The sequence below is a fragment of the Ornithinimicrobium cavernae genome (genome assembly GCF_003121625.1).
Taxonomy (GTDB): domain Bacteria; phylum Actinomycetota; class Actinomycetes; order Actinomycetales; family Dermatophilaceae; genus Ornithinicoccus; species Ornithinicoccus cavernae.
In genome coordinates, this window is sequence record NZ_QDDJ01000006.1 from 171,949 (window position 1) to 227,912 (window position 55,964).

General features: G+C 69.4%; 55 protein-coding genes, 1 tRNA gene and 3 pseudogenes (1 of these 59 running past the window's edge). 44 read left to right on the forward strand and 15 right to left on the reverse strand.

Features of this window, described 5'->3' with window-relative positions:
* Positions 1-247: 247 nt before the first annotated feature.
* From DA085_RS08415 to purU, 9 genes are all read left to right on the forward strand, one after another.
* Positions 248-1,792, forward strand: coding sequence for an ABC transporter substrate-binding protein (locus DA085_RS08415; protein WP_109472512.1), 1,545 nt, complete (start codon positions 248-250; stop codon positions 1,790-1,792).
* A 15-nt stretch (positions 1,793-1,807) separates the two neighbouring features.
* Positions 1,808-2,758 (forward strand): ABC transporter permease, encoded by a 951-nt coding sequence (locus DA085_RS08420; RefSeq protein WP_109472513.1) that lies wholly within the window; start codon positions 1,808-1,810, stop codon positions 2,756-2,758.
* Positions 2,755-3,573 carry an ABC transporter permease gene (locus DA085_RS08425; RefSeq protein ID WP_237565389.1) on the forward strand — a complete coding sequence of 273 codons (819 nt, stop codon included), beginning with the start codon at positions 2,755-2,757 and terminating at the stop codon, positions 3,571-3,573. Before DA085_RS08420 ends, DA085_RS08425 begins: the two co-directional genes overlap by 4 nt.
* Positions 3,570-4,664 (forward strand): oligopeptide/dipeptide ABC transporter ATP-binding protein, encoded by a 1,095-nt coding sequence (locus DA085_RS21935; RefSeq protein ID WP_109472514.1) that lies wholly within the window; start codon positions 3,570-3,572, stop codon positions 4,662-4,664. Before DA085_RS08425 ends, DA085_RS21935 begins: the two co-directional genes overlap by 4 nt.
* A gap of 100 nt (positions 4,665-4,764) precedes the next feature.
* Positions 4,765-5,718, forward strand: coding sequence for an ATP-binding cassette domain-containing protein (locus tag DA085_RS21940; RefSeq protein WP_337189770.1), 954 nt, complete (start codon positions 4,765-4,767; stop codon positions 5,716-5,718).
* The gene (locus tag DA085_RS08440; RefSeq protein ID WP_109472516.1) at positions 5,711-6,916 is read left to right on the forward strand and encodes a M20 family metallopeptidase; all 1,206 of its coding nucleotides are present in this window, start codon (positions 5,711-5,713) and stop codon (positions 6,914-6,916) included. The genes DA085_RS21940 and DA085_RS08440 overlap by 8 nt, the downstream gene beginning before the upstream one ends.
* Before the next feature lie 85 nt (positions 6,917-7,001).
* On the forward strand, positions 7,002-7,898 hold the full coding sequence (locus tag DA085_RS08445) for a DsbA family protein (RefSeq protein ID WP_202619153.1): 897 nt from the start codon (positions 7,002-7,004) through the stop codon (positions 7,896-7,898).
* Positions 7,895-9,004 (forward strand): P1 family peptidase, encoded by a 1,110-nt coding sequence (locus DA085_RS08450; protein WP_237565390.1) that lies wholly within the window; start codon positions 7,895-7,897, stop codon positions 9,002-9,004. Before DA085_RS08445 ends, DA085_RS08450 begins: the two co-directional genes overlap by 4 nt.
* Positions 9,005-9,040: 36 nt before the next feature.
* Positions 9,041-9,925: a formyltetrahydrofolate deformylase gene (gene purU, locus DA085_RS08455; RefSeq protein ID WP_109472517.1), complete on the forward strand. Its 885-nt coding sequence runs from the start codon at positions 9,041-9,043 to the stop codon at positions 9,923-9,925.
* Positions 9,926-10,187: 262 nt separating this feature from the next.
* On the opposite strand, the pseudogene DA085_RS22000 reads toward purU, so the two are convergent.
* From DA085_RS22000 to DA085_RS08470, 3 genes and pseudogenes are all read right to left on the reverse strand, one after another.
* Positions 10,188-10,446, reverse strand: a pseudogene (locus DA085_RS22000) (fumarylacetoacetate hydrolase family protein).
* Positions 10,447-11,042: 596 nt separating this feature from the next.
* Complete coding sequence (locus tag DA085_RS08465) at positions 11,043-12,038, reverse strand: D-2-hydroxyacid dehydrogenase (RefSeq protein WP_109472519.1); 996 nt, start codon at positions 12,036-12,038, stop codon at positions 11,043-11,045.
* A 24-nt stretch (positions 12,039-12,062) separates the two neighbouring features.
* Positions 12,063-13,256: a thiolase family protein gene (locus DA085_RS08470; protein ID WP_272914482.1), complete on the reverse strand. Its 1,194-nt coding sequence runs from the start codon at positions 13,254-13,256 to the stop codon at positions 12,063-12,065.
* A 104-nt stretch (positions 13,257-13,360) separates the two neighbouring features.
* Here DA085_RS08470 and DA085_RS08475 point away from each other — a divergent pair, with 104 nt between their 5' ends.
* From DA085_RS08475 to DA085_RS08550, 17 genes and pseudogenes are all read left to right on the forward strand, one after another.
* A complete protein-coding gene (locus DA085_RS08475; protein ID WP_109472520.1) occupies positions 13,361-14,908 on the forward strand; it encodes a class I adenylate-forming enzyme family protein in 1,548 nt (515 codons plus the stop codon).
* Complete coding sequence (locus DA085_RS08480) at positions 14,905-16,455, forward strand: acyl-CoA mutase large subunit family protein (RefSeq protein WP_202619154.1); 1,551 nt, start codon at positions 14,905-14,907, stop codon at positions 16,453-16,455. Before DA085_RS08475 ends, DA085_RS08480 begins: the two co-directional genes overlap by 4 nt.
* A gap of 122 nt (positions 16,456-16,577) precedes the next feature.
* Complete coding sequence (locus tag DA085_RS08485; protein ID WP_109472521.1) at positions 16,578-17,528, forward strand: PaaX family transcriptional regulator; 951 nt, start codon at positions 16,578-16,580, stop codon at positions 17,526-17,528.
* A gap of 15 nt (positions 17,529-17,543) precedes the next feature.
* A complete protein-coding gene (locus DA085_RS08490; RefSeq protein ID WP_109472522.1) occupies positions 17,544-18,746 on the forward strand; it encodes a CaiB/BaiF CoA transferase family protein in 1,203 nt (400 codons plus the stop codon).
* A 25-nt stretch (positions 18,747-18,771) separates the two neighbouring features.
* Positions 18,772-19,194 carry a universal stress protein gene (locus DA085_RS08495; protein WP_109472523.1) on the forward strand — a complete coding sequence of 141 codons (423 nt, stop codon included), beginning with the start codon at positions 18,772-18,774 and terminating at the stop codon, positions 19,192-19,194.
* Between the two features lie 35 nt (positions 19,195-19,229).
* Positions 19,230-20,210, forward strand: a complete 981-nt coding sequence (locus tag DA085_RS08500) for a Bug family tripartite tricarboxylate transporter substrate binding protein (protein WP_109472524.1) — start codon at positions 19,230-19,232, stop codon at positions 20,208-20,210.
* Between the two features lie 32 nt (positions 20,211-20,242).
* The gene (locus DA085_RS08505) at positions 20,243-20,788 is read left to right on the forward strand and encodes a tripartite tricarboxylate transporter TctB family protein (protein ID WP_109472525.1); all 546 of its coding nucleotides are present in this window, start codon (positions 20,243-20,245) and stop codon (positions 20,786-20,788) included.
* A 43-nt stretch (positions 20,789-20,831) separates the two neighbouring features.
* A complete protein-coding gene (locus tag DA085_RS08510) occupies positions 20,832-22,538 on the forward strand; it encodes a tripartite tricarboxylate transporter permease (RefSeq protein ID WP_109472526.1) in 1,707 nt (568 codons plus the stop codon).
* Positions 22,535-23,497: an NAD(P)H-dependent flavin oxidoreductase gene (locus DA085_RS08515; RefSeq protein ID WP_237565391.1), complete on the forward strand. Its 963-nt coding sequence runs from the start codon at positions 22,535-22,537 to the stop codon at positions 23,495-23,497. The genes DA085_RS08510 and DA085_RS08515 overlap by 4 nt, the downstream gene beginning before the upstream one ends.
* On the forward strand, positions 23,497-23,976 hold the full coding sequence (locus DA085_RS08520) for a MaoC family dehydratase (protein ID WP_161958456.1): 480 nt from the start codon (positions 23,497-23,499) through the stop codon (positions 23,974-23,976). The genes DA085_RS08515 and DA085_RS08520 overlap by 1 nt, the downstream gene beginning before the upstream one ends.
* Before the next feature lie 8 nt (positions 23,977-23,984).
* The gene (locus DA085_RS08525) at positions 23,985-24,392 is read left to right on the forward strand and encodes a MaoC/PaaZ C-terminal domain-containing protein (RefSeq protein WP_109472529.1); all 408 of its coding nucleotides are present in this window, start codon (positions 23,985-23,987) and stop codon (positions 24,390-24,392) included.
* 5 nt (positions 24,393-24,397) lie between these two features.
* Positions 24,398-25,546, forward strand: coding sequence for a thiolase C-terminal domain-containing protein (locus DA085_RS08530; RefSeq protein ID WP_109472530.1), 1,149 nt, complete (start codon positions 24,398-24,400; stop codon positions 25,544-25,546).
* A pseudogene (locus DA085_RS22005) lies at positions 25,543-25,689 on the forward strand (zinc ribbon domain-containing protein); the annotation flags it as partial. The gene DA085_RS08530 and the pseudogene DA085_RS22005, both read left to right, overlap by 4 nt.
* Positions 25,690-25,704: 15 nt before the next feature.
* Complete coding sequence (locus tag DA085_RS08535; RefSeq protein ID WP_237565392.1) at positions 25,705-26,019, forward strand: Zn-ribbon domain-containing OB-fold protein; 315 nt, start codon at positions 25,705-25,707, stop codon at positions 26,017-26,019.
* Positions 26,016-27,134, forward strand: a complete 1,119-nt coding sequence (locus DA085_RS08540; protein WP_109472532.1) for an acyl-CoA dehydrogenase family protein — start codon at positions 26,016-26,018, stop codon at positions 27,132-27,134. The genes DA085_RS08535 and DA085_RS08540 overlap by 4 nt, the downstream gene beginning before the upstream one ends.
* A gap of 1 nt (position 27,135) precedes the next feature.
* Positions 27,136-28,323, forward strand: coding sequence for an acyl-CoA dehydrogenase family protein (locus tag DA085_RS08545; RefSeq protein ID WP_109472533.1), 1,188 nt, complete (start codon positions 27,136-27,138; stop codon positions 28,321-28,323).
* A complete protein-coding gene (locus DA085_RS08550) occupies positions 28,320-29,579 on the forward strand; it encodes an MFS transporter (protein ID WP_337189771.1) in 1,260 nt (419 codons plus the stop codon). Before DA085_RS08545 ends, DA085_RS08550 begins: the two co-directional genes overlap by 4 nt.
* A gap of 289 nt (positions 29,580-29,868) precedes the next feature.
* Here DA085_RS08550 and DA085_RS22010 read toward each other — a convergent pair.
* A pseudogene (locus DA085_RS22010) lies at positions 29,869-29,997 on the reverse strand (hypothetical protein); the annotation flags it as partial.
* Positions 29,998-30,062: 65 nt separating this feature from the next.
* Here DA085_RS22010 and DA085_RS08560 point away from each other — a divergent pair.
* From DA085_RS08560 to DA085_RS08575, 4 genes are all read left to right on the forward strand, one after another.
* Entirely contained in the window at positions 30,063-30,455 is a 393-nt protein-coding gene (locus tag DA085_RS08560) for a D-glutamate cyclase family protein (protein WP_237565393.1), read from the forward strand.
* A gap of 79 nt (positions 30,456-30,534) precedes the next feature.
* A complete protein-coding gene (locus DA085_RS08565; RefSeq protein ID WP_109472537.1) occupies positions 30,535-30,939 on the forward strand; it encodes a cupin domain-containing protein in 405 nt (134 codons plus the stop codon).
* Positions 30,940-31,433: 494 nt separating this feature from the next.
* Positions 31,434-32,441, forward strand: coding sequence for a glycosyltransferase family 61 protein (locus DA085_RS08570; RefSeq protein ID WP_109472538.1), 1,008 nt, complete (start codon positions 31,434-31,436; stop codon positions 32,439-32,441).
* 33 nt (positions 32,442-32,474) lie between these two features.
* Positions 32,475-33,251: an SDR family NAD(P)-dependent oxidoreductase gene (locus DA085_RS08575; RefSeq protein ID WP_109472539.1), complete on the forward strand. Its 777-nt coding sequence runs from the start codon at positions 32,475-32,477 to the stop codon at positions 33,249-33,251.
* Positions 33,252-33,269: 18 nt separating this feature from the next.
* Here DA085_RS08575 and DA085_RS08580 read toward each other — a convergent pair whose 3' ends face one another.
* Positions 33,270-34,133, reverse strand: a complete 864-nt coding sequence (locus DA085_RS08580; RefSeq protein WP_109472540.1) for a class I SAM-dependent methyltransferase — start codon at positions 34,131-34,133, stop codon at positions 33,270-33,272.
* Between the two features lie 113 nt (positions 34,134-34,246).
* On the opposite strand from DA085_RS08580, the gene DA085_RS08585 reads away from it, so the two are divergent.
* On the forward strand, positions 34,247-35,275 hold the full coding sequence (locus DA085_RS08585; RefSeq protein ID WP_109472541.1) for a S66 family peptidase: 1,029 nt from the start codon (positions 34,247-34,249) through the stop codon (positions 35,273-35,275).
* Here DA085_RS08585 and DA085_RS08590 read toward each other — a convergent pair.
* Both DA085_RS08590 and fgd read right to left on the reverse strand, forming a co-directional pair.
* A complete protein-coding gene (locus DA085_RS08590) occupies positions 35,272-35,688 on the reverse strand; it encodes a nitroreductase family deazaflavin-dependent oxidoreductase (protein ID WP_109472542.1) in 417 nt (138 codons plus the stop codon). The genes DA085_RS08585 and DA085_RS08590 overlap by 4 nt on opposite strands.
* Positions 35,689-35,738: 50 nt before the next feature.
* On the reverse strand, positions 35,739-36,761 hold the full coding sequence (gene fgd, locus DA085_RS08595) for a glucose-6-phosphate dehydrogenase (coenzyme-F420) (protein WP_419866504.1): 1,023 nt from the start codon (positions 36,759-36,761) through the stop codon (positions 35,739-35,741).
* 1,171 nt (positions 36,762-37,932) lie between these two features.
* Here fgd and DA085_RS08600 point away from each other — a divergent pair.
* Complete coding sequence (locus DA085_RS08600) at positions 37,933-38,694, forward strand: SDR family NAD(P)-dependent oxidoreductase (protein WP_109472543.1); 762 nt, start codon at positions 37,933-37,935, stop codon at positions 38,692-38,694.
* Between the two features lie 71 nt (positions 38,695-38,765).
* Here DA085_RS08600 and DA085_RS08605 read toward each other — a convergent pair whose 3' ends face one another.
* Genes DA085_RS08605 through DA085_RS08620 form a run of 4 tightly spaced genes read right to left on the reverse strand, consistent with a single transcriptional unit; the run spans position 38,766 to position 42,238 of the window.
* Positions 38,766-39,614: a 5-oxoprolinase subunit C family protein gene (locus DA085_RS08605; protein ID WP_109472544.1), complete on the reverse strand. Its 849-nt coding sequence runs from the start codon at positions 39,612-39,614 to the stop codon at positions 38,766-38,768.
* Entirely contained in the window at positions 39,611-40,216 is a 606-nt protein-coding gene (locus DA085_RS08610) for a 5-oxoprolinase subunit B family protein (RefSeq protein ID WP_109472545.1), read from the reverse strand. Before DA085_RS08610 ends, DA085_RS08605 begins: the two co-directional genes overlap by 4 nt.
* Before the next feature lie 4 nt (positions 40,217-40,220).
* Positions 40,221-40,985: a LamB/YcsF family protein gene (locus tag DA085_RS08615; RefSeq protein WP_109472546.1), complete on the reverse strand. Its 765-nt coding sequence runs from the start codon at positions 40,983-40,985 to the stop codon at positions 40,221-40,223.
* A gap of 11 nt (positions 40,986-40,996) precedes the next feature.
* A complete protein-coding gene (locus tag DA085_RS08620) occupies positions 40,997-42,238 on the reverse strand; it encodes an NRAMP family divalent metal transporter (RefSeq protein ID WP_109472547.1) in 1,242 nt (413 codons plus the stop codon).
* A 119-nt stretch (positions 42,239-42,357) separates the two neighbouring features.
* Between DA085_RS08620 and DA085_RS08625 the strand changes: the two genes are divergently transcribed.
* The 5 genes from DA085_RS08625 (at position 42,358) to DA085_RS08645 (ending at position 45,852) form a co-directional block, all read left to right on the forward strand.
* Positions 42,358-43,008 (forward strand): GntR family transcriptional regulator, encoded by a 651-nt coding sequence (locus DA085_RS08625; protein ID WP_161958458.1) that lies wholly within the window; start codon positions 42,358-42,360, stop codon positions 43,006-43,008.
* Positions 43,005-43,820 (forward strand): putative hydro-lyase, encoded by an 816-nt coding sequence (locus tag DA085_RS08630; RefSeq protein WP_109472549.1) that lies wholly within the window; start codon positions 43,005-43,007, stop codon positions 43,818-43,820. Before DA085_RS08625 ends, DA085_RS08630 begins: the two co-directional genes overlap by 4 nt.
* A gap of 53 nt (positions 43,821-43,873) precedes the next feature.
* Positions 43,874-44,212 carry an ArsR/SmtB family transcription factor gene (locus DA085_RS08635; RefSeq protein ID WP_109472630.1) on the forward strand — a complete coding sequence of 113 codons (339 nt, stop codon included), beginning with the start codon at positions 43,874-43,876 and terminating at the stop codon, positions 44,210-44,212.
* Positions 44,209-44,922, forward strand: coding sequence for an SRPBCC family protein (locus tag DA085_RS08640; RefSeq protein WP_109472550.1), 714 nt, complete (start codon positions 44,209-44,211; stop codon positions 44,920-44,922). Before DA085_RS08635 ends, DA085_RS08640 begins: the two co-directional genes overlap by 4 nt.
* Before the next feature lie 141 nt (positions 44,923-45,063).
* On the forward strand, positions 45,064-45,852 hold the full coding sequence (locus DA085_RS08645; RefSeq protein ID WP_109472551.1) for an SDR family oxidoreductase: 789 nt from the start codon (positions 45,064-45,066) through the stop codon (positions 45,850-45,852).
* Between the two features lie 24 nt (positions 45,853-45,876).
* On the opposite strand, the gene DA085_RS08650 is transcribed toward DA085_RS08645, so the two are convergent.
* The gene (locus DA085_RS08650; protein WP_109472552.1) at positions 45,877-46,515 is read right to left on the reverse strand and encodes a hypothetical protein; all 639 of its coding nucleotides are present in this window, start codon (positions 46,513-46,515) and stop codon (positions 45,877-45,879) included.
* A gap of 220 nt (positions 46,516-46,735) precedes the next feature.
* Positions 46,736-48,070, reverse strand: coding sequence for a purple acid phosphatase family protein (locus tag DA085_RS08655; protein WP_109472553.1), 1,335 nt, complete (start codon positions 48,068-48,070; stop codon positions 46,736-46,738).
* A 253-nt stretch (positions 48,071-48,323) separates the two neighbouring features.
* Here DA085_RS08655 and DA085_RS08660 point away from each other — a divergent pair, with 253 nt between their 5' ends.
* From DA085_RS08660 to cutA, 4 genes are all read left to right on the forward strand, one after another.
* Complete coding sequence (locus tag DA085_RS08660) at positions 48,324-49,637, forward strand: phosphodiester glycosidase family protein (RefSeq protein WP_109472554.1); 1,314 nt, start codon at positions 48,324-48,326, stop codon at positions 49,635-49,637.
* A gap of 67 nt (positions 49,638-49,704) precedes the next feature.
* Positions 49,705-50,232, forward strand: coding sequence for a pyridoxamine 5'-phosphate oxidase family protein (locus DA085_RS08665; protein ID WP_109472555.1), 528 nt, complete (start codon positions 49,705-49,707; stop codon positions 50,230-50,232).
* A gap of 104 nt (positions 50,233-50,336) precedes the next feature.
* Positions 50,337-51,680, forward strand: coding sequence for an aspartate aminotransferase family protein (locus tag DA085_RS08670; protein ID WP_109472556.1), 1,344 nt, complete (start codon positions 50,337-50,339; stop codon positions 51,678-51,680).
* 8 nt (positions 51,681-51,688) lie between these two features.
* Entirely contained in the window at positions 51,689-52,054 is a 366-nt protein-coding gene (gene cutA / locus DA085_RS08675; protein ID WP_109472557.1) for a divalent-cation tolerance protein CutA, read from the forward strand.
* A 60-nt stretch (positions 52,055-52,114) separates the two neighbouring features.
* Here cutA and DA085_RS20925 read toward each other — a convergent pair whose 3' ends face one another.
* Both DA085_RS20925 and DA085_RS08685 read right to left on the reverse strand, forming a co-directional pair.
* The gene (locus DA085_RS20925) at positions 52,115-52,690 is read right to left on the reverse strand and encodes a hypothetical protein (protein ID WP_154402139.1); all 576 of its coding nucleotides are present in this window, start codon (positions 52,688-52,690) and stop codon (positions 52,115-52,117) included.
* A gap of 403 nt (positions 52,691-53,093) precedes the next feature.
* Positions 53,094-53,167 (reverse strand) — tRNA-Gly (locus tag DA085_RS08685).
* A 91-nt stretch (positions 53,168-53,258) separates the two neighbouring features.
* Between DA085_RS08685 and dcd the strand changes: the two genes are divergently transcribed.
* The 3 genes in view from dcd to DA085_RS08700 are tightly spaced (at most 35 nt apart) and all read left to right on the forward strand, a layout consistent with a single transcriptional unit that may run on beyond the window.
* Positions 53,259-53,834, forward strand: a complete 576-nt coding sequence (gene dcd / locus DA085_RS08690) for a dCTP deaminase (RefSeq protein ID WP_109472559.1) — start codon at positions 53,259-53,261, stop codon at positions 53,832-53,834.
* A gap of 25 nt (positions 53,835-53,859) precedes the next feature.
* The gene (locus DA085_RS08695; RefSeq protein WP_109472560.1) at positions 53,860-55,518 is read left to right on the forward strand and encodes a cell wall-binding repeat-containing protein; all 1,659 of its coding nucleotides are present in this window, start codon (positions 53,860-53,862) and stop codon (positions 55,516-55,518) included.
* A 35-nt stretch (positions 55,519-55,553) separates the two neighbouring features.
* Positions 55,554-55,964 carry the 5' portion of an ABC transporter ATP-binding protein gene (locus DA085_RS08700; protein ID WP_109472561.1) on the forward strand. It continues 720 nt past the right edge of the window, so the window shows 411 of its 1,131 coding nt (coding positions 1-411); its start codon is at positions 55,554-55,556; the stop codon falls past the right edge of the window.

Consider the following 55,964-nt stretch of genomic DNA (forward strand, 5'->3'; position numbering starts at 1 on the left):
GAGGGGTCACGGTGACCTGACGGTAGATGCCACCCCCACTTCGGGGAAAAGGGCGTCGGCGGGGCCTGGGGGCAGGCCCCGCCGACGTCTGCCCGCGCGCAGCGATCCGCGACCTGGGATAACGAGACGGTATCGGTTGCGTTTCTAGGTGGTCAGTTGTGCTCGGGATGGTGCAGAGTTGGTCGGGATCACCGGCTGATCCGTGGCCCCGAAGCCAGGGCACGGGCCCTCCAGGAAGGCACGAACAATGAAGTCACGCACCCGGGTGCTGGCGGCCACCCTCTCGGCCACCTTCCTGCTGACCGCGTGCAACGCGGGCTCCTCCACCGATGATCCGACCGACGCGGGCGGCGTCACCGACGGGGGCTCCGGCACCGCCGCCCCGGGTGGCGAGGACATGGTCCGGATCGGCCTGGTGGCCGAGCCCGCGAGCCTGGACTTCACCACCACGGACGGTGCCGCGATCCCGCAGGCGCTCCTCTACAACGTCTACGAGACGCTGGTGAAGGTCGACCAGAGCGGTGAGGTCGTGCCGGCGCTCGCCTCCGAGTGGACGGTCAGCGAGGACGGCCTGACCTACACCTTCACCCTCGAGGAGGGTGTCACCTTCAGCAACGGCGAGACCTTCACCGCGGAGGACGTGGTGAGCTCCTTCCAGGCGGTCCAGAACGACTGGACGGTCAGCCTGAAGAGCCAGTTCGACATCATCGAGAAGGTCGAGGCGCCCAGCGACACCGAGGTCGTCGTCACGCTGGCCCACCCGAGCAACACCTTCCTCTACAGCCTGACCACCAGGGTCGGCGCGATCTTCGACTCCAACAGCGTGGAGGAGCTCGCCACCCGCCCCATCGGCACGGGCCCCTACACCTTCGGCGAGTGGAACCGCGGCGCGTCGATCTCGCTCCAGCGCAACTCGGACTACTGGGGCGAGGAGCCCTACTTCGACCAGGTGGTGCTGGCCTACTTCGATGACGCCACCGCACTGAACAACGCGATGCTCACCGACGGTGTCGACGTCGTGGGCACAGTCCAGGCCCCCGAGGCGCTGTCGGAGTTCGAGAGCGGCGACTACGAGATCATCGAGGGCACGACCAACGGCGAGGTGGTGCTCAGCTTCAACAACAGCACCGCCCCGTTCAACGACCTGCGGGTCCGCCAGGCGGCCCGCCACGCGATCAACCACCAGGCCCTGCTGGACACCTGCTGGGACGGGCGCGGCGAGCTGATCGGCAGCATGGTCCCGCCGACCGACCCCTGGTTCGAGGACCGCACCGGCGACTACCCCTACGACGTCGAGGCCGCCAAGGACCTGCTGGCCGAGGCCGGTGCCGAGGGCGTCGAGGTCCGGCTGCGGATCCCCACGCTGCCCTACGCCCAGAGCTGCGGGCCGGTCGTCGAGAGCATGCTCGAGGAGGCCGGCTTCGCGGTCACCATCGACGACCTCGAGTTCCCCGCGGCCTGGGTCGAGGACGTCTTCACCAACGCGGACTACGAGATGTCGATCGTCGCGCACGTGGAGCCCCGCGACCTGGGGAACGTCTTCGGCAACCCGGACTACTACATCCGCTACGGCACCCCGGAGCTGCGCGCCCTCCTGGAGGAGGCCGACGCCGGCACTGAGGAGCAGCAGATCGCGAAGATGAAGGAAGCGGCCGCGCTCGTCTCCCAGGACGCCGCGTCCGACTTCCTCTTCCTCCTGCCCAACCTGATCGTCGCGGACCCCGGCATCACCGGTCTGCCGCAGAACGCGATCACCGAGTCCTTCGACCTCTCGCAGCTCGCCCGCGAGTGAGCCGAGCCTGACCCCGTGCTGCTCCGACTGGCACGACGTTTTCTGGTGCTCCTGGTCAGCCTCGCGGTGGCCTCGGTGCTGGTGTTCGCGTTCATGCAGGTGCTGCCGGGTGACCCGGCGCGGGTTGCCCTGGGCATGAACTCCTCGGACGAGGCGGTGGCGCAGCTGCGTGAGCAGTTCGGCCTGGACCGTCCGTTGCTGGTGCAGTATGCCGACTGGCTGGGTGGCGTCGTGACGCTCGACCTGGGCGTGGAGTGGGTGAGCAAGGCCCCGATCGCCCCGCAGCTGGTCGACCGGCTGGCGGTGACGGGGTGGCTGGTGATCACCGCGATGGTGCTGGCGCTGGTGATCGCGCTGCCGGTCGGCACGTGGATGGCGGTGCGCCACCGGCACGCCGACGGGGTGCTCCTCTCGGCGATCTCGCAGGTCGGCGTCGCCGTGCCGGCCTTCCTGGCCGGCATCATCCTGATCACCTACTTCGCCAAGCGCTGGCAGTGGTTCCCCTCCGGCGGGTGGGTGCCACCGGCCGAGGACCCTGTCCAGTTCCTCCTCAGGCTGGCGCTGCCGGCGATCTCACTCGCACTGGTGCAGGCGTCGATGCTGGCCCGATACGTCCGCAGTGCCGTGCTCGAGGTGCTGCGCGAGGACTACCTGCGCACCGCGCGCGCCAAGGGGCTGCGCCCCATGCAGGCCCTGACCAGGCACGGGCTGCGCAACGCCGCCGTCCCGATCGTCACCGTGCTGGGCCTGCAGCTGGCGACCCTGCTGATCGGCGCCGTCGTCGTGGAGCGGGTCTTCGTGATCCCCGGCCTGGGCAGCTTCCTGCTCGACTCGGTCGCGGCGCGCGAGCTGATCACGGTGCAGACGATCGTGATGGTCCTGGTCGCGGCCGTGCTCATCATCAACTTCCTGGTCGACACGGTCTATCTGCTGATCGACCCGCGCCTGCGGGTGGGCCACCGGTGAGCGGCCGCCGGCTCAACGCGCCCCTGCTCATCGGCGGGGCGCTGGTCCTGCTGGTGGTCGCGATGGCGCTGGTCTCCTACGTCTGGACGCCGTACGAGTTCAAGTTCCTGCCCGTCCCGAAGGAGCAGACCCCCAACGCCGAGCACTGGCTGGGCACGGACCGCTCGGCCCGGGATGTGCTCACCCAGATCCTGCTGGGGGCGCGGACCACCCTGTTCGTGGGGGTCGTCGCGGTCGGCGTCGCCGCCGTCATCGGGGTGCCGATCGGCATCCTCGCTGCCATGTCGCCGGGCGGCTTCGGGCAGTTCATCATGCGCGGCAACGACATCCTGCTCGCCTTCCCGGCGCTCCTGCTGGCGATCATGTTCTCCGCGCTCTACGGGGGCGGCACGCTGATCGCCATGATCGCGATCGGGATCGCCACGATCCCGGCGTTCGCCCGGATCGTCCGGTCCGGGGCGCTGCAGGTGATCAACACCGAGTACGTCGCGGCGTCCCGGGTCGCCGGCCACGGTCCGCTGGCGATCGCCCGCAAGCACGTGCTCCCCAACGTGATCGGCCTGGTGATCGTGCAGGCGTCGGTGTCCTTCGCGATCGCGATCCTCGCCGAGGCGGCCCTGTCCTACCTGGGCCTGGGGACGCCGACCGGTCAGCCGTCGTGGGGCCGGATGCTCCTGGAGTCGCAGAACGTGCTGCACCGTTCCCCGCACCTGGCGATCATCCCCGGCGCCGCGATCGCCCTGGCCGTGCTGGGCTTCAACCTCTTCGGTGACGGCCTGCGCGACTACCTCGACCCGAAGCTGGAGGGCCGATGACCACCACCCCCGACCGAGCGCGTGGTGGCGCGAGAAACAACCCGACCGAGCGCGCGGTGACCCGGGAGTCAGCCCCACCGGACGCGCCGGCTCGCGAGACCGTGCTGACCGTCGAGGGGCTGGACGTGCACGCCGGGTCCACCCGGCTGCTGCACGACGTGACCTTCTCCATCCAACGCGGCGAGCGGGTCGGTCTGATCGGCGAGTCCGGCTCGGGCAAGTCGCTCACGGCCCTGGCCGTGATGGGACTGCTCGCCGAGGGCGTGACCGCCACGGGCCAGGTCCGCCTCGCGGGCCACGACACCGAGCTGCTCGGCGCCTCGGAGCGGCGGATGAGTCAGCTCCGCGGCGACCGGATGGCGATGATCTTCCAGGAGCCGATGACGGCGCTGAACCCGACGATGAAGGTCGGTCGTCAGGTGGCCGAGGTGCTGACCCAGCACCGCACAGCGGACCGACGGGCGGCGGCGCGACGAGCCGTGGAGCTGCTCGGCCAGGTCGGGCTGCCCGACCCCAGAGCAGTCGCCCGGTCCTATCCTCACCAGCTCTCCGGCGGGCAGCGGCAGCGCGTGGTTGCTGCCATCGCGCTGGCCAACGACCCGCTGCTGCTGGTCTGTGACGAGCCGACGACAGCGCTCGACGTCACGGTGCAGGCCCTCGTGCTCGACCTGATCGTGCGTGGCGTCGAGGACCGGGACGCCGCCATGCTGTTCATCACCCACGACCTCGCTGTCGTCGCGACCGTGTGCGAGCGGGTGCTGGTCATGTACGGCGGACGCATCGTGGAGGCCGGCCCGGTCACCGAGGTGCTGGGCGACCCGCAGCACCGCTACACCCAGGGGCTGGTCGCCGCCAGCGACCTCGAGCGGGCCCGGACGGGACCGGGACGCCAGCCGCTGGACACCATCGCCGGCAACGTGCCGCCTGCCGGGCGGTTCCCGGACGGCTGTGTGTTCCGGAACCGGTGTGCCTTCGCGACCGAGGTCTGCGAGCAGGTCCCGCCGTGGACGCCGCGCGGCCGACACGAGGCCGGCGAGCACGCGTCGGGCTACGCCTGCTTCCATCCCGTCGGGAGTGAGACCGGTGAGTGACACAGGCACACCACACGACGCGCCCGGTGGGAGTGAAACACCACCACACGGTGCGCCCGGTCGGAGTGAGGACGAGACGCCCGCCATCAGCCTGCGCGGGGTGAACCGGGAGTTCCGCCGGCCCCGCACCTCCCTCACCAGCGCCCCCGCCGTGGTGCACGCGGTGCGGGACGTGACCCTCGACATACGGCCGGGGGAGCGATTCGGGCTCGTCGGGGAGTCCGGGTCCGGCAAGTCGACCCTGCTGCGGATGATGAGCGGGCTGGACCGCCCCACCTCCGGTGAGATCCACATCGAGGGGCAGCCCATCCAGGACAGCTCGGCGCGGCGGCTCGGCTGGCTCCGGCGCCGGCTGCAGCTGGTGTTCCAGGACCCGATGAGCTCCCTGGACCCCCGGATGCGGATCCGGGAGATCATCTCCGAGCCGCTTGTCGCCCAGGGCATCCCGCGCGGCAGCAAGGTCGACGACCTGCTGGAGCGAGTCGGTCTGTCCACGGACGCCGCACTGCGGTTCCCCCACCAGTTCAGCGGCGGTCAGCGACAACGGATCTCGGTGGCGCGCGCCCTGGCGCCCGACCCGCACATCCTCATCGCCGACGAGCCGGTCAGCGCCCTCGACGTGTCGGTGCGCGCGCAGGTGCTCAACCTGATCGACGAGGTCGTCGACGGCTTCGAGCTGACCCTGGTCTTCGTCTCCCACGACCTGTCCGTCGTGCGCCACGTCTGCGACCGGGTCGCGGTGATGCGCGCCGGCGAGATCGTCGAGATCGGCCCCACCGAGCAGCTCTACCAGGACCCGCAGCACCCCTACACGCAGCAGCTGCTCGCGTCGGTGCCGCGCCTCAGCGAGGCGCTGGCGGGCCGGACCGCGGCCGAGCTGGCGGAGCGCACCCGGGCGGCCCTGGCAGGTGAGGGGGCCACGGACGAGGCGGCGGCCCTGCGGCTGGCCGAGGAGGGCGCCCGGGCCGACGCCGGGATCGACGGTGGCGCGGGGCTCCGCGCCGAGGACGTGCGGCACGACCGGCACGAGGACGAGGGAGGCACCATTGCGTGACCTGTGGGTCGATGAGGACGCCGTGGTCGCGTTCACCCAGGAGCTGGTGCGGATCAGGTCGGTCAACGACCCGGCCGCCGGCACGGCGGAGCTGGCCGCGGCCCGCCTCGTCGAGGAGCGGATGCGAGAGCTCGGCTGGGCCCCGGAGGTGACCCTCGTCGCCCCGAACCGGCCGAACGTGGTGGCCGTCATCGAGGGCGGTGGTGGGCCCGGCCCCACCCTGATGTTCGAGGGGCACACCGACGTGGTCACGGAGGGCGACCTGGCGGACTGGAGCTTCGACCCCTATGCCGGTGACATCGTGGACGGCCGACTGCGCGGCCGGGGCAGTGCCGACATGAAGGCCGGCGTCGCCGCGATGGTCTATGCGGCCAAGGCCCTCGTCGACGCCGGTCCGTTCCCGGGGCGGCTCGTCCTCGGGGCGCTGGTGGACGAGGAGGGTCTGATGCTGGGCGCCAAGGCGTTCGCGCGGACGCCCCTGGCCGCCGAGATCGACGGTGCGATCTGCTGCGAGCCGGAGGCCGGGGAGATCTGCGCGGTCTCCAAGGGCGCGGTGCGTCTCCTGGTGCGCTTCGAGGGGGCCATGGCGCACGGCGCGATGCCCCAGCACGCCCGGAACCCGCTGCCGGTGGCCGCCGAGTTCGTGCGGCGGGTCGCCGACGTGCAGGCCGACCTGCTGCGCGAGCACGGTGAGCACGAGCACCTGGGACCGAACTACGTCACCCCGACCGTCGTCCTGGGCGGCGACACCGACCAGATCAACGTGATCCCGGCGCAGGCCGTCGTGTGCCTCGACATCCGGACCGTGCCCGGCGTGGACCACGTCGAGCTCAACGGTCGGATCACCGAGCTGGCCGGGGCGTGCGGGGAGCCGACCGGGATCAGCGCCGCGGTGGAGGTCGTCGACGACCGGCCCGCGGTCGACACCCCGGTGGACCACCCCATGATCGTGGCGCTCGCGCAGGCCCACGAGGCAGTCACCGGGAGCCCGGCCGTCTACGGTGGCGTGCCCGGCGCCACCGACGGCACGATCCTGACCCGCGACGCCGGGATCCCCACGGTCGTCTACGGCCCCGGGGGCAAGTGGATCGCCCACCAGGCCGACGAGTTCGTCGAGGTGGCCGAGATCATCGAGGCGACCCGTGTGTATGCCGAGACCGCCCGGCAGTTCCTGACGTCCGGGGCGGCCGAGGGGTGAGGCCGCTCTCCTGCCGGCCCCGTGCCGGCCGGCACGGGTCAGGGCGGGTGAGCCCGCTGCATACGCCGCTGGATAGGGTGCCGGGGTGAGCACACCTTCGGGGCAGGTGCCTCCGGGGAACGACCAGCCCAGCGCACCCATCGCCCCCATCCCGCAGACCTCCGGCCCGTCCCGCGGCTCGTCCGCCAGCACCATGTGGGCGATCGCGACGATCGTCGTGGCACTGGTCGGTGGCTTCCTGATCTACACCGCGATGACCCAGGACGACGGCACTGCCCCCGCCGCCCCGCAGGCGACCGCGGACGGTCCGGGACAGGTCGCTGACGAGGGAGCCGAGGCGGCGGGCAGCACCGCGACCCCCGGGACGACGGAGCCCTCGGAGGCGGCCCGACCGACGATGACCGACGAGCAGCGGCAGTTCCTGCTCGACCTGCCGCGCCGCGAGGCCGACGACCCGCTGGCCCAGGGCGACGTGGACGCGCCCGTGGTGATCATCGAGTACGCCGACTACCGCTGCCCGTTCTGCGCGTCGTGGGGCCGCGAGGTCCACCCCCAGCTGCAGGACCTGATCGACGACGGCACCGTGCGGCTGGAGTTCCGCGACCGGATCCTGTTCGGTGAGGACTCGGAGGCGACCGCACTCGCTGCCCGCGCCGCCGGGGAGCAGGGACTGTACTGGGAGTACCAGCAGGCGGTGTTCGAGGCGGCCCCGGAGAGCGGTCACCCCGACATGCCGCGGGAGAAGCTGCTCGGTCTGGCCGAGGAGGTCGGGGTGCCCGACCTCGCGACGTTCGAGGCCGACCTGGACTCGCCGGAGCTGCGCTCGGCCATGGAGGCGGACCAGGCCGAGGGCGAGTCGCTCGGCGTCCGCTCGACGCCCACCTTCCTGGTCAACACCCAGGCCCTCATCGGTGCCCAGCCGGAGCAGGCCTTCCGCCAGGCCATCGAGCAGGAGCTGGCCAAGGTGGAGGGGCAGCGGTGAGCAGCGCCGACCCACTGTGGGCCCTCGACCCGCAGGTGGTGCCCGGGCCCACCAACTCGATCGTCGACGTGCGCGGGTTGCGCGTGGGGCACCACGACCGCCGCGGCGAGGGCTGGCTGACCGGCACGACCGTGGTGCTGGCACCGCCCGAGGGAGCGGTCGGCGGCGTCGATGTGCGCGGCGGCGGCCCGGGCACGCGGGAGACCGACCTGCTCGACCCGGTCAACCAGGTGGACCGGGTGCACGCCGTCGTGCTCTCCGGCGGGAGCGCCTTCGGGCTGGCGGCCGCCGACGGCGTCATGCGGCACCTGTATGCCGCGGGGTGCGGCTTCCCGTGCGGAACCGAACCCTCCGAGGTGGTCCCCATCGTCCCGGCCGCCGTGATCTTCGACCTCGGCCGGGGTGGTGAGTTCACCGCGACACCGGATGCCTCGTTCGGCGTCGCGGCCTGCGAGGCGGCGTCGACCGGTGCCCCTGCGCTGGGCTCCGTCGGGGCCGGTGCCGGGGCCGAGTGTGGTGGCCTGAAGGGCGGCGTGGGCTCGGCCAGCGCCGTCCTGCCGGACGGCACCACGGTGGCGGCGCTGATCGTGGTCAACCCGGCGGGGCAGGTGCTGGACCTGCGCACGGGTGAGCTGATCGGTGCCCGGGCCCTGCTGCAGGGTGACCTGGACGTGCTCGGTGAGCGTGCGGCATACGTCCTGGGCCGGCCGGATCCCCAGGAGCTGGCGGCGGCGCGGGAACGCGCGCGGACCGAGCACGGCGGGCTGGTGCCCAAGGTGCTGGCGACCACCATCGGCGTGATCGCGACCGACGCGACGCTGACCAAGGCACAGGCCACCAAGGTCGCCGGCATCGGGCACGACGGCCTGGCCCGCGCGATCGACCCGGTGCACACCATGCACGACGGGGACACCCTGTTCACCCTCGCCACCGGCGAGCGGCCGGCGCCCGACGACCTCGCCTTCCACGGTCTGCTGACCGTTGCCGCGCGGGTGGTGACGCGCGCGACCGTGCGGGCCGTGCTCGCCGCGGAGGGCTGCGAGACGCCCACCGGACGGAGACGGTCCTACCTGGAGGCGTTCCCGAGCGCACTGCGGCCGGGCTAGCGAGCCGTCGCGGGTCGGGCCGTAGACTCCCGAGCCGTGACCCCTCCTCATCCTGCGGCTCCCGAACCGGGCCGCGAGTTCGTGCTCACCGTGTCCTGCGAGGACCGGCGGGGCATCGTCCACGCCGTGGCCGGCGTGATGCTCGAGCAGCACCTGACGATCCTGGACAGCCAGCAGTTCGGTGACGCCAGCACGGGCGAGTTCCATCTGCGGATGCATCTGCGCAGGGAGGGCTCGCCCGTCGCCCTGGAGGCGCTGGAGGAGGCGTTCGGTCCCGTCGCGCTCGAGTTCGGCATGCAGTGGCGCTTCCTGGACCGGTCACGGCGGCACCGTGCCCTGGTCATGGTGAGCCGGCAGGGCCACGTCCTCAACGACCTGCTGCACCGCACCCGGACCGGGCTGATGGACGTGGAGATCCCGGTGATCGTGTCCAACCACGAGGACTTCCGGGCTCTCGCCGAGTGGCACGGCATCCCGTTCCACCACGTGCCGGTGACCCCGGACACCAAGCCGGAGGCCGAGGCGCGGCTCCGGGAGCTGGTCGCGGAGCACCAGGTCGACACGATCGTGCTCGCCCGCTACATGCAGGTGCTCTCCTCCGAGCTGTGCGCCGAGCTGCCGGGGCGGATCATCAATATCCACCACTCGCTGCTGCCGAGCTTCAAGGGTGCCAAGCCCTACACCCAGGCGCACGACCGGGGCGTGAAGGTGATCGGCGCGACGGCCCACTACGTCACCGCGGACCTGGACGAGGGCCCGATCATCGAGCAGGACTTCCGCCGCGTGGACCACCGGATGAGCCCGGCCGAGCTGGCCGCCGTCGGGCAGGAGCTGGAAGCGATGGCGCTGTCCCGGGCGGTCCGCTGGCACGCCGAGCAGCGCGTGGTCCTCCGAGGCCGGCGCACCGTCGTCTTTGACTGACGTTGGCCAGGGTTTGATGGTCGTGCGGCCCGGAGCCGGTGCCCCGGGAGTGGTGGAGACGCCGCTGACCGAGCAGTTCCTGGCCCATGAGATCTGGGGTAGGCGTATGCCGGGAAAGCCGGCCCTGGGTCGGTGGCCTCGGCCATGGGACTGGTCGGCGCGGGGGACGTACCAGGCCAGCGACGCCACGAGATCTGTCACCGGCTGCCGGCTGCTGGTCGACGGTGGGTGGACCGCGATCCACGGAGGTTCACGCCGCCGTTCAGTTGAGCCCTGTGCCGAAGCTGTTCACCAGAGTGCCGAGGCGAGAGATCTCAACGTCGATGGCGTCGCCGGGTTGGAGCATTCGGGGCGTATCCATAAAGGCACCGACACCAGCGGGTTTGCCGGTGACAACGACGCCTCGCGGGGCACCGGGGTGAAGTCGACAGGTGCGCGATGACCTGCGGAATCGTGAAGACGAGGTCGCCGACCTTCGATGGCTGTCGCACCTCGCCATTGACTCGCGTCTCGAGCGTCAGGGCCCGACACGTCCTCTACGTCTTCGCCCTCCACCAGGTATGGCCCGAATCCTCCGGTTGCAAGAGAGTTCTTCCCTGGTGTCCACTGCGAGATTTCCCATTGCACATGGCGCACGGAGAAGCTACGCGAAGACTCGGCCAAGTTCATGATCCTGAGCGGACCGGACAGGGCGTTGACCGCGCTGTCGTGCCATCTCCCGCGTTGATGGCGTCCGGACCGGCGACCATCGATCCTTCCGGTGTGTCGACCCCAATGCCGTTGAGAGCCTCGACATTCAGGACACAACCCCTTGCGGGTGACGGCGCCTCCGTTCAGACCGGTGCGTGCTCCCTGTGGCACCACGGGTAGGCCGTGCCCCTGAGCGTGACTATCGACGACATCTCCGCGGTCGCGGTCGCGCACCACAAAGAAGTTATCGGCGGCACCGCACCGGCTGTGTGATCCACGCCGTTGGTGCTGGCCACCATCGAGTCCCGCACCACCCGAGCGGCTACTCTCTCCGGAGTGTGGCGACTGCTGCGGGAAACGGTGCCTACGCTCGGCCTTTCTGGATCCGCTCAACGAACTGGCTGGCGACTCTGGATCGCCTAGCTCCTTAGGTTTGGAGGTCGGTTGATCTGATCTCGTGGGCCAAGGGTTCGCCGTGTGCGTAGTGTTGAAGGTTGCTGGCGAACACTGCGGCTGCCCTTTCGAAACGCCCGTCTCCGAGCGATGCGTTGTGCGGCGTGATGACCACCTGGGGGTGGGACCAAAGGGGATCATCGCTGGGCAATGGCTCAGATGCCGCTACGTCAAGCACTGCTCGTCCAGGCCGGCCCGCGTCAAGCGATGCGAGCAGTGCCCGTTCGTCGACGAGGGCGCCGCGCCCCACATTGATGAGGACTGATGAAGTCTTCATCCTGCGGAGGAAATCGGAGTCGACGAGGCCTGCGGTCGCGGAGTTGGCGGGTGCAGCAATCACCACGACGTCGCAACTGGGCAGGAGGTCACGCAGCTGTTGGGGTGTCGCTAGAGAGTCAACAACTGATGTGGCGGACTGGGACCGGCGCACGCCGGTAACGTGCGCACCGAACGCGCGTGCCCTCTGCGCAACGGCAGCCCCGACTTGTCCGAGGCCGATCACTAGCCACCTGGTCGATCCCATCTCGACAAAGTCATGTGGTTGCCACTGACGCTGCGTGGCTGACTCCCGCCACACGTCCGCGCCCTGCAGATGGTCCATGGCGGCGCGGAGCACGAACTCAGCAATGGGTGGGCCGGCGATGTGTGATGTCGTGACTCTGACGCCACGCCGAACGAGATCGCTGAGCACGGGAGAGTCGAAGCCGGCTGAGTTTGACTGGAGCCAGCGCAAGCTGCTGGACTCTGTGACCAATCGGTAGAAGGCCCGCAACGGGCCACCTCGTAGGAGATCCGTGGTTCGCCAGGCCACCTCTAACGGCAACGTTTCGGGGTCCCAGTGGACTGTTCCACCCTCCACGCGAAGTTCACCATCTGTTCCCAGGGCGAACCAGCGGGCGCCTTCGGGGCGCACCTGTTCCAGCAGGTCTCGGTGGCGCTCCAGGGCGCACAATGACAGCAGAACGTTCATGCGGAACAGTCTCCTCCGTGCTGGTTAGACCTCGACCAGGATGGCCTGCCCCTGGCCGACGCCGATGCAGCAGGCAGCGACTCCGAGTCCGCCGCCGCGTCTACGCAGCTCGCGGCACAGGTCAACGAGCACTCGAGGAGCCGACGCGCCCAGTGGATGGCCGATGGCGATGGCACCGCCATTGGGGTTGACGAGTTCGCGGTCGAGGGTGGGCATCAGGTGCAGAGTGGACAGGACCATCGCGGCGAAGGCCTCATTGATCTCCCAGAGGGCGATGTCCTCATGCCGAAGACCCGCGCGGTCCAGGAGCTTGGCGATCGCACCGACCGGAGCGATCGCGAACTCGTCGGGCTCGACGCCAACCGTCGCTGTGGCCACGATCCTGCCCAAGGGCTCCACTCCGAGCTCCAGAGCTGCCTGCTGGTGCCCAACGAGGGCCGCGAAGGCGCCGTCGCTCAGGGGCGAGGAGTTGCCGGCCGTGACTTCACCGTCGGGAGTGAACGCGGCGGGGAGGCCGGCCAGGATCTCCGGGGTCGTGCCACGACGGATGCATTCATCCGTCGATACGCCAGCTACCGGCTCGACGAATCCGTCGTGCACCCCGCGCTCCCATGCGGCAGCCGCACGAAAGTGGGAGCGCACGGCCCAAGCATCCTGTTCCTCGCGTGAGATGCCGAACCGTCGAGCCACATCCTCGGCGTTTCCGCCCAGGGACTCTGTCCACGATGCCGGGAAAGCCGGATTGGGCAGTCGCCATCCCACGGTCGTCGGGTGCAGCGTCATGTCCTGGGGGAAGCCCTTCGTGGGCTTGGGGAGCACGAGCGGTGCGCGGGTCATCCCCTCCACACCGCCCGCGATCAGCAGCGACCCATCGCCGACCGCGACCTGTCGGGCCGCCTGCACGATCGCCTCGGTGCCCGAGCCACAGAGTCGGTTCACGGTCGTGCCCGGCACGGAGGTGGGGAGACCGGCCAACAACAGGGCCATGCGGGCCACATTGCGGTTCTCCTCGCCAGCGCCGTTGGTGTTGCCCAGGATGACGTCATCTATGACTGCGGGGTCCAGTGCCGGGTGCCTGGCCATCAGCGCGGCGATCGGCGCGGCAGCCAGGTCGTCTGTCCGCACCTCCGCGAACCCCCCGCGGTGGCGGCCGAACGGTGTGCGGACAGCATCGATGAGGTAGACGTCGTCCAGTTGCCGTTTCGATTTTCCCACCATGGGAAATGACCTTACCCCTTATGACGGCATTTGCGCTATCGTCAGCAGAACGTAACAACGAGGGCCACACTCGAGTGTGCGGTGGCTCGGATCAGGAGAGTCCCTTGGACGTCGGAACGCTGGTGTCGAGAGCGGGTGCACGGTTCGCGGACCGGGTGGCTGTGGAAGGCACTGGGGAGCAACGCACTTTTCGGGAGCTGGCCGACCGTGTCGTGCGTCTCGCCAACGCACTGCTGGCACTGGGACTGCAGCCGGGGGACCGTGTCCTGGACCTGCAGTCCAACAGCGTCCGCTCCTTTGAGGCCGACCTGGCGATCCGGGCTGCTGGCCTGGTGCGCGCGGCCCTGAACTATCGACTGCATGAGACGGACTGGGCGCGCATTGCCAGTGACTCTGGTGCACGGGGCCTCATCTACGACGCCCGCTTCCAGGAGCCAGCAGCGGATCTGATCGCCGACCTTCCGCACGTGGTGGTGATCGGTGACGGTCCGGGGGTCCCCTACGAGAGCCTGGTCGACAACGGGCGCGCCGACCTTCTGCCGTCGCGTTCTCCGGGCACCTTGTGTGGCCTGCACTACTCCTCCGGGACGACAGGGCACCCCAAGGGTGCTCAGCGCACGCACCGCAACTGGGTAGCGTCGATGGTCAACATGACCCACGATGTACTCGGAGGTCCTCCGCGGCCCGACGAGAGTTACGTGCACGCCGGGCCCATCACGCATACGAGCGGGCTGTTCGTCCTGCCGTTCCTCGTTGCCGGCGCCCGGCAGCTCATCCTGCCCCAGTGGGACGAGTCGGCGTTCGTGGAGGCGGTTGCAGAGCGTGGTGCCACCCACACCGCGCTCGTGCCGACCATGGTCGCCAGACTCATTGCGTCCTCGGAGGCCACAGCCGAGTCTCTCGCGGGCCTGCGGATGCTGGGCTATGCCGGAGCACCGATGACCCCGGAACAGATGCGTCGGGCCCACCGGGAGCTGACGCCGAACCTGGTTCAGTACTACGGGCTGGTCGAAGCGATTCCCCCGGTGACCATTCTCGACGCTGCGGATCACGCGCGCGGCATCGCTGGTGAGACCGAGCTCCTCAGCTCGGCGGGCCGCGCTGCCCTCGGTGTGGAGATTGCCGTTGTCGACGAGGACGGGCGACGGGTTGTGGCGGGCGAGGTCGGGGAGGTCATCACACGAGGTGACCACGTGATGTCCGGCTACTGGAACGCCGAGCGCCGCAAGGACTTGGGGAAGTCCGTGGTGGAGGGCTGGTTGCACACCGGTGACCTCGGCAGGCTCGGCCCGGATGGCCATCTCTGGCTGGTTGACCGCAAGGGCGACATGATCATCTCGGGGGGCTACAACATCTACCCGCGCGAGGTGGAGGAGGTGATCGCCCAGGTCCCGGGCGTCGCCGAGGTGGCCGTGCTGGGGATCAAGGACGCCGACTGGGGGCAGCGGGTGGTGGCTTTGGTGCGACCGGTCGCCGGAGCAGAGCTCACCGAGGAGGCGGTGCGTGCCCACTGTGCCGAGGCCATGGCTTCCTACAAGAAGCCCAAAGACGTGCACATCGTGCAGGGCTTCCCACTCAACGCCACGGGCAAGATCGCCAAGAAGGTTCTCCGGGCTGAGCTTGAGGCTGCATCGACGGAGGCCCTGGCGTGACGACCGATCTGCCGGACAATGGTGTTCCGACGTTGCGCCCGAACTACGGACCTGACGGAGCGCCGAAGCCGGGCGAGTATCCCTATACCAGAGGCATCAGCGCCGAACCCCGCCCATGGATCATGGGGCAGTACGCGGGCTTCGGCACGCCTGCGGAGTCGAACCGGCGCTTCCGCACCTTGTTGGACGCAGGGGTGACGGGCTTCTCGGTCGCCATGGACCTGCCTACGCAGATGGGCATTGACTCCGACGACCCGCGCGCACTCGGCGAGGTCGGCCGTGTCGGGGTCGCCATCGACTCCTTGGCTGACATCGAGATCCTCATGGAGGGGATCCCGCTGGAGGAGATCAGTCAGGTCCGCACCACTGCCAACTCCATCGGGTACATCTGGGCAGCATTCTTCATCGCGCTGGCCGAAAAGCGGGGAGTAGACCCCAACTCTTTCGGGCTGCTGATCCAGAACGATGTGCTCAAGGAGTTCATTTCACGCGGGACGCAGATCTTCCCCGCGGAGCCCTCGCTCAAGCTGGCCGTCGACACGATCGAGTACTGCGCCGAGCGAGTTCCGAACTGGACGCCACTGACCATGAGTGGCTACCACATCCGCGAGTCCGGAGCCTCGGCGGTCCAGGAGGTGGCCTTCACCTGGGCAAACGCGCGTGCCTACCTGGACGAGTGTCTGGCGCGTGGCATGAGTATCGACGACGTCGCGCCGACGCTGTTCACCTTTCTGGCGATCACGACCGACTTCCTGCCCGAGGTGGCCAAGTTCCGAGCCGCGCGCAGGGTCTGGGCCCGGCTCATGCAGGAGACCTACGGTGCGCAACGTGCCGAATCCGCGCAGCTGCGCATCTTTGCGTTCACGGCCGGCTCGAGTCTCACCGCCCAGCAGCCGCTCAACAACGTCGTTCGGGCCACTCTCGAGGCTACAGCGGCAGCCCTTGCGGGCGTGCAGACCATGCACGTCTCCGCCTATGACGAAGCGCTCGGGGTGCCAACGGAGGGGGCGGCCACTCTCGCGCTGCGCACGCAGCAGATCGTCGCCTTCGAGTCGGGCCTGACCACGACCGCCGATCCGTTCGGAGGATCGTGGGCCATCGAGCAGCTGACTGATGACCTCGACGACCAGATCACCGCCCTGGGTGAACACATTGCCCAGCGCGGCGGCGCCCTGGAGTGCATCGAGGACGGCTGGTTCGCTCGCGAGCTGTCTGACGCCGCCTACCGGCACACCCAGGCCATCGAGGCGGGGGACCGGACCGTGGTCGGTCTTAACCGCTTCCCGGCGGAGACCGAGCCGCTCGAGGTGTTCCGGATCGACCCTGCCGTGGAGCAGGGTCAGGTGGCTGTCGTGCAGGCATTACGCCGGGACAGGGATGCCTCAGCAGTCGCGGCCGCCCTCGAGGGGCTGCGGCGGGCGGCCGCGGAGGGGGAGAACGTGGTTCCCGCGACGGTGGTGGCCGTAAAGGCCTACGCAACGGTGGGCGAGATCGTCTCGGTGCTCCGTGCGCACTACGGGACCTGGCGTCCCGGAAACGCGTTCTGAATGCGTCTCGCCGGGGCCTAGCCAAAGGCCCCTTATGACGCTATTGTCATGGGCGTCGCAATTTCGTCACAAACACAACTTCAGAAGTCCCCCACTCCCGACCATCGGCTCAAGGAGGTGCCATGGCCAAGCGCCAGCCCCTAGCTGGAGGAAGCCTGCGTCCTCGCTCGATGCTGCTCACCGTCTACGGCGCCTTCGTCCGCGACCTCGGCGGGTGGGTGGCGGTGCGCGACCTGGTGGCCCTGTTCGAGGAGCTGGGTGTGGACTCTGGCGCCCTCCGAGCAGCCGTCAGCCGAGCGAAGAAGGCTGGCACCATCCATCCCGAGAAGGTCGAGGGGGTCTCCGGATACCGCCTCAGCGCGAGTTCAGATGGTCTGGTTGCCGAGGGGGAGCGACGCCTCCTGGGTCACCTGCAGCCAGCTGTGCTCGAGGACGGTTGGGTGCTCGCCGTGTTCAGCGTCCCAGAGGACAAGCGTGAGCTGCGTGCACTCATCACCAGCCGCCTGGAGTGGCTCGGCTATGGCCAGATGGGGGCGGGCATCAGGATCGCGCCCGCGACCCACCTGCACGACACACGGCACACTCTGGAGCGTCTCGAGCTGACGCCTTACGTCCATCTCATGACGGCGCACTACGAGAACTTCCAAGATCTCCACAGCCTGGCCAACAGCTGGTGGGACCTGGAGGCGATCCGGGAGGGCTACACCTCGTTTCTGACGCACGTCAGCCCCGTCCTGGAGCGTTGGCAGACCTCGAGCGCGGAGCTGGATGACCGGGCAGCCTTTGTGGACTACGTCCGCGCCCGCACCATCTGGCGCCGCCTCCCCTACCTGGACCCCGGCCTTCCGGATGAGCTCTACCCTGACCGCTGGCCGAGAGCCCAGGCCGCCGGCTCGTTCCTGATGCTTCACCGTCTCCTCAAGGCTCCCGCCACCCGCTTCGTGCGAGAGACGACCGGCCTCGACCGCGTGCAGCGGGCTACCCGTGCCACACCAGCCCGCCCTGAACTGACCCCCGAGAGCCTCGACGGACTGGCTTCGGTGTCTGACGACACCGACCACCGCTGGCTTTAGCCCTGAGAGGAATCGATGGAACAACAGCCCAGGCAGCCTCTGGCCGGACTGACCGTCCTGGACCTGAGTCACGTGTATGCCGCGCCCTACGCGACCCTGCTCCTCGCCCTCGCGGGTGCCCGCGTGATCAAGATCGAGCCACCAGGTGGTGAACACCTGCGCAAGCGGGGGACGGTCGCCGCACCGCGCTACGCCTACGCGATGCTCAACTCCAACAAGGAATGCATCACGCTCGACCTCAAGTCGACCGCCGGTGTGGAGGTCTTCAACTCGCTGCTCGAGCAGGCCGACGCCGTCGTCGAGAACTTCCGCCCCGGGACCATGGACCGCCTGGGCATCGGCTACGAGCAGGCCCGCACCATCAACCCCCGCATTGTCTATGCCAGCACCTCCGGTTACGGCTCGACAGGCAGGTATGCCAGTTATCCCGCCATGGACGTCGCTATCCAGGCCATGTCCGGCGTGGTGGACGTCACGGGCTACCCGGACCAGCCGGCCGTCAAGGCAGGCATCGCGGCCTGTGACTTCTCCTCTGGCATCCACCTGTACGGGGCACTGCTCACCGCGCTCTACCAGCGTGAGCAGACAGGCGAGGGGTCACGGGTGGAGACCTCAATGATGGAGTCGGTCTTCCCGACCCTGTTGTCGAGCCTGTCGCTGTTCTACTCGACCCAGGAGCACACCCATCGGGTCGGCAACCACCACGGAGGGCTGTCGGTCGCCCCCTACACGATCTACCCCACGCTTGATGGCCAGCTCGCAGTAGTGTGCGAAGGGGACCATCACTGGCGGGCTCTGTGCGAGATCATGGGCCGCCCCGAGCTGGGCACCAACCCCGACTTCGCCACCACCCGCGAGCGGGTCAGCCGCATGGACGAGGTCGACCGCATCGTCGGCGACTGGTGCGCCACCCAGCACAAGCTGGAAGCTTTTGAGCTGCTCCGGCACCGAGGAGTGCCGAGCGCACCCGTCCGCCGCCTAGGCGACGTAGCCACCGATCCCGCATTGTTTGAGCGGGGCTATCTGGAGACCGTCGAGCATCCGGAGCTTGGTCCCACGACACTGATGCGCAGCGCGATCAGGTTCCCCGACCAGCCGCTGCCTCCGCTGGACCCCGCCCATGCCCTCGGCGCCGATACCGACGGCGTTGCCCGGGACCTGCTTGGCCTAGACGAGAAGCGCCTCGGCGACCTGCGTCGCGCTGGCGCGTTCGGCTGACCTGCCGCACCCACAAGGAATTGTCATGAGCACACCTGCACCGAACCATTTCGACAGCGTCCTTGTCGCCCTTCCACCCGGAGTCGCCGGTCGTCCACTCACGGACGCTGCCTCGAAGCTGCTCGCTGGGCAGGGGACCCTACACCTCCTGACGGTAGTCAGGGTAGGGGAAGAGGAGGCCGGTGGCACGGCCATTGCCCGCGCCGAGCAGGCCCTCGAACAAGTCACTGAGTACGTCCGGGGTGACGGCGTTACCGTCCGCTGGGGCGTTGCAGCAACCATGGGGGCACCCGGGGCAGAGATTGTCTCCGCAGCCGAACAGCTGGGTGTCGCAGCCATCGTGATTGGTGGCAGCAACCGCACCCGGGTCGGCAAGTTCCTCATGGGCAGTGACGCACAAACTGTGCTGCTCACCAGTCCGGTCCCCGTCCTTTCAGTTCCCCGCTGAAATACATCACTTCCCCCACAAGGAAAGGCACAACCATGCGCACCACCCGTCTTCTCACCGTTATGGCCGCCGTGGTCAGCGTCACCCTCCTGTCCGCCTGTGGCGGTTCCGCCGGCGGACAGGAGGGATCCGACGGCCTCCCGGATGGGCAGCTGACCTTCATCGTTCCCTACGGTCCAGGCGGATCCACCGACAACATCAGCCGCATTTTCGTGGAGCACCTCGAGAAGCAACTCGACCGCCCGATCGTGGTGGAGAACGTCGAGGGCGGTGGTGGCGTTATCGGCATGACCGAGACGATGCAGTCAGACCCCGACGGCCTCACGATCGGACTCGGGACGAACACCGCCCTCACCTTCCAGCCCCTGGTAAGTGACGGCCTGGCGTGGGGCTCGACTGATGACTATTCGGTGTTTGGCGCGATGGGGGAGACGCCGGTGCTGGCCATTAGTTCAACAGCCTCGGGCATCGAGACCCTTGACGACTTTGTCACCGAGGCCGAGGCGCGTCCGGGCGAGATCTCCGTCGGGACCACCGGCGCCAACACCTTGGCCCACATCTCCGCCGCCCAGTTGGAGAACCAGCTCGGGATCGACCTCAACATCGTGCACTTCCCCAGTGCGGCCGAGGCGGTGACGGCTGCCGTCGGCGGGCACATCGATGCCTACCTGACCACGCCGTCCAGCGCCCAGGCGATGGTCGAGGCCGGCGAGGTCAACGGCCTGGCGATCTTGAATGAGCAGGTCCCCGAAGGGCTGGATGTGCCGTCCGCTGTTGAGGAGGGCATCGACCCTGTTATCAGCTTCACGGTTTATGTCATCGCCCCCAAGGGACTCCCTGAGGCCGTTGCCACCGAGCTCGAGGAAGCCACCGTCGCGGTCCTCAAGGACCCGGCTTACCAGAAGGCTGTGGCCGGCGAGGGCGCCTTCCCAGGCGCGATCGGCGCCGAGGAGGCTAACGCCGATCTCGGCCAGGAGCAGAAGACCATGCAGGCCCTCGTCGACCTGATGGACTGACCCATCCCCGAAGAGCAAAGCTGAGGACAGCCATGGCGCACCACGACACCGCCCACGAGCAGGGGACAGAAGCCATGCTGAACGACCTGTCAGAGGATGCCTCCGCACCTTCCCGCACCACGCTACTACTGATGGGCGCGGTGGTGATCGGGGTCGCCGTGGCGGTCTTTGTGACCGCACGCGGCTACGGTCTGGGTGAATTGCAACATCCAGGCCCGGGCTCCTTCCCGGCGCTGATCGCTGCTGGCATGGGGATCATGGGAGTCCTGCTGCTGGCGCAGGCCGCCGTGGAGAATCCACGGCGCCGTCCGGCAAACACACCGCTCATTGCGGCCGGCACCCGCCGGGTGCTCTTCATGGGGGCGGTGCTCACCGTCTACGTCGTCGGGCTCTACACCGTCGGGTTCACGATCAGCTCGGTCCTCGCGACGCTGGCGATGACCCACGTGCTGGATGCCAAGCTCTCCTGGCTGGGACGCGCCACCTACTCGGTCGTGCTGGTCCTGATCGTGGAATTGGTGATGACGGCCGTGTTCAGCGTGCGATTTCCGGGTGGATTGGTGGGGATCTTTCTGTGAGCGTGCCCGGCTTCGCACCACAGCGACCTGAGAGAGGCTAACCATGAGCCCGATCGACGGACTGCTTCTCGGGTTGGAAGTCGCCTTCCAGCCCCAGAACCTGCTGGCTGCCTTCATCGGTGTCCTCGTCGGTACCGTGGTCGGTGTCCTGCCTGGCCTAGGGCCCACGGCAGGAGCGGCCATCCTGTTCCCCATCACCTTGACTATGGACCCGGTGGCGGGAGTCATCCTCATCGCCGGCATCTATTACGGGACGATGTACGGCGGATCGACGACTGCGATCCTGCTCAACATCCCCGGCGAGTCCTCAGCGATCGTCTCAACCTTCGAAGGTTATCCGATGGCTCGCCAGGGTCGTGGCGGTCCGGCGCTCGCCACCGTCGCCCTCGGATCCTTCTTCACCGGCACCTTGACAGTCATCCTCGTGACCTTCTTCACCCCCGAGGTAGCCCGGTTCGGCCTGATGTTCGGTCCACCGGAGTACTTCGCGCTCACTTTCGGCGGACTGCTTCTCCTGGCACGGGTCATGGGAGGTTCACTTGTGGGTGGCCTGCTCCCCATGTTGGTGGGTCTCTTGCTCGGGACGATCGGGGGCGATCCCACCTCGGGGATCATGCGGTTCACCTTCGGTGAGGTCGAGCTGACCCGTGGGATCAGCCTGGTGCCGGTCGCTATCGGTCTATTCGGTGTCGCAGAGTTGCTCCGCATTACCTACGCCAGTTCCAGGGGCGCGGAGGCCATGGCGACACCGCCTAAGGTCGGTCGAATCATGCCGAGCAGAGACGACCTGCGACGTTCGCTCGGACCGTGGGCGCGTGGTGGCATCCTCGGCTTCGTCTTCGGTCTGCTGCCGGGTCCCTCCGGGACACTGTCGACGTTCGTCTCCTACCGGGTCGAGAAGTCCCTCTCCAAGCGCAAGCACATGTTCGGAAAGGGCGCGATCGAGGGGTTATCCGGGCCGGAGGCTGCCAACAACGCTGCCGCAACATCCAGCGTCATCCCGATCCTGGCCTTCGGAATTCCGTTCTCCTCGACACTGGCGCTGATGCTCGCAGCCTTGATCGCTCAAGGGGTGCAGCCAGGTCCCCAGATCGCGGTGACACACCCGGAGATCTTCTGGGGCGTCATCGCCTCGATGTATATCGGCAACGTGATGTGTCTGGTGCTCAACCTGCCGCTCGTGCGCATCTGGGTGAAGTTGCTGCAGGTCCCGACCCAACTGCTGTTCCCAGCCGTCATGATCCTGGCCGCCTACGGCGCCTACGCTGCCTCCGGAATCATGATCGACCTGGTCATCTTGGTTGGCCTTGGCTTCGTCGGTTATCTGTTCGGCAAGATTGGCTTCCAGATTGCGCCCCTGCTGGTCGGCGTCATCCTCGGCCCCATGGTCGAGAACAACTTCGTGGCGAGCATGACTCTCGGGCGAGGCGACTTTGGCATCTTCTGGGCCTCCACCCCCTCCAAGGTCATGTGGGGCATGGTCATCGTGATCATCCTGCTGGCCGCGGTGGCCCGCCGGTTCAATATGGCCGCAGCCGGGGTCGCCCCGGCGCACACCAGCGACGGTGCAGTGACGGTCAACGGGCAGGACGACTCCGGCGACCGCGCGGTGAACGACGAGGACGACGAGACAGTCGCCGTCTCCGCCACCAGGCAGCCTCAGTCCGACGGCGACCCCGGGGACGTGTCACCACCGGGCAACCGACCGCTCGAAGACTCACCACCCCCGCCCGGAGAGGACTCGCGATGACCGTAGAAGCCGCTGACAAGGAGACGATGGTGCAACCACTGGACCTGCGGGAGCTGCTCCTGGAGCGCCTCCGGATCCCGTTGATCGGTGCGCCGATGTTCCTGGTGTCCGGCGTGGACCTCGTGGTCGCGCAGAGCAGCAACGGCGTGCTGGGCACCTTCCCGAGCAAGAACGCTCGCACTGCTGCGGACCTGGTCGACTGGCTGGATGAGATCGGGCAACGGCTCGGCGAGAGCCCCTTCGGGGTCAACCTGGTGGCGCATGCCTCCAACGACCGCTACGAGGGTGACGCCCGGATCTGCGTCGACATGAAGGTGCCGGTGATCGTCACCAGCCTGGCACCTGCCCCTGACCTGGTTGCCGAGGTGCACGCCTATGGCGGGGCAGTCCTGCACGACGTCACCACAGTGCGGCACGCGGAGAAGGCCTTGGAGGCCGGAGTCGACGGACTGGTCCTGGTCTGCGCGGGTGCGGGTGGACACGGTGGCAAGCTGACACCGTTCGCCTTCGTACCGGAGGTCCGTCAGTTCTACTCCGGACCACTCGTGGTCGGAGGAGGCGTCGGCACCGGCGGCGGTGTCCTGGCTGCACGAGCTCTCGGAGCTGACGGGGTGTATGTCGGCACACGGTTCATCCCTACCGCGGAGTCGCTCGCCGTCCCCGAGTACAAGGACATGGTGATCGGCTCTCAGGCGAAAGACGTGGCCTACACCCCCTATTTCAGTGGTGTCCCGGCGAACTATCTGGTGCCCAGCATCGTGCGGGCCGGACTCGACGTGGGCGAGGTCATTGCCGCCCGGTCGCGCGCGTTCGTCTCCGGGTCCCGTCACACGGTCAAGGCATGGAAGGACATCTGGGGTGCCGGTCAGGGCGTCGGTCACTCGGACGGCGTCCACAGTGCAGCCGAGATCATCGACCAGATCGCCACCGAGTACGACACGAGCCGAGGAGTTCTCTGATGACCGCCAACGACACCGCCAGCGGCCTGCTGACCGATGAAGCCCGGTCCTGGGTCGGCATGGAGATTGAGTATCCCGAGTTCGAGATCACCGCTCGAGACATCGCTCGGTACGCCTCGGGAATGGGCAACCCGGTCCCGGCCTACGTCGATCCGCCGGACGATCTGACCGCGCAACCCCTCCTCTACACCGCTCTCATCCGGCCGATCGTGGAGTCTGGGACCCTGACCGAGGACGGTCTCACTCAGGACCGCCGCGCCCCGGTCGGTGAGAAGCGCGTGATGTTTGGCGGCATCGACATCGAGATCGTCCGACCGCTGGTCGCGGGGGACAAGATTCACGGCAAGCGACGCCTGGAGTCGCTGGAGGAAAAGCAGGGGAGGCGCGAGAACTTCGTGCTGGCCACCTGGAAGACCACCTACTGGGACGCAGACGACACGGTCGTCATGCGTGAGACGTCCCTACAGATCCTGAAGTGAGGTAGGACATGACCGTGCAGATAGGGCAGCGTCTGGATGAGGTGCTGCGGACCACGGACGAGGCGCAGATGTTTCTCTTCTGTGCAGCCACGTGGAACGCCCACCGCATTCACTACGACCGGGACTGGGCGCGCCACGAGGGCTATCCCGACCTGGTGGTCCAAGGCACGCTCCAGGGCGCCTGGTTGGCAGATATGGCCGTGCAGTGGGCTGAGGGCAGGGGGGAGCTTCGGCGCTTCCATTTCAAGAACCGCGGCAGCGCTTTCCTGGGTGAGGAGCTGCGCGTCCAGGGCGAGGTGGTCTCGGTGACCGACGGCGCCGACGGTCGACCAGAGGCAGAGCTGAAGCTCTGGATCGACGGCCCGCGGGGCGTCACCGCAGCTGGTGGCGCCGTCGTTGCCATCACTGCCGCCTGATCTCGGTGGCCAGCGACAACGCGATCATCCGTGGGATCGGTCAGACCGATTACTCCCGGCAGAGCGGTCGCACGACGACGCTCCTGGCGGTGCAGGCGGCGTTGGCGGCGGCCGTGGACGCAGGCCTGGACGTGCGCGACCTCGACGGGGTGGTGGGCTTCCCGCACTCCGTGGCCGCTGAGGACCTCGTCTCCAACCTGGGGTTGCGGGCCCTGCGCTTCAGCAGCACCGTCGCCATGGGTGGCGCCAGCTCGGTTGCCGCCGTGGGACAGGCAGCACTCGCCGTTGAGTCCGGCCGCGCGGACCATGTGCTCGTCGTCCGGGCGCGCAACGGCAACTCCGGGGGACGCATCCATCAGCGGCCCTCGCAGCTGCCGGCGCAGCACTTCCGGACACAGCTTGAGCATCCATACGGGTGGAACACGGCAGCACAGCGCTACGCGATGATGGCCCGGCGGTACGACTACGAGCACGGGCTGGACCGCCAGGTGCTCGCCGAGATCGCGCTGGCCGCCCGCAGCCACGCCAACCGCAACCCTGCGGCGATGATGCACGAGCGCGAGCTCACGATGGAGAAGTATCTAGCCGGTCGCATGATCGCCGACCCCTACACCTTGTATGACTGCTGCCTGGAGACAGACGGCGCCTGCGCGGTGATCGTCTCTAGGCACGCTGGCCCAGCCCCATCGGTGCGAGTGCTCGCTGTCGCCGAGGGTCGTCCAGAGACACCAGATGACCTCACCAACCGCCCAGACCTCCTCCGCATCGGGCTGGAGCCCGCGGCACGGGAGGTCTGGGAGTGCACGGGTCTGGGACCGACGGACATGGATGCCGCGATGATCTACGACTGCTTCACGTTCGAGGTGCTGCATCAGCTCGAGGCCGCGGGGTTCGCGCCGGATGGTCTCGGCTCTGAGCTGGTGGCCAGTGGTGGGATCAGGCTCGGCGGTCAGCTCCCGGTCAACACGCACGGAGGCCTGCTGTCCGAGGGCCACCTATCCGGCCTTAACCACGTCCTTGAGGCCGTGCGTCAGCTGCGAGCCGACGCGCCCGGTCGCCAGGTTGAGGGTGCGCGCCACATCGCAGTCACCGGCTGGGGCGACCTGGGCGATGGCTCCATGACCGTCCTGGCCGGACAGGGAGGAGCACGATGACCCGCCCGTTACCGGATCTGCACAACCACGAGTTCGCCGAGCACTGGGCTGGCTTGTCACAGGGCCGCGTCCGGATCCGTCGGTGTCGCTCGTGTGGTCGGCACGCATGGCCCCCACGCCCGACCTGTCGGGCGTGCTTCAGCCTGGACCACGAGTGGGTGGACGTGGAGCCACACGGCACGCTCTACTCCTGGACCGTCGTCGGTCATGCCACGCTGCCTGGTTTTGAGTCGCCGTATGCCGTGGTGCTGGTCGAGCTGACCGCCCCCGTCGGCGTGCGGCTGCTGGGCAGCTACGACGGGGAGCTGGCCGACCTCAAGATCGGTCAGCCCCTCACCGCCCGGCCCGTGCAGGTCACGGACGAGGTCCACCTCCTGTCCTGGTCCCACCCAGAGACCAGCAAGAACCCCGACGACACCGACGGCGCTGTCGCCACAGACGATCACGACACAGAAGTGGGTGAGTACCAGTGACGATCGCGATCCCGGCCTTCGCACGGGACAACGACGAAATGCGGACCGCGGTCCGATCCCTCCTCGACCGCTACTCGACGCCGACCAGCGTCCGGGCCGCCCAGGAGCACCAGCAGCAGTGGTCCCCGGAGGCCTGGGACAAGATCGTGGGGGGAGGCTGGCACGCTGTCGCCGTCAGTGAGGACTGTGACGGTGCCGGCATCGACCTCTCTGACCTGCACCTCGTTCTGTTCGAGCTGGGCAGAGCCAACGCCCCCGTGCCCTACCGCACGGCAGCGGTCGGTGTGGCGACCTACCTGAGCCGGGTGGCGCCAGGGGACAAGCCGGCTCAGGAGCTGGCCCGAGAAGTTGTCGACGGCACGATCATCGTGCCAGCGCTCGATGAGAATGACCGGACCGCAGACACGTGGCCGCAGCTGACTGAGGGTGCCGTCACTGGGCGTGTTCCGTTGGTGCGGGACGCGTTGGCGGCGGAGTCGTTCCTCGTGGCTGCCCGGACCGTGGACGGACTCGCCTGGGCGCGGGTCGCTGCCGGAGCCGACGGTGTCACGCTCCACGCGCAACCGGGTCTGGCCGACGAGGGGATAGCCACCCTTGAGCTGGCGCGTGCACACGCAACCGCCCTGATCCCGATGGACGAGGCGGGCCTACGGGCCTGGCTGACCCTGCGCTGGTTCGCCGAGGCCTGCTGGCTCTCCGGCGTCATGAGCCGAGCGTTGGAGCTCGCGGTCGAGCACGTCGCCCAGCGCGAGCAGTTCGGCCGGCTGATCGGCTCCTTCCAGGCCGTCCAGCACAAGCTCGCTGACGCCGCTATAGGTGTGCAGTCGGTGGCCCATCTCTGTCGGGCTGCCGCTGCAGACCTGGACGAGCACGGCCTCACGGGGGCAACCCCGGCCGCTGCTGCAGCGGAGGCTCTTGAGGCCGTCCGCCACTACGGGCGTGTGGTCTCCGCCAACACCCATCAGGTTCTCGCGGGCACCGGCTACGCCTTGGAGCACGACCTGCAGCTCTCCACCCGGCGTCTGCGCGCCGGCCTGCTGTGGGGGGCGGACAGTGAGGCCGTGCGCGAGGAGATTCTGCAGATTCGTTACCCTGAGCCCGAGGGAGGCCGCTGATATGGGGCTGGCACAGTATTCACCGGCCGACGAGCAGCTCCGCGCGGAGATGATCGCCTTCCTCGAGGAGGTGTGGTCCCCCGAGCGGCAGCTGCAGGCGATCGTCGAGCAGCACCACCACCAGGACCACATCGACCTGGACTGGGAGCACAGCTTCTGGAAGCAACTGGGCGAGCGCGGTTGGCTCGGCATCGGGATCCCGGAGGAGTATGGAGGGTCCGGCGGGACCGCGCTGCGGCGGCACCTCTTCACGGAGGTGATGAGCTACTACGGTGCCCCCTATCCGCGAGCGGCCACAACGATCATCGCCCCGGCCCTGGTGACCCACGCCGACGAGCAGCTCAAGGCGCGCTACCTGCCGCGCATCGCTCGCGGCGAGGTCAACTTCTGCCTGGGCTACAGCGAGCCCGAGGCCGGCACCGACCTGGCGTCCCTGAAGATGCGGGCCCGTCGCGATGGGGATCACTATGTGCTGGACGGCATGAAGCTGTTCACCACCCGTGCGCAACGCTCGGACTACGTCTATCTGGCGGCGCGCACCAACTCCGAGGGGCGCAAGCACGAGGGCATCACGCTGTTCATCGTTGACCTCAACGACCCTGGCGTCACCATCGAGAAGCTGCCCACGATGGACGGCCGGACCAACATCACCTACTACGACCAGGTCCGCGTGCCGGTCGAGGACCGCGTGGGAGAGGAGGGCAAGGGATGGAGCTACCTGACCGGCGCCCTCGGGCTCGAGCGGGTCGGGGTGTTCCCTATCGGCCACATCCGCCGCTGCCTGGAGGAGGTTGTGCGCCTGGCCAAGCAATCTCGGCCGGACGGTGTGGTGCCCTACGACTCGCCGAGCGTGCGCCAGCAGCTGGCGGCGCTGCACGTGGAGTTCACCGCCGTGCTCGGCCTGGTCGAGGGTGCCACGATCCAGGCCGTGGAGGAGGACCTGCCGGGCTTCGTCGCCGCACAGGTGAAGACCTCGGTCACTGAGTTCAAGCAACGCCTGGTCGACGTGGGCGGCACCATGCTGGGGCAGTACGGCCAGCTGATGCCCGGTGCCCTCGATGCACCACTTGATGGTGCCATGCCGATGCTGTGGGCGGACGCAATCGTGCACACCTTCGGTGCTGGCACCAATGAGGTCCAGCGGGACATGATTGCCCAGCGCGGACTCGGCCTCCCACGCAGCAGGTGACCGACCGGACACCAGCCGCCTGGCGGAACGCGCCGCCATACTTCATCGTCACAGCAGTGACCACGATGATGCTGGTCACCGGAGTGAACATCCTCACTCCAATCCTGCCGGCCTACGGACGGTCCTTCGGGATCAGCGCGACCGAGATCGGTGTGGTTGTCGGTGCCTTCTCTTTTGGGCGCCTGCTGTTCGATGTGGTCGGTGGGGTGCTGGCAGACCGTGTGGGAGTGCGCACGGTCTGCCTGGTCGGTTGTCTGGTCACGGGCATCGCCTCGCTCGGGGCGGGCCTGGCTGACTCACTCACCCCGCTACTGGTCGCACGGTTCTTGCAGGGGCTCGGGTCGGCGCTGTATATGAGTGCGGCGACCACGCTGGTGATGGCCTTTCTGCCCAGGAGCTCGGCGGGTCGCTGGCTGTCGCTCTACCACGGCATCTTCCTGACGGGTCTGGCCGTCGGGCCCCTCGTCGGTGGTCTGGTCGCCGATGCCTTCGGGCTGCAGGCGCCCTTCTTCGCGTATGCCGTGATGGCCGGAGTCGGGGCGGTGCTCACTGTCTCGCGTCTCCCGACCGCGGCACAGCAGCGGGAGCAGCAGGCCGTGCATCGAGACCAGGGGGAGCCCGACCGACAGCGGCTCAGGACGGGGGAGGCGTTGCGTCGGCTCTTCAGCAACCTCCCCTTCCTGCTCCTGCTGCTGGTGATCCTGGTCCTCTTCGTGATGCGAGCCGGGATGCGGAACACGACCGTGCCACTCTTTGCCGAAGACGTGCTCGGGATGGGCACATCCATGATCGGTATGCTCATCACGGTCGGCGCCGTGGCCCAGATCTCCCTGATGTGGCACGCGGGGCACCTACTGGACCGTCGTGGCCGTCGGCCGGTGATTGTCACTAGCCTGTTCGCCACCGCGGCCGTGGTGTTCCTCTTCACGTGGGCCACTAGCCCCTGGCGTCTCCTTGCGGTGATGGTGCTGCTCGGGGTCTTCACCGCCTACCTCACCGCGGCACCCAATGTTGTCCTGGTCGACGTTGCGCCTCCTGAGGTGCGCGGGACAGCCATCGGCGTCCAGCGAATGGCCACCGACCTCGGTCAGTTGGCGGGCCCTGTTGTGGTGGGCGCCGTGCAGGACGCAGCGTCCTACACCGCGGTATTTGTCTTCACGGGCGGCTGTCTCGCACTGGTGGCGCTGCTCTGCTTGCTGTTGCCCGAGACGGCACCGCGAGGGAGGGGCCCAGAAGGCGCGCTCACAGAGAACTAGTCATGCCGGCATCGGGCGTGATCGCGTGACGCGCCTCGGCCGCACGTGTCCGGCGACTTCGGGCGCCTCGTCCGGGAGCACCTCGCGATGATCACCAGGTGGAGCAGCCACCGGTATCCCCGCTTTAGAGTGCTCACACCAGCACTCCAACCCGAGGCGCACCCTCAACCACGGTGCTTCTCGGGCGCGGTCAGCGCCGAACTGCGGATCAGCCCGTCCTGCGCCACGGAACAGACCACGGTGCCGTCAACCTGCGTGAACGTGCCCACTGACAAACCCGTCCGCGCGGTGCCCCGGGTGGGCCCTTCTCAAAGAGCAGCCACTGGCTCAGGTCCGGCTCGGCGTGGAACCACACCGAGTAGTCCAGTGACGTCAGGTGCTGAGATCCGTGCCGGACCTGTCCCCAACGTTGCAGCACGACGGGGGTCCAGAACAGTCATGTCGCTGAGGTAGACCAGCAGACAGCTCTGGATGAGCGGGTCCGTGTTGACCTCGCCAGTCCACGCGAGCTGGTTCAAGCACCGAGCTCGCGTCCGGTGCGGACCTGCGGACGACCTGCAGTTCTATCGCGTGTGGCGCGACGGCGAGCTGGTCGACGAGGTGCCGGACATCTCGGGGCTGTGGCAGGAGGACCTGGTCTCCTTCCTCATCGGCTGCTCGTTCAGCTTCGAGAGGGCGCTGCTGGACGCCGGCGTGCCCGTGCTCAACATCGAGCAGGGGCGCAACGTGGCGATGTATCGCACCAACCGGCAGCGCCGCCCCACCGGACGGCGCTCCGGTGAGCTGGTCGTGATGCGCCAGGTGCCGGCGGCGCCGATGGCCTCCCGTTCGCCGTTCGCGATCACGCATGCCCCCGGGCCCCATGTTCGTCATTGACGTGCCCGACGCGGTCTACCGCCAGACGTGAACCTGGGTCGGCTACCGATGCCCCCAGTTGCAGGGGCAGGATTGCGGTATGACGACTGAGAAGAACTCCCACGACCCCGCAGAGCCGGTTGCCTTCATCCATGGCGACGACCTGACCGACGCTGATCCCACCCCCGGCATGCATCGCAAGTTGGCGTCCAGTTCCGCGGGGATGTGGACCGGGACTGTGGACACCCAGCCGCAGACCGTGTCCGGCTGGCACCATCACGGTGACCACGAGACGACCATCTACGTCGTTGAGGGCACTATGCGCCTGGAGTCCGGCCTGAACGGTGAGACTGTCATCGAAGCCGGCCCAGGCGACTTTATTCGAGTCCCAAAGGGTGCAGTTCACCGCGAGTCGAACCCCGGTAACTCTATCTCCAAGGCAGTGCTTGTGCGTTGTGGTACCGGTGTGCCGACAGTCAATGTCGAAGGGCCGGCTCAGCAATGATCGCGTAAGAGCTAAACAGGTCTCGGTGCTCGGGTGCGCGCGCCCTCGACAAACTCTGGCTTCGACGACCAGTGCATCCCTCGCGCCGCTTTGAGTGGTCCACGACGGGCTTAGCCCAGAGCAGTGGTTCGTGCAGATCAGGCTCGTCCCCATCGGCTCCATCCGGTGTGGCCTCATGAGCAAGCAGCGCGTCGCCTTGTGAGGTCGGTTCCCTAGCGGAAAGCAGCTCGGTGGCGCGGATCTTGACGAGCCCCAACGAGATGACGAAGGACGTCATGATCGAGTCTCGTGGATCGGTGACGAGGAAGACTCTTTTTGAACATGTCTGGCACAAGCGTCTACTCCGTAGGAAAGCTTGACACGCCGGGTGGACGCGCCAGGTTACGTGACCATCGGGGAGGGGCAGTCGACTGGTGCGGACCTCACACGCGGGCCCGTCTCCGTGACTCTGTTGGTCGGGCCCCCAGAAGGCCAGTGCTCCCTATACTGACCTGATGTGGGTCGAGGTGGCACCGCCGATGTCGCCGATCGAGCCGGTTGAACTCCAGGTCGTGGCCGACGCCACCCTGACAACCTTCTCCAAGGGCCGACTCCGCGTCGCCTGGCCCCAGCCCAGACGCTTCGTCACCGGAGCGGTCTATGACGCGACGGGCCGGCTCGTCCCGCAGTCCCAGCGCATCGGCGGACTGCTCAGCGACCACGCCCTGTCTGCGGACCCCTCGACGCTGCCGCCGTGGGACGGCGGCACCACCGAGCTGCCGGGGACATGGCTGTATGCCGGCACCTGGTTCAACCATTTCGGCCACTTCCTCACCGAGACGGTCACGACGATCTGGCCACAGGAGCGCGTCGACGGGCTGGTGGCCCACCCTTTCTGGTTCGGCAGGGAGGCGCTGCCGTGGCAGCGCGCGATGCTCGGGCTCCTCGGTCACGCCGCCGCCCCGACCGTGGTCGGTCCGGCGCGGCTCCATGTGGAGCGGCTCCTGGTGCCGACCCGCCCCTACCTGCCCAACGGCTACGCGCTGCCCGAGGCAGTGCAGGTCTGGCGCAGGATGGCAGCCGCTGCCACCGCGGGGCAGCAGGGGGAACCTGCGCGCGTGTACCTGTCGAGGAGCGCCCACCACCGTGCGCTCGAGCAGGCGGGCAGGCCGTCAGCGCGCCGGGCGCACAACGAGGCGGAGGTCGATGAGTTGTTCCGGTCCCGGGGCTATGAGGTCGTGCACTCCGAGGAGCTGGACGTTGCCGACCAGGTCCGTCTTGCGGCGCGCACGGAGGTGATCGTCGGGCTGAGCGGCTCGGCCCTGCACCTCAGTGTGTTCGCGCCCCGCGGCATACCCGTCGTGGAGGTCGGTGACGTGCGCGCCCGGCCCCATCCCGTCCGGACCCAGGAGATCCTCACCCAGGCCTGCGGGCAGCGGCTGGGCTTCCTGCCGTTCACCGGCGAGGCCGACAGCCACGACATCGCGGACCTCTCCCGGCGGCTGGACGAGATGGGGCTGTAAAGCGCCCGACGGCGGACCGCTAGTCTCGGCCGGATGGACTACAGCACGATGTTCCGGTTGGACGGCAAGCACGCGGTGGTGATCGGTTGCGGCGGCATCGGCGCCGAGCTGGTTGAGGGGCTGGCAGCGCAGGGTGCGCGGCTGACCTGTCTGGACGCCGACGCGGAGGTGGCGGCGCAGGCCGCGGCGCGCGCGTCAGCACACGTTCCGGCCGGCTCCGGAGAGGCCAACGTCCTCGACGCGGACGGCCTGGCCGCAGTCGCCACCGGCCTGGGAGACGTCGATGTGCTGGTCCTCACAGCGGCGACGAACGTGCGCAAGCGGGTGCTGGACTACTCACCCGAGGAGTTCGACCGGGTCGTGGGACTGAACCTGCGCGGGACCTTCAACGCGGTGCGCGCGTTCGGCCCCGGGATGGCGGCGCGCCAGGGCGGCTCCATCATCGCCCTGAGCTCGATCCGGGCGCTGGCCGTCGAGCCGGGGCAGGGTGTGTATGCCGCCACGAAGGCTGGCATGGTGCAGCTGCTCCGCGCACTGGCGGCCGAGCTGGGGCCGCAGGGGGTGCGGGTCAACGCCGTGGCCCCGGGCGTCGTGGAGACGCCGCTGACCGATCAGATCCGGGCCGATGAGGCCTGGGGTCGGGCGTATGCCGAGAAGAGCGCGCTGGGCCGGTGGGCACGACCCGAGGAGCTGGTCGGTGCGGTCGCCTACCTGGCGAGCGACGCCGCGAGCTTCGTCACCGGCAGCCAGCTGCTGGTCGACGGTGGCTGGACGGCGATCGACGGCCGCTTCACGCCGCCCTTCGGCTGACCTCCCCCGGGGCACCGCTCAGCGACGGCGTCGCTCGATCCGCTGGCGCAGGCGGCGCCAGCGGGTCCGTGGCTTGATCGCGCGCCGTGTCGCGTCAGCGAGCGCGAGGACACGGTCCGCCGGGCTCAGCGCCGCGGGCTCCTGCCCGGCCAGGTCAGCGGTCGCCCGCCGGGCGACCATCTGGTGGGCCCGGCCTCCCCTCAGTCGGGCGCGCTCGGCCACCAGCCAGCGCCAGAAGTCCGGTGCCAGGGCCTGCGCGGGCGCCACGGCGATCGTCCTCCCCAGGATCTCGGGCGGCACCTCCTGCGGATCGGGGGTGACCCACTCGGCGACGATCTGGTCGTAGGCCTCGCTCAGGACGCGACTGTTCCGGTCCAGGCCGAGCACCAGGACGGTCCCGGTCGGTGTTGTGTCGACCGGCACGCAGGTCAGGTCCGGGCGGTAGCGGGCAAGCACCGGGATCATCTTGAAGACGTCACCCGTCCAGGCCGTCGTGTGGCGCTCCCGGGCAGCCTCCTCGTGGTTGCGGGGAAGCATGTCGTCGAGGACCACGACCGTCCCGGGGTGGCTGTGTCGCTCGACGTTGATGAAGTCACGGAGCACGAACTCGAACAGGTGCATCCCGTCGATGAACGCCAGGTCGACCACGCGGTCGGGAAGGTGTCGCAGCGGGTCGGGCCTTGCAAAGAAGTCATCGCTGGTCGCGGTGACGAACTCCAGGTCGCAGCTGATTGGCTCGGTCACGCGGTTGACCGGGTCCACCGCCACCGATGGGGTGCGGGACAGCGCGAGGCTCTGACCGGTGTACGCCCCGATCTCGAGGTAGCCGCGGGGCTCCACCAGCTCGTGCAGCCCCGCGAGGAGCTCGTGCCTACTCGTCATGCGGACCACTCCCTTGCCGGTCGGCGCCGAGTGGTTCCTCGCCACCGTTGCGCGACCCTACCGCGACCGGCTGCGCCCCGTCCGGGCGTGACGATCTGCAGGCCTGAGGTTGGATGGCTGCTGTGATCCTCTTCCCAGAGCCGCTGCGCCCCGGCGACCGCATCGGCGTCACCAGTCCCTCCAGCGGTGTGCCGCAGCGGCTCCGTCCCCGGCTGGAGTTCGCCGTCGAGTGGTTGCGGGACCGCGGGTTCGACGTCGTTGTCGGGGAGTGCATGGACGGTGACTCCTCGCACGTGAGCGCACCGGCGGTGGACCGGGCGGCCGAGCTGCAGCGCATGCTCATCGACCCGGCGATCCGGGCGGTCGTCCCTCCGTGGGGTGGCGAGACGGGGATCGACCTGCTGGACCTGCTGGACTGGGAGGCGCTCGCCGCGGCGGCGCCGACCTGGCTGGTCGGCTTCAGCGACCTCAGCACCCTCATGGTGCCGCTGACGCTCCGCACCGGGTGGGCCACACTGCACGGTGCCAACCTGATGGACACGCCCTACTCCCCGGCCGAGGGTCTCCGGCACTGGACCGACGTCGCAGCGACCCGGACCTCGGTGACGCAGCAGGCGAGCGGCACCTACCGGACCGGAGACTTCGATGACTGGGAGGCTGACCCCCGCGCCACGGCATACTCACTGGAGGGGCGCGGCACCTGGGAGGTGGCCGACGGGGACGAGGTCGAGGTGAGTGGCCGGTTGATCGGTGGGTGCATCGAGGTGATCAGCAGACTGACCGGCACCCCGTTCGGTGGGGTGCCGGCGTTCGGGCGGCAGTATGCCGAGGAGGGGCTGATCGTGTATCTCGAGGCGGCCGAGGCGCCGGCCTTCGAGATCTGCCGTGCGCTGCACGGGCTGCGGCTCGCCGGGTGGTTCGAGCACGCGAACGCGATCCTGATCGGCCGCACGAGTGCGCCCTCCTCGGACGGGTTCACCCAGCGCGAGGCGGTGCTCGACGCGCTGGAGGACCTGGACCTGCCGATCGTCTTCGACGTCGAGTGCGGTCACGTCGCGCCGTACCTGCCGCTGGTCAACGGTGCCCTGGCGCACCTGACCGTCACCGACAACGAGCGCCGGATCGTGCAGGAGCTGCGCTAGTCGGCGGCGAGCGGCCCGTTGCTCGGGCGCTCGGTGAGGACGGGCAGCTCGACGAAGTCGGTGCAGAAGCCCGTCCTGTCGAACACGAATCGAATGGGCTGCGGCATGCGGGCCAGGCCCTCCGCGGTGCTCAGGTCGCGCACCGCCCCCAGTCCCAGGACCCTTCCGCGCCACAGCATCCGGGCACGGCCGGAGGCACGGATGTTCTTGAGCCACTGCACCTCCGGGCCGTAGGTCAGCGCGATCGTCACGGCGTCCCCCTCGCGGAAGGCCAGCAGCGGTGTGCGGTGCACCTTTCCGGTCCGGCGGCCGGCGTGCTCGAGCGCCACGAACCAGCCGAGACCGGCCAGGTTGCGCAGCACGGGGTTGGCGAAGCGGTTGACGTAGGGCGTCACACTCAGCGGAGCGGGCATGGTTCCAGCATCACCCATGAGCGCCGGTCTCGCCCAGCAGCGAGGCCCCGTCAGCCGAGGTCGCGCAGGCGTGGCGCGAGGTCCTCCTCGAACTGGGTGAGGAACCGCTCCTGGTCGTGCCCGGGGCCGTGGAAGACGAGGTGGTTGAAGCCGGCCTCGACGTAGGGCCGCACCTGCTCGGCCACCTCGTCGGGGTCGGCCGAGACGATCCAGCGCTTGGCAACCTGCTCGATCGGCAGCTCGTCGGCGAAGCGTTCCATCTCGATGGGGTCCTCGATGCTGTGCTTCTGCTCCGGTGTCAGGGACAGCGGTGCCCAGAAGCGGGTGTTCTCCAGGGCGGCGTCGGCGTCGCGGTCGTAGGACAGCTTGATCTCGATCATCCGGTCGATGGAGTCGCTGGGACGCTCAGCCTTGTGGAGTCCCTCCTCGACGGCGGGCAGCAGCTTGTCGGTGTACAGCTCCATGCCCTTGCCCGAGGTGCAGATGAAGCCGTCACCGGACCGTCCGGCATACCGGGCGACGAGGGGTCCACCGGCGGCGACGTAGACGGGCACGCCGTCCTCGGGCACGTCGTAGATGCTGGCGCCGGCCGTGCGGTAGTAGTCGCCCTCGAAGTCGACCCGGTCGCCCGTCCAGAGCTCGCGCATCAGCCGGACCGCCTCGCGCAACCGGGCGAACCGCTCCTTGAACTCGGGCCACTCACCCTGCAGGCCCCCGGTGGCGATCTCGTTGAGTGCCTCTCCGGTGCCGACGCCGAGGACGACGCGGTCGGGGAACAGGCAGCCCATCGTGGCGAAGGCCTGCGCGACCACGGCCGGGTTGTAGCGGAAGGTCGGGGTCATCACCGAGGTGCCCAGCACGAGCCGCTCGGTGCGTGCTCCGACCGCGGACATCCACGCGATCGCGAACGGCGCGTGCCCCCCGTTGTGCCGCCAGGGCTGGAAGTGGTCGCTGACGAACGCCGAGTCCATCCCGTGGGACTCCGCCGCCACCCCGAGGTCCACCAGCTCCCGCGGCCCGAACTGCTCGGCCGACGCCTTGTATCCCAGCTTCAGTGCGCTCACGGTCGCCACTCTTCCACAGGCTCCCGGTCCCGGGGCGGGCGTGCTGGCAGTCGCTGCCGACGGCCACCGGGTTGACCCAGGTCAGCCCGGGGAAGCGTGCGAAGTCGGAGTCGGCACTGACCAGCGGCACGGCGTGCTCGACCGCCAGTGCGGCCAGGACGGTATCCGGGACGAGGTGGCCGGTGGCGCCGTGGGCTCTCATCAGACCCGCGGCGAGAGACCACGTCGCTGCCCCTGGAGCCGGCACCCAGGCCACGGGGACAGCCAGCCAGTCCGAGGCGATGCCACCGCGTCCTCGGCCGACAGCGGGTCCCGCATGATCCGGGGGGTGCGTGGCGATCCGCACGAGAGCGGCAAGGGTCTGGGTAGCCGCCGGTCACCGGGTGGTCGGCCAGGAAGGTTACCGGCGGGCCCGACCACTGCAGTTGCACCGTGCCTCCCCGACAGGGCACGTCGGTGACACGCGTAACCTGAGACGATGACTTCCCGCGATCCGATCGCGGAGGCGCACAGAATGTCGGGCGGGGAGGGTAGGAGTCTGCTGACGGAATGGCCATGGTCACATTGCTCGTTCGCGTCAGGCAGTTCTTCGCGGGGGGATCGACGCGGTGCTGCGGCCGCTGGTCTGCTGCTCGCCCGCTACGAGGTCTTGTCGGTTGACGTAGGGACTCCTCCATCATCGAGCCCCTCACCGAACTCGTCGAGGACGCTGTGCCGGCCGTGTACGACCCGGTCTGCGAGCGGGTTGTGGCCGCCATGGAGACTGGCTATCAGCGCGGCCGTATCCAGGAGGAGTTTGATGGCCTATGAGCGCCGTAAGTACGACGGTCCCTGCCGATCGGCGTCGACACCTTCCGTGCCCCGGAGTCCGAGCCGCGAGCCGATCGTCGTCGAGCTGTCCCGGACCACGAACGAAATGGTGTGCCAACTCACCCGAGTCCAACGTCCCCCAGCACCACGCGCAGGAGGCCCTCGAACGACTCAAGGCCGCGACCTGGGCCGATGGCAAGGTCTTCGCCGTCCTGATGGACGCCGCCCGGGTCTGCTCGCCCTCGTACAGATCACCGAGGCATTCTTCGAGGCCGACGGCCAATACCGACGAAGAATGTTAAGCGACCCGTGCCGCTCAGCTGGCAAGCAATGACTTCCCGGACCAACAGACAACGAGAGGTAAAACAACGTGAACGTAGAAGGAACCGCTGGGATCGTGACCGGTGCGTGCTCCGGGTTGGGTGCCAGCACCGCGCGGGCACTGGCAGCCAGAGGAGTTCAGGTCTACGGCTTCGATCTGCCCCCAGCGGTGGAGCAGATGGGCGACTGTAGCGAGGGCATAACCTACCTGGCCGTCGATGTCTGTGACCCACAGATGGTTGAAGAGGCCGTCAGCCAAGCCGCGTCGGGCGCCGAGCCGCTGCGGACGGTGGTCAACTGTGCTGGCATCGGACCTTCCATGAGGATCCTCGGCAGGAAGGGCACCCACGATCTGGACCTATACGCCAAGGTGGTGCAGGTGAACCTGATCGGGACCTTCAATGTCCTGACGCTCGCCTCGGCGCAGATCGCCAAGACCGAGGCCCTTGAGAGCGGACAGCGGGGCGTGATCGTCAACACTGCGTCCGTGGCGGCCTACGAGGGTCAAGTCGGCCAGGCGGCCTACGCCTCATCCAAGGGAGGCGTCGTCGGGCTTAACCTGGCAGCGGCGCGCGACCTCGCGCAGTACGGCATCCGGGTGAACTGCATCGCGCCGGGGATCATCGAAACGCCTATGCTCGCCACGGTCTCCGAGGAGTTCCGTCATGGCCTGGCCGAGGGGATTCCCTTCCCGAAGCGGCTCGGCAGCCCGGACGAGTTTGCCAGTCTTGCCCTCTTCCTCATCGAGCACGACTACATAAACGGTGAAATTATCCGCCTGGATGGTGCCCTGCGAATGAACCCCCGCTGAACGCCTCTCCAAACCGCCTACGAAGTCCCAACTTGGCGAAGACGCCCATCAAAGTACGGGTCTCGCGAACCTCAGTGCAGGTGTGCCGTGGTGAACCTGACCTTCTGGCCCGGCCGGAGCTGGGCGCACCGGTCGACATCGAGGTCGTCGACGTAGGCGATCACGGGGTAGCCGCCGGTCACCGGGTGGTCGGCCAGGAACAGCACCGGGAGACCCGACGGCGGCATCTGGACCGCGCCCCGCACCATCCCCTCGCTGACCAGCTCGCCCTCGCGCAGCCGGGGCAGCGACTCCCCGGTCAGCCGCACGCCGACCCGGTTCGACTGGCTGTCCACCTCATAGACCTGGGTCGTGAACAGCGACCAAGCCTCGTCGTCGAACCAGTCGCGGCGCGGCCCCGGGCTGACCTGCACCAGCAACCGGTCGCCGGTCGGCTCCTGCACGGGTGCGACGTCGACGCCGGGGACGGGGCGGGGGCTTGTCCCGACGGGGAGGACGTCGCCGGCAGCGAGGACTGCAGGACCCAGGCCTGACAGGATGTCGGTCGCCCGACTCCCGAGCACCGGTGGCACATCGATGCCGCCGCGGACCGCGAGGTAGGTGCGCAGGCCCGCCGGCGGCAGCCCGAGCCGCAGCGTCTCGCCGGCAGGGACCCGGAACGGCGCCAGGTGCGGCACGCCCGGGCACCGCGCGCCGGAGGTGGCGACCACGATGTCCTCGTTGGGACGCAGTGCCAGGCCGCCCAGGGTCACCTCGATGCTGGCGAGGGTGGGGTGGTTGCCGACCAGGGCGTTGGCGAGCCGGTGGGCCCCGCGGTCGCAGGCACCGGAGCGGCCGATGCCCAGCGAGGCCTGACCCGGCCGGCCGAAGTCCTGGATCGTGCTGAGGGCGCCGGGCTCGACCACGGTCATGCTCGTCATGAGGACTCCACGAAGCGGACCGAGGCACCCGGCACCAGCAGGGCGGCCGGCTCGCGGTCGAGGTCGAAGACCTCCACGAGCGCGTGGCCGATCAGCTGCCACCCTCCGGGGGACTCGCGCGGGTAGACACCGGTGAACTCACCGGCCAGCGCCAGGGACCCGGCGGGCACCCTGGTGCGCGGGCTGGACCGCCTCGGAGTGTCCCAGTGGAACCTCGAGCCGGCCAGGTAGCCGAAGCCGGGCGCGAACCCGCAGAAGGCGACGGTCCACTCCTCCTCCTGGTGTCGGCGGACCAGCTCCTCGGGTGAGCATCCGAGCAGGTCAGCGGCGTCGGCAAGGTCAGCTCCGTCATACCGCACCGGGACCTCGACCGGGGTGCCGGAGCGCGCCGTGTGCTCACCCGGTGCGATCGTCCTGAGCTGTGCCGCAAGGGACCTCAGGTCGGTGTCCCGGTCGCCGACCACCAGGATGGTGCGCCCGGCGGGCACGAGGTCCAGCACCGGGAGGTCGGCGTTCAGGAGGGCGGCGTACTGCGCGAGCACCTCCTCCAGCGAGTCGAGCTCGAGCAGCAGCGCGCGCGTCCCGCTCGGCAGGATGCGCATCGTCTCAGGCGGCCCGGGTGAACGGTGCGAGCGGCACCCCGGCCCCCTCCAGCGCCTCGTGGACCTGTCGAGCGATCTCGACCGCGCCGGGGGTGTCGCCGTGGACACAGATCGAGTCCGGCCGCAGGGTCAGCGGGTCGCCGTTGACGTCCTCGATCGGCTCGCCGGCAGCCATCGCGACGCAGCGCCGGGCGATCGCCTCGGGATCGTGCAGGACCGAGCCCTGCTCCTTGCGGGAGACGAGGTGCCCCTCGGGGGTGTAGGCGCGGTCGGCGAAGGCCTCGTGCGCGGTCCGCAGGCCGGCCTCCTCGGCGCGGCGCAGCACGACCGACCCGGGCAGCCCCATCAGCACCAGGGTCGGGTCGTATGCGGCCACGGCGGCCACCACTGCACCCGCCTGGGCCTCGTGGGTCACGATCGCGTTGTAGAGCCCGCCGTGGGGCTTCACGTAGCTGATCCGGCCGCCGGCCTGACGGGCGAAGCCGTCCAGGGCACCGAGCTGGTAGGTCACTTCGTCCTGCAGGGTCACTGCGTCCACGTCGATGAAGCGGCGCCCGAAGCCGGTCAGGTCCCGGTAGGCGACGTGGGCACCGATGGCGACGCCACCCGCGACCGCCCGTTGGGTCACGTGCCGCATGATCGAGGGGTCGCCGGCGTGGAACCCGCACGCGATATTGGCGCTGGTCACGATCGAGAGCAGCGCGTCGTCGTCGCCCATGGACCAGCTGCCGTGGCCCTCGCCCAGGTCGGAGTTGAGGTCAACAGTCATGGTGCTCCTCCTCAGCCGGTGACCAGGTCGATCGCGGGCTGGATCGAGTTGATCGCCAGATAGATCGTCAGCACCCATGCTGCCGTACCGAGGGCGGCGAGCCACTTCGGGTAGTCGTAGCCGTTGAGCAGGTCCCGTCGCCTCCAGGCGACCCACATGATCACGCCGATGCCGACGGGCAGCAGGATCCCGTTGAAGGCGCCGGCAAAGACCAGCAGCTGCGACGGGGCGGCGCCGATCAGCAGGAAGATGATCGTCGAGAGGGCGATGAAGCCGACGACCATGAGGTTGGTCGTGCGCGGCGAGGTCCTGACCCGCGAGGTCAGGAAGGTGACGGTCGTGTAGGAGCAGCCGATCACGCTGGTGAGGGCCGCTGCGGCGAAGATGACGCCGAACAGTCGCAGCCCGACGTTGCCGGCAGCGAGCTCGAAGGCCTGGGCCGCCTTGCTCCCCTCGGAGTCCAGGACGTGGCCGGCGTGCATGACACCCAGGATCGCCAGGAACAGGATGATCCGCATGATGCCGGTCACGATGATGCCCAGGATCGCGCTGTGGGTGAGCTCTCGGACCCGGCCCGGACCGGTGACGCCGGCGTCGATCAGTCGGTGGGCGCCGGCGTAGATGATGTAGCCGCCGATGGTGCCGCCGATCAGCGTGGTGATCGCCAGGGCGCTGAACGTCTCGGGGGCGACGGAGTTCTTCAGGGCCGAGGCGACTGGCGGGCCGGAGGTGATCGCGATGTAGAGCGTCAGCAGGATCATCAGCGCCCCGAGGAGGATCACGATCCGGTCCATCGCCACGCCGGCGCGCTTGGACAGGAAGACGCCGACCGCCACCAGCGCCAGGATGACTCCGCCGACCTTGGCGTTGAGGTCGGTCATGATGTTCATGCCGAGACCTGCGCCGGCGACGTTCCCGATGTTGAAGACGAAACCGCCGATCAGCAGCAGTCCGGCCATGACGTAGCCGAGGCCGGGGAGGGTCAGGTTGCCCAGCTCCTGAGCACGTCGTCCGGAGACGCCGATCACCCGCCACACGTTCGTCTGGACGGCGATGTCGACCAGGATCGACACGAGGATCGCGAACGCGAACGCGGCGCCGAGCTCGACGGTGAAGGACGTTGTCTGGGTGATGAAGCCCGGCCCGATCGAGGACGTGGCCATGAGGAAGATGGCGCCCAGCAGGGTGCCCTTGCTGGTGGCGGTGGGCCGCTCGGCCTCGGCGGTCGCCGTTGACGCAGTGTGCTCTGACATGGGGGAGCCTCCGGTTGAGGGGCGGTCCGTGGACCCGGATGGTGAGCCAACGTAGCGAATCGTTGAACAATCTGTCTAGAGGTGTTGAACAATTTGTGACCTCGGGACAGAATGGCGCCATGAGTGAGGGGTCAGCCGCCAGAACCGTCAGTAACCAGCTCAGCGAGTGGATCACCGAGGGTCAGCTGCCGCCGGGGGCCAAGGTGTCCGAGACGTCGGTCGCCCAGCGGCTCGGGGTGTCGCGCAACACCGTCCGTGAGGCCTTCCGCCTGCTCGCGCACGACGGCCTGCTCGTCCACGAGTTCAACCGCGGGGTCTTCGTGCCGCTGGTGACCAGCGCCGACGTGCGGGACGTCTACCGTCTGCGCAGGATCATCGAGCCCGGCGTCGTGCGCTCGCTGGGCCGGCCGGACCTCCACCGGCTCGCGCGTCTGCGGTCGGTGGTGGCGGAGGCCGACGAGGCCTCGGCCGAGCGTGACTGGGTGCGGGTCGGCACGGCCAATATGCACTTCCACCGGTCCCTCGTCTCCCTGGCCGGGAGCCCGCGCCTCGACGTGACGATGCGCCGGCTGATGGCCGAGCTGCGGCTGGTCTTCGCGGTGATCGACGACCCGCGCTTCCTCTACGAGCCGTTCGTCCGGCGCAACCGGGAGCTGCTCACCATGATGAGCGCCGGCCGCTTCGGGGAGGGCGCCGACTACCTCGAGGCCTATCTCGCGGACTCGGAGGGCGCGATCCTCGCGGCGTTCGAGGAGAAGGAGTCGGCGTGAGTGCGCGGGCGCACGTCGAACCGGACCACGGGCCGACCGGCACCGACACGCCGGCCGGTGCGCGCGCGGCATACCGACGTGGGGTCGTGCTGCCGACCAGTGGGCACGCGAGCGGCTTCACCCAGGCCAACCTGGTCATCCTGCCGCGCGACTGGGCCTGGGACATGCTGCTGTTCGGGCAACGCAACCCCCAGCCCGTGCCGCTGCTCGACGTGACCGAGCCCGGCTCCCCGCACACCGAGCTGGCCCCCGACGCCGACCTGCGGACCGACCTGCCCCTCTATCGCGTGTGGCGGGACGGTCGGCTGGTCGACGAGGTGCCGGAGGTCTCGGGGCTGTGGCGGGACGACCTCGTCTCGTTCCTCATCGGCTGCTCGTTCAGCTTCGAGAGGGCGCTGCTGGATGCCGGCGTGCCCGTGCGCAACATCGAGCAGGGACGCAACGTGGCGATGTACCGCACCAACCGGCAGTGCCGGCCGGCGGGACGGCTCTCCGGTGAGCTGGTCGTCTCGATGCGACCGGTGCCGGCCGCGCTGGTCCCGACGGCCGTGCAGGTCACCGGGCGGATGCCGGCCGTGCACGGTGCCCCGGTGCACGTCGGGGACCCCGCGTCGCTGGGGATTGCCGACCTGGGGGAGCCCGACTTCGGCGAGGCGATCGACATGGAGGGCGGCGACGTGCCGGTGTTCTGGGCCTGTGGCGTGACCCCGCAGGCCGCGCTCATGGCCTCCCGTCCGCCGTTCGCGATCACGCACGCCCCCGGGCACATGTTCGTCACGGACGTGCCGGACGCGGTCTACCGTCAGCCCTGAGCGAGCGGAGCATAAGGGTTGACCTATATAAGCGAGGCGTGCACAATGGTCAGGTGCACGCCTTCGACATCCTCGGCGACCCGGTCCGACGCCGGATCCTCGAGCTGCTCGCGGACGGCGAGTCCACCGCCGGTGAGGTGACCGAGGTGGTCCGCGCGGAGTTCGGCATCAGCCAGCCGGCGGTGTCCCAGCACCTCCGGGTGCTGCGGGAGGCCGGTTTCGCCGTGGTCCGACCCGAGGGCACCCGCCGGTTCTACGCGGTCCGTCCCGAGGCGCTGCACGAGGTCGACGAGTGGCTGACTCCGTTCCGCAGGTTCTGGGAGCCCAGGCTGGCCGCCCTCGACACCGAGATCGCCCGCGGCAGGCGGGCCCGACGACAGGAGACATCATGAGCGAGCCAACCTCCCAGGCAGCAGTGGGCGCTGACCAGCAGGACGCCACCGCGACCACCCGTGGGCTGGACACCCGCACCACCGAGCACGGTGAGGCCAAGGTGCAGACGGTGACCCAGACCTATGCCACGACCGTCGAGGACCTGTGGGAGGCCGTCACCAGCGCGGAACGGCTGCCGCGGTGGTTCCTCCCGGTGAGCGGTGACCTCCGGGTGGGCGGCACCTACCAGCTCGAGGGCAACGCCGGCGGCACCATCGAGACGTGTGAGGCCCCGCACCGGTTCACTGCCACCTGGGAGTTCGGGGGCCAGGTGACCTGGATCGCGGTGACCCTCAGCCCCGCGGGCGCCGGTGCCCGGCTGGAGCTGGAGCACACTGCCGTCATCGACGAGTCCAACCCCGAGCAGCAGGAGTTCTGGGCGCAGTTCGGCCCCGGTGCCACCGGTGTCGGATGGGACCTGGCCCTCATGGGCCTGGGCGCGCACGTGGCAACGGGCGCGACGATGGACCCGGCGGCCAGCGAGGCCTGGTCCGTCTCACCCGAGGGCGTGGCCTACATCAGCGAGTGCAGCCGGCTCTGGGGCGAGGCGAGCATCGCCGACGGCACCCCGCGTGACCAGGCCGAGGCCGCCGCCGCGCGGACCACCGCCTTCTACACCGGCCAGCCGGACCCGACGGCACCCCAGGACGGGGCGCAGCCGGAGGCGTAAGGCGGACGGCTGCCCGCTCGGGCGGGCCGCCGTCCGCGCCCGGTGTCACAGGACTGACGGGTGCGGTGTCTCATGGTCAGCCCATGCCGGGCGCCCCGGTCGACACCACGGTCATCCGGGGCCGACGAGACGGAGGAACCCATGACTGCACCGATCCTGGTCACCGGAGGCACCGGCCTGCTCGGCCGCGAGGTCGTCCCGCTGCTGCGGGCGGCCGGACACCCTGTGCGCATCCTGAGCCGCAGTGGCGGCGCCCCCGCCGAAGGTGTCGAACACGTCACCGCGGACCTGACCACCGGCGAGGGCGTCGCCGAGGCCGCGCAGGACGTGCACACGGTGCTGCACCTCGCGGGACTGCCCAAGCGCGACGGCGAGATCACCCGCAACCTGGTGGAGGGGCTGCGCGGCGCGGCCGTGGAGCACCTCATCCACATCTCGGTCATCGGCGTCGACCGGGTGCCGGTGCGCAGCGCCATCGACCGGGGGGCGTTCGGCTACTTCGCGGGCAAGGCCGAGGCCGAGCGTGCGGTCGAGGCCTCGGGGATCCCGTGGACCACCCTGCGGGCGGCCCAGTTCCACGAGTTCGTCCAGGCGAACTTCGCGGCCATGGCCCGTATGCCGATCGTGCCGGCCCCGAGCGGCATGTCGGCTCAGCCGGTCGCCACCGCAGAGGTGGCCGCCCGACTCGTCGAGCTCGCCGAGGGCGAGCCCGCGGGCCTGGTCGAGGACCTGGCCGGCCCGGAGGTCCTCTCCTTCACCGACATGCTGCGGGGCTATCTCGCCGCGACAGGGCGCCGCCGGCCGGTGGTCGGCCTGAGGATGCCCGGTGCCGCGGCGCAGGCCTTCCGCGAGGGCGCCAACCTGGCCCCGGACCGCGCCGTGGGCACTCAGACGTGGCAGCAGAGCCTGGCCCTGCTCCCCGCGGCCTGAGCGGATCAGGCCGCGGGGAGACGCTCACTCGTCGTCGGAGTCGGGAGACTCCGGCGACTCGGGGCTCGCGGGCGACTCGGGCGAGGGCACCGAGGGCGGGGTCTGCGGGGACTCGGGGGTCACCGGGGACTCCACGGACGGGGGCGTCACGGGCGACTCGGGCGAGGGCACCGACGGCGTCTGCGGCGACTCCGGGGACTGGGCCGAGGGAGGGGTCTGCGGCGTCTGCGGCGTCACTGGGGACTGCGCGGACGGCGCCGTCTGCGGGGACACGGGCGACGTCTGCGAGACCGGGGTCTGCGGGGTCACCGGTGAGGCCACGGAAGGAACGCTCGCGGACTGGACGTCCTGGGCGGCCGCGAGGTCGCGGGCCTTGACGAAGGCCGTGCCGATGGTGGGCACCGCCGTCGCGGTCCACTCCCCGACCTGGCTTGCGAGCGCGTCCCACCGGGCGCTCATGGCCTCGGCCACCCGGAGCGTGGCCTGGTCAGAGGTCTCGGTGAGGGAGCGCTGCTCGCTGAGCTCGAGGCTGCTCGCGTCGGCCGCGCCCGTGGCGTTGTCGGTCCACGCTGCAGCGGTGCTCGCACCGCCGATGACCGTGATGGCCGTCGCGGCGACGACGACCTGCCACGTGCGCGAGCTCCTGGGTGTCTGCTCTGTCATGGTCTGTCCTTTCGGGGACCGCACCGAGAGGTGCGAAACCTCTAGCATCGAGGTCCCACGTGAACAGAGGGTCGGGAAAGAGCAAGGAAACCCTCATCTTTCGCTCAGGATTCATGGCCCGTGAGCGGGTGCCCCTCGACCCACGCGGCCGGTCGACCGGAGGTGAGGTGCGGTCCCCGGCCACGGTGCGCCTGCGGCACCGTGACCGAGGACCGTGTCGTCACTGGAGGCCGAGGCCGCCCACGTGGCGGACGACGTTCTTGTTGCCGGTGTGCTTGATTGTCCACTGGTCGACGAGCAGCCCGGTCGAGTCCTTGGCGGTGTAGGTGAGCGTGTCCCCCTCCACGTCGACCAGCTGGTAGGTCGAGCGCGAGTGGAAGGCAGTCTTGATCTCGGCCCCGTTCTCGACCCAGTCGGAGTAGTCCAGCGGGTACTGCCGGATCGAGGAGGACGAGGTCACGTAGACCGGCCCGGACTCGTGTGTGGCGTCGCTCGCGTCGCGCTGTCCGGAGACGTAGGCGTGGTCGTGGCCCTGCAGGACGAGGTCGACGCCGTGCTCCTCGAAGACCGGCTCGAGGGTGGCGCGCAGCTCGGGGTTGGCGCGGTCGGGCGAGGAGGAGTACACCGGGTAGTGCATGTTGATGATCGTGAACTCGCGAGGGTTGTCGGTCAGCACCTCGTCCAGCCAGGTGGCCTGCGCGTCGAGCCAGCGCTGCTCGTCCGCCTTGTCGAGCGGGATGCGGTAGTAGGTGTTGAGGGTGACGACGCGGACGTCGTCGATGTCGGTGTAGTAGACGGTCTCCGCGAAGTGCGGGAAGTCGTCCGGGCCGTTGTCCGGCAGGTCGAACTGTGCCTGGAACTGCGGGCTGAGCTCGCCCGAGTCGGTCGAGCGGTGCTCGTGGTTGCCGACGGCGGGGACCCACTGCATCTGCTGCGGGACGGTGCCGGCGGCGCTGAACAGCTGGTGCCACTGGTCCTCGTTGTTCCACGTGTTGACGTGGTCGCCGACGGTGATCATCGCGCGGGCGTCCGGCCGGTCCTGCACCGCGGCCGCGGCCACCCGCGTCCACTGGTCGCTGATGCCGGTCTGGATGTCGCCCATCGCGATGAGGGAGGTCCGCTCGGCGTCGGGGTCAGAGGTCGTGAACGGCATCCACGGGGACCAGGTGGTCCCGTCGCTGACCCGGTACAGGTAGGTGGTGCCGGGCGTCAGCCCGGTGAACGTGGCGGAGTGGAAGGACTGCTCGTAGCCGGCCGACGTGGTCTGCGTCTGGGTCTCGTCGGCGCTGACCACGCTCTTCCTGAAGCCCCACGGGTTGGCGGTGTCGGGGGAGAGCTCGGCCTTCGGCGCCTCCACCCCGGCTGCTGTGCGCCACGTGACGGTCTGGCTCGTGGCGTTGTCGGTGGTCGGGTTGAGGGTGATCCGGTCAGGGTTCGCCACGGGCGCGGAGCGCGCCTCGCTGGCGGGAGCCGGAGCGGTGGAGAACGAGGCGGCCACCACGAGCGCGGCGGTCAGGGCGGTCGGGGTGAGGACCCGAACCAGGGTGGACGGCATGGCGGAACTCCTAGAGCGAAGAGTGGACCCCGAGACGCGTCGACGCTAGGAGCAGGGGGTGGCCGCCACGTGTGGTCCGCACCAACGGGCGAGGGCCCCCGGGTGGCGACGCACTGAACGAGACCCGGCGAGACCCGGGACCGGTGAGGCGTTCGTCGGAGCGACGCCTCGCGTTCACCGCGAGATCGCCCAGGGGTGTGACGGCGCTCCTAGCGTCGAGCCGCCGAACCCCCCACCCCAGAGAGACAGGCACATGCGCTCACTCACCTCAGTCTCAGCCCGCCCCTCCTCCCGACGCCGGATCCTGGGCCTTGCCCTGGCAGGCGCGCTGTCCACCGGGGCGCTGGTCGCGGCCCCGGTCCTGTCGCCCACGGCGCCGGGGACCTCCCCGGCCGCGGCCAGCGAGGCCTTCCCCGAGTCGGGTCTGGTCTCGGTGACCCAGACGGGCCAGGCGACGGTCGGCGCCGGGCTGGTCCACACGTCATACGACATCGTCACGGGGGCCGGAGCTGCCAGGGCGAACATGTTCACCGTCGACTTGGAGGTCGCCGAGGCCGGCATCATCACCGCGCCGTACGTCGCCAGCAGCCAGCGCCTGGACGACATGGCCGAGGCTGCCGGGACGATCGCCGCGATGAACGGCGACTTCTTCCAGATCAGCAACGAGGGGGCCCACGGCGACATCCCGGTCACCCAGTCGGCCTCCGGTGCCGAGGTCAGGGACGGCGAGATGCGCAAGACCGCGGTCCCGGTGGCGCAGCGGTACGGCGGGGGCATGCCCAAGGAGTACAACGACGGCAACCAGGTCGTCGGCCAGCTCCGCAACGGCACCGCCGTGGTCACCCGCGTCGAGATGCGCGGCTTCATCGCCACCGACACGCACGGCAAGATCGACGTGGACGCGCTGAACCAGTACGGCATGGAGCGCGATCAGATCGGGGCGTATGACGGGTCCTGGGGGCGGGTGTCGCGCGAGCGGGCGGCGTGTGGCAGCGAGGACCGGCGTCGCGACCCCTGCACCGGTGACGTCACCGAGGTCATCGTCACCGACGGCGTGGTCACCTCGGTCTCCCCGACCATCGGGTCCGGTCAGCTGGGGAAGAACCAGATCGCCGTGATCGGCCGCGAGGCCGGTGCCGCGACCCTGGCCCAGCTGCAGGTCGGCGAGGGGGTGGGCAGCAACTTCAAGCCCGTCTCTCCCGCCGGCAACCTCGACTGGGCGATCGCCGGCGGCATCCTGGTGCAGGACGGGGTCCTGGCCCCCAGCGCCGGGGGCTCGGCGGCGGCGCGCGTCTCGGCGGGGGTGTCGACCGACGGCACGACGCTGTTCCTCATCGCCGTCGACGGCGGTCAGCCGGAGAGCAGCGGCATCACCATCCGTGACCTCGGCGACGTGACCCGGCACCTCGGCGCCGACGACGTGATGCTGCTCGACGGTGGCGGCTCCACCACCATGCTGGCCCGCGACTCCTACGACGCGGACTTTGAGCTGCTGAGCAAGAGCCGTGTGGCTGGCATCGAGGTGCTGCGGTACATCCCCAACGGCATCGGCATCTGGACCGACTGAGCCGCTCCGAGCGCGATGAGTTGCCGGTGGTCAGCGGGTCTGTCCTGATACCCACCGAGGAGGCCTCATGACACGCCGGCAGCTCATCGACGAGCACAACCTGGACACGCTCTACGGCGGAGGGCCGTTGACGTGGGAGACCGCGCGGACTGCGGTCGGAGAGGCCCTGCCGAAGGCGGAGACCGCAGTGTTCCTAGGAACGGTCCGCCCGGACGGACGACCGCACTCGGCCGGCGTCGGGGCGCTGTGGCTGGAGGAGGACCTGTATGTCGTCACCGGCCCGGACACCCGCAAGTCCCGAAACCTCGCGGAGAACCCCCACTGCACGCTGTCGGTCCGGACCGCGGTCGGGGACATCATCTTCGAGGGCACGGCCTCCCGCGTGACCGACGCGCAGACCCTGGAGGCCGTGGCGGCGGCCTACCGGGAGGGCGGGTGGCCCGTGCACGTCGAGGGTGAGGCGTTCGCCGCGGCGTACAGCGCACAGAGTGCCGGGCCGCCGCCCTGGTTTCTTCACCGCCTCCACTACACGCGGGCGTTCGGTGTCGCCTCACGGGAGCCGTTCGGAGCGACCCGCTGGACCTTCGCGGACTGACCGGGGGCGGTGGAACGCCCGGATGTGGCGCAGCGCCTTGCCCTGAGCCGACCTCCCCAGGAGGGGCGGTGGCAGGCGGAGCGGGCGAGCGGCATACTCGGGTCATGTCCCTGAGCACTGAGCAGACCGAGACCCCCCAGACGCCGGACGCGGACCGCGCGACGCGGATCAAGGCGATGAGCCGCAAGCACGTCTTCACGTCCTGGTCGGCGCAGGGCAAGCTGGACCAGCTCCCGCTCGCCGGTGGCGAGGGAGCCCACTTCTGGGACTACGAGGGCAACCGCTACCTGGACCTGACCTCGCAGCTGGTCAACGTCAACATCGGCTACCAGCACCCCCGGCTGGTCGCGGCGATCCAGGAGGCGGCGGGCCGGCTGAGCACGATCGGGCCGGGTTTCGACAGCGAGTCCCGCGCCGAGGCCGCACGGCTCATCGCCGAGCGCGCACCGGAGGGCATGAACAAGGTCTTCTTCACCAACTCCGGTGCCGAGGCGGTCGAGAACGCGCTCCGCCTGGCCCGCCAGCACACCGGGCGGCACAAGATCCTGGCTGCCTACCGCAGCTACCACGGCGCCACCGGCGGGGCGATCACCCTGACCGGTGAGGCCCGCCGGCACGGCTCGGAGCCCGGCATCCCGGGTGTCGTGCACTTCTGGGGGCCCTACCTCTACCGCTCGGAGTTCCACTCCAGCACCGAGGAGGAGGAGTGCGAGCGCGCCCTGGCGCACCTGCGGCAGACCATCACCTTCGAGGGGCCGCAGCACGTCGCCGCCATCATTCTCGAGCCCGTCGTCGGGTCCAACGGGATCCTGGTGCCCCCGCCCGGCTACCTCGAGGGCGTGCGCGCGCTCTGTGACGAGCACGGCATCGTGATGATCGCCGACGAGGTCATGGCCGGCTTCGCCCGCGCCGGGCAGTGGTTTGCCTTCCAGAACTGGGAGGTCACCCCCGACCTCATCACCTTCGCCAAGGGCGTCAACTCCGGTTACATCCCGCTCGGGGGCGTCGTGCTCTCCGACGAGATCGCCGCGACCTTCGACGACCGGCCCTACCCGGGCGGTCTCACCTACTCCGGCCACGCGTTGGCCTGCGCCTCCGCGGTCGCGTCCATCACGATCATGGAGGACGAGGGCATCCTGCAGCACGTCCGCGACCTGGACGAGCAGGTGCTGCGCCCCGGCCTCACCGCCCTCACCGAGCACCAGGTCGTCGGCGAGGTCCGCGGGATCGGTGCCTTCTGGGCTGTCGAACTGGTCGCCGACCGCGACACACGGCAGCCGGCGGACGCGGCCGTCATGGCGCGGGTCGCGGCCGCCTGCAAGGAGCAGGGGGTCTGGCCGTTGGTCATGGGCAACCGGGTGCACGTCGTGCCTCCGTGCGTGATCACCCAGGACGAGGCGCGTCGGGCGATCGACGTGCTCGGGAGCGTGCTTGCATCGGCCACCTAGGAGGCAGCATGACGGAACTGACCCCGGTGCAGCGCGTGCCCGGGACGAGCCGGCTGATCGAGGTCCGCGTCAGCACGCCTGACGCGGACACGGCCCAGGCCATCGCCACGCAGCTCGTCGACCGGCACCTGGCCGCGTGCGTGCAGATCCTGGGCCCGATCACCTCCGTCTACTCCTGGAAGCGCGAGACCCACCAGGCGCTGGAGTGGCTGCTGCTGGCCAAGACGACTGCCGAGCGGTTCGACGCGGTGTCCGAGCTGGTCACCTCCCGCCACCCCTACGAGGTGCCGGAGGTCGTTGCCGTGACGGTGCGGCACTCGCTGGACTCCTATGGTGCGTGGGTGCGGGATGTCGTGCACGACGGGGACGACTGAGCCGTATGCCGTGGGGCCGGCCTCCGCGCGTCGGTGTCGGTCGGTCTGTGCGGAGCGGTGTCAGGTCTCGTCGCCTACAGCCCTGTGGTTGAAGGGCCACCGCGGTCCGCCGTCCTCGCCGAGGGTGGGCGCCTTGCCGTACCGCGTGCCCGGTGGCGGGGTGAACCCCTGAGCACTCCACCGCGGCCTCGGTCCGCGACCGCGGTTGCCGAGGACCTCGTGGTACTCCCACCAGGTCGGGCCCCACGGAGTCTCCTTGACCTTGCGGTTGGCCGGGAACCGCCCGCCGGCCCGGGTGCGCGCTGCGACGTCGGTCCGGTCCCACCACGCTCTCGGGCCGCCGGCGGAGACGGGCTGGACCACCAGCTCGTAGCCGGTCCCTTCCAGGAGAGTCACGATCGCCTCGAGGCGCATCCCGCTGGCGTCCACCTCGGCACGGGCCAGCCTGTCCCGGCTCAGACCACGGTCGGCGGCATAGGCGCGTTGGCTCTGTTCGCGGCGGCGGCGATCGGCGCGGAGGGCAAGACCCACCTGGTGGTGAACGGGGGGTGTCGGCAGCGCGGCCGGGTCCGTGCGGACCCTGCCCTGCCTGCGGACCCGACGAGCCGTGGGCCCAAGTGACTGGCGATCGTCCATCCCGTCATGGTGGAGGGGCAGAGCAGTCTCCGATAGACGCTTGATTCCCGATGTGGGTGAGTCGCTGCCGTGGGTCGGCCCTGTGAATCACTGTCCAGCCGTGCCTGGCGGCCCCATCCATGTCCACCCGCCGGGGACGTGACATCGGTGGTCCGTCATGCACCAGCCGACTCATTGGTGGTCCGTGGTGCACCGGTCGACACATTGGAGGTGTGTGGTGGACCAGTTGACTCATTGGTGGTCCGTGGTGCACCAGTTGACTCATTGGTGGTCCGTGGTGCACCAGTTGACTCATTGGGGCGTCGTGGCGTGCCGGTGTCACGTCCCCGGGAACGGGCTGCGGCTGCGCTGTGACAGGCCGAGCGTGCTGGGGGGGAGGGGCAGCACACCCGTGGTGTGGCGGTGGAGCGGGCGACGAGAATCGAACTCGCGTATTCAGCTTGGGAAGCTGATGTTCTACCATTGAACTACGCCCGCAGGGTGCCTCACATGAGGCTCCGGAGAGTGTAACCGAACTCTGCAGCAGGCACGGAACCCACCACGCACCTGCACCGGTTAGCCTGTCTGCGTGCTGCTCTCCGACCGCGACATCCTCGCCCAGATCGACGCCGGCCGCGTCCGGCTCGACCCGTGGGACCCGACCATGGTCCAGCCCTCCAGCATCGACGTGCGCATGGACCGCTACTTCCGGCTGTTCGACAACCACAAGTACCCGGTCATCGACCCGGCGCAGGACCAGCCCGACCTGACCCGCCTCGTGGAGGTCGCCGAGGGCGAGTCGTTCGTGCTGCACCCCGGTGAGTTCGTCCTCGGCTCGACCTACGAGGAGATCACGCTCCCGGTCGACGTCGCGGCACGCGTGGAGGGCAAGTCCTCCCTGGGACGCCTCGGGCTGCTCACCCACGCGACGGCCGGTTTCGTGGACCCCGGCTTCACCGGGCACGTGACCCTCGAGCTGTCCAACGTGGCGACGCTCCCGATCGTGCTGCACCCCGGCATGAAGATCGGCCAGCTCTGCTTCTTCCAGCTCTCCAGCGACTCCGAGCACCCGTACGGCTCGGACGCCCGAGCCTCGCACTACCAGGGCCAGCGTGGCCCGACCGCGAGCCGCTCCTTCCAGAACTTCCACCGCACCCAGGTCTGACCAGACCGTGAACCCAGGGGGGACCATGACCGGAGGGCTTGAGCCACGGGAGCAACGCGCAGCACGGCATCCGCGCTCCCGCGTCGGCGCGGTCCTGCTCGCCGGCGCCCTCGCGCTGGGGCTGGCGGCACCCGCCGTCGCTGACGCACCCATCCCTCCGGACCACCAGCCCGTTGCGCCGCCGTCGACCGGGCTGGCCGCAGACCCGGTCGTGAGGGTCCCGGTGGACCGGCTCGGTGGGGCCAACCGTTACGAGACCGCGGTGGCGATCTCGCGGGGGCAGTTCGCCGACGCCGACACCGTCTACCTCGCGCGAGGAGACGTCTTTGCGGACGCCATCGCGGCGGGCTCGCTGCGGGACGGCCCGGTCCTGCTGGTGCCGCAGTGCGGCACCATCCCACGGGCCGTCCGCGAGGAGGTGGAGCGTCTGGACCCGTCCGAGGTCGTGGCGCTCGGCGGCACCGGCTCCATCTGTGAGGCGTCGCTGCAGACGGCTGCGGCCGGCCGCGCCACCGAGCGGCTCGACGGCGCGGACCGCTTCGAGACGGCCTCGCTGATCGCCGCGCGCGCCTTCCCGGACGGGGCGGGCAGGGTGTACCTCGCGGAGCACAAGGAGTCGGTTGACGCCGTGGCCGGCGGCACCCTGACGGACGGGCCGATCCTGCTCGTGGCCAACGGTGCCGACAAGGTCCCGACCGCGACGCTGGAGGCGATCGACGCACTCGACCCGACCGAGGTCGTCGCTCTCGGCGGCCGGGCCGTGGTGACCCAGGCGGCCGTGTCCGCGGCCGGTGCGGGACGGCATACCGACCGGGTTGCCGGACCGGACCGCTATGCCACCTCCGCCGCGATCGCCGAGCGGGCCTTCCCCGACGGCAGCAGCCGGACCTACCTGGCCAACGGCCGCTCGGTCGCCGACGCAGTCGTCGGCGGCGTCCTCACGCGGGGACCGATCCTCCTCGTGCCCGACGACTGCCGCGTCCTCAGCGAGCCGGTGTGGCGCCGGTTCGCCGCGCACCCGCCCGAGAAGGCAGTGGCGCTGGGCGGCAAGGGCGCGGTCTGCTCGGAGCAGCTGGAGACGGCCGGGCGGCTGTCGGTCTTCTCGGAGATGGAGCTCACGAGCAACCGGCTCTACGACCTGATCACCAAGCAGCGGGCTATCGACCCCGAGAGCTACGTCCCCGGCGACATGGTCAGCTGGCGGGGGACCTCACACCGGATGCGGACCGAGACGGCCGTGATGCTGGAGGCGCTGTTCGACGACGCCGAGGCCGCCGGTCGCCCGGCGCTGAGGGTGATCAGCGCCTACCGGTCCTACGAGGAGCAGCAGCGCACCTACGACTACTGGGTCGGGCTGGTCGGTCGGGAACGTGCCGACCTGATCTCCGCCAGGGCCGGCCACAGCGAGCACCAGCTCGGGCTCGCGGTCGACCTCGCCGGGCCCTCGTGCAGCGGCTACGCCTGCTTCGGCGACACCCCCGAGGGCAGGTGGGTCGCCGCGAACGCCCACCGCTACGGCTTCATCGTCCGCTACCCCGAGGGCGGCACGGAGGTCACCGGCTACGCCTACGAGCCGTGGCACCTGCGCTACATCGGGCCGCGGGCGGCGTGGATGATGCACGTGCGCGACGAGATCTACTGGGACACCTACCAGCCGCGCGCCGTCGCGGACGCGACGGTCTGAACGCGGCTGTCGGCGGACGCCGTTAGGGTCGGAGGATGATCAGGCTCGAAGGCGTGAGCAAGGAGTATGCCGCCGGGCGGCCTGCCGTGGACAACCTCACCCTGGAGGCGGCCACCGGAGAGATCACGGTCCTGGTCGGGCCCTCCGGCTGCGGCAAGACGACCTCCCTGCGGATGATCAACCGGATGATCGAGCCGACCAGCGGGCGCATCCTCATCGACGGCCGGGACACCGCACGGGTGCCCGCAGCGACACTGCGCCGCGACATCGGCTACGTCATCCAGCACGCCGGGCTCTTCCCGCACCGCACGGTCCTGCACAACGTGATGACCGTGCCCCGCCTCAACGGCTGGGGGCGGGCCCGCGCCGAGGCACGCGCACGCGAGGTGCTGGAGATGGTCGGACTCCCGGGCGACTTCGGGCGGCGCTACCCGGGTCAGCTCTCC

What these genes read in the sequence shown, in the direction of transcription:
- DA085_RS08520 (WP_161958456.1), top strand. Translation starts at nt 23,497, where the DNA reads ATGACCGCCAACGACACCGCCAGCGGCCTGCTGACCGATGAAGCCCGG.
- DA085_RS08510 (WP_109472526.1), top strand. Translation starts at nt 20,832, where the DNA reads ATGAGCCCGATCGACGGACTGCTTCTCGGGTTGGAAGTCGCCTTCCAG.
- DA085_RS08605 (WP_109472544.1), bottom strand. Translation starts at nt 39,614, where the DNA reads ATGACGAGCATGACCGTGGTCGAGCCCGGCGCCCTCAGCACGATCCAG.
- DA085_RS08570 (WP_109472538.1), top strand. Translation starts at nt 31,434, where the DNA reads ATGTGGGTCGAGGTGGCACCGCCGATGTCGCCGATCGAGCCGGTTGAA.
- DA085_RS08660 (WP_109472554.1), top strand. Translation starts at nt 48,324, where the DNA reads ATGCGCTCACTCACCTCAGTCTCAGCCCGCCCCTCCTCCCGACGCCGG.
- DA085_RS08575 (WP_109472539.1), top strand. Translation starts at nt 32,475, where the DNA reads ATGGACTACAGCACGATGTTCCGGTTGGACGGCAAGCACGCGGTGGTG.
- DA085_RS08470 (WP_272914482.1), bottom strand. Translation starts at nt 13,256, where the DNA reads ATGGTGGGAAAATCGAAACGGCAACTGGACGACGTCTACCTCATCGAT.
- DA085_RS20925 (WP_154402139.1), bottom strand. Translation starts at nt 52,690, where the DNA reads ATGGACGATCGCCAGTCACTTGGGCCCACGGCTCGTCGGGTCCGCAGG.
- DA085_RS08615 (WP_109472546.1), bottom strand. Translation starts at nt 40,985, where the DNA reads ATGACTGTTGACCTCAACTCCGACCTGGGCGAGGGCCACGGCAGCTGG.
- DA085_RS08505 (WP_109472525.1), top strand. Translation starts at nt 20,243, where the DNA reads ATGGCGCACCACGACACCGCCCACGAGCAGGGGACAGAAGCCATGCTG.
- DA085_RS08415 (WP_109472512.1), top strand. Translation starts at nt 248, where the DNA reads ATGAAGTCACGCACCCGGGTGCTGGCGGCCACCCTCTCGGCCACCTTC.
- DA085_RS08490 (WP_109472522.1), top strand. Translation starts at nt 17,544, where the DNA reads ATGGAACAACAGCCCAGGCAGCCTCTGGCCGGACTGACCGTCCTGGAC.
- DA085_RS08670 (WP_109472556.1), top strand. Translation starts at nt 50,337, where the DNA reads ATGTCCCTGAGCACTGAGCAGACCGAGACCCCCCAGACGCCGGACGCG.
- DA085_RS08545 (WP_109472533.1), top strand. Translation starts at nt 27,136, where the DNA reads ATGGGGCTGGCACAGTATTCACCGGCCGACGAGCAGCTCCGCGCGGAG.
- DA085_RS08500 (WP_109472524.1), top strand. Translation starts at nt 19,230, where the DNA reads ATGCGCACCACCCGTCTTCTCACCGTTATGGCCGCCGTGGTCAGCGTC.
- DA085_RS08465 (WP_109472519.1), bottom strand. Translation starts at nt 12,038, where the DNA reads ATGAACGTTCTGCTGTCATTGTGCGCCCTGGAGCGCCACCGAGACCTG.
- DA085_RS08655 (WP_109472553.1), bottom strand. Translation starts at nt 48,070, where the DNA reads ATGCCGTCCACCCTGGTTCGGGTCCTCACCCCGACCGCCCTGACCGCC.
- DA085_RS08625 (WP_161958458.1), top strand. Translation starts at nt 42,358, where the DNA reads ATGAGTGAGGGGTCAGCCGCCAGAACCGTCAGTAACCAGCTCAGCGAG.
- DA085_RS08485 (WP_109472521.1), top strand. Translation starts at nt 16,578, where the DNA reads ATGGCCAAGCGCCAGCCCCTAGCTGGAGGAAGCCTGCGTCCTCGCTCG.
- DA085_RS08665 (WP_109472555.1), top strand. Translation starts at nt 49,705, where the DNA reads ATGACACGCCGGCAGCTCATCGACGAGCACAACCTGGACACGCTCTAC.
- DA085_RS08565 (WP_109472537.1), top strand. Translation starts at nt 30,535, where the DNA reads ATGACGACTGAGAAGAACTCCCACGACCCCGCAGAGCCGGTTGCCTTC.
- DA085_RS08650 (WP_109472552.1), bottom strand. Translation starts at nt 46,515, where the DNA reads ATGACAGAGCAGACACCCAGGAGCTCGCGCACGTGGCAGGTCGTCGTC.
- DA085_RS08525 (WP_109472529.1), top strand. Translation starts at nt 23,985, where the DNA reads ATGACCGTGCAGATAGGGCAGCGTCTGGATGAGGTGCTGCGGACCACG.
- DA085_RS21935 (WP_109472514.1), top strand. Translation starts at nt 3,570, where the DNA reads ATGACCACCACCCCCGACCGAGCGCGTGGTGGCGCGAGAAACAACCCG.
- DA085_RS08610 (WP_109472545.1), bottom strand. Translation starts at nt 40,216, where the DNA reads ATGCGCATCCTGCCGAGCGGGACGCGCGCGCTGCTGCTCGAGCTCGAC.
- DA085_RS08620 (WP_109472547.1), bottom strand. Translation starts at nt 42,238, where the DNA reads ATGTCAGAGCACACTGCGTCAACGGCGACCGCCGAGGCCGAGCGGCCC.
- DA085_RS08695 (WP_109472560.1), top strand. Translation starts at nt 53,860, where the DNA reads ATGACCGGAGGGCTTGAGCCACGGGAGCAACGCGCAGCACGGCATCCG.
- cutA (WP_109472557.1), top strand. Translation starts at nt 51,689, where the DNA reads ATGACGGAACTGACCCCGGTGCAGCGCGTGCCCGGGACGAGCCGGCTG.
- DA085_RS08645 (WP_109472551.1), top strand. Translation starts at nt 45,064, where the DNA reads ATGACTGCACCGATCCTGGTCACCGGAGGCACCGGCCTGCTCGGCCGC.
- DA085_RS08585 (WP_109472541.1), top strand. Translation starts at nt 34,247, where the DNA reads ATGGCTGCTGTGATCCTCTTCCCAGAGCCGCTGCGCCCCGGCGACCGC.
- DA085_RS08580 (WP_109472540.1), bottom strand. Translation starts at nt 34,133, where the DNA reads ATGACGAGTAGGCACGAGCTCCTCGCGGGGCTGCACGAGCTGGTGGAG.
- DA085_RS08640 (WP_109472550.1), top strand. Translation starts at nt 44,209, where the DNA reads ATGAGCGAGCCAACCTCCCAGGCAGCAGTGGGCGCTGACCAGCAGGAC.
- DA085_RS08590 (WP_109472542.1), bottom strand. Translation starts at nt 35,688, where the DNA reads ATGCCCGCTCCGCTGAGTGTGACGCCCTACGTCAACCGCTTCGCCAAC.
- DA085_RS08515 (WP_237565391.1), top strand. Translation starts at nt 22,535, where the DNA reads ATGACCGTAGAAGCCGCTGACAAGGAGACGATGGTGCAACCACTGGAC.
- DA085_RS08495 (WP_109472523.1), top strand. Translation starts at nt 18,772, where the DNA reads ATGAGCACACCTGCACCGAACCATTTCGACAGCGTCCTTGTCGCCCTT.